Here is a 53,553-nt window from a genome sequence, read left to right as displayed (position 1 = left end):
AAAGGCTTGTGTCCCGCTCTGGCTCTGACCGGGCGCGGGGAGAGAGAGCGCCCCTAAAAGAGGCGCAAGGACGGAGACGGCACAAAAAACTTGCTTGCTCACAGGGGCATTATAGCGGCTCTAGTGCAGTTTTGCGGTGACCTCCTCAAACTTCAGAGGGTTCTTGAGAGTCGAGTAGTAGCTTCTATCCGGGAGGCGTGGGAGGCTCTCTCCGTAGACATGGGTCAGGAGCAGGCGAAACGTATTGATGGGCGTGAGATCGTCGGTGAGGTACGGAGCGCCCCCCGGAACAAAGACCGCTTGGAGGTTGGAGAAGCCCTCTTGGACATTGGTGCGCTCCCGGCTCCGCCAGTCGGTCTGCATGCGCGAGCCATGGTCCCCCAGCACGACAATCACCGCAGGGCGAGCGCTGTTTTTCTTGAGGCTATCGAGCGCCTCCAGAACCTTGGTATTGACCGCCTGGAGCTGCCCGATATAGCCCGTGCGGTAGGAATCGGTGTTGTTCTTGCCAAAGTCGGTGGCATCCCCGATGGAGTACTGCGCCTTGTCGGGGTAGATCGCGCCGCCTGCGCTATCCAGCACAAACGGCGGGTGCGGTGCCAGCACATGGGCAAAGACAAACTTGGGGCCGGGGAGGCGCGCCGCCTCGGGGATGTGGCTCAGGCTCGCCAGGATCTGTGCCCGGTGCCTATCGTAGGCCGGGTGGTCGTCGTAGAGCGTGTAGCGCAGCGGGGTTCGTGCCAGAAGGAGCCGCTCGAACGGGCTCCGGTCGGAGAGATGCTCCCCGAGCTCGGTGAGGCGTCTGTCGGCGGTCAGCAGGGCAGTCGGGGAGAAGTCGCTGGGGATATCGACGATCTGGTAGCCCCGCGCCCGCATCCGTGCCACCAAGCGGCTGTTCTGAATCCAGCGCGCGGCTTGGTCGAGTCCTTCTTGCTGGGGCTCAGACGGCAGGTAGTCCAGGTTTAGGATCGAGGCCACACAGAGCGCGGTCTGGAGGTAGTTGGCGTGGCTCTTGCGGAGCACCTGGAAACCACGCTGCTCTAGCGCCGTCAGAAAGGGCGTGTTATCGAAGCCATAGAGCGCCTGAAGCTGATCCTGGCGCCCGTAGGCATCCAGCACGATGCAGTACAGATCGGGGAGCGTGGAGGACGCCACGGGGGCCGGTTTTGCCGTGGCGGCGGGCGCGGGCGTCTCCGGGAAGGCGACCGGCGGCACGGGACGGAGCAGTGTGTAGAGGGCGGGTGCCAGGTAGCCCCCCCCGATCACCCAGAGGGGCAAGGGCGTCCGCTGCGGCTCGTAGCGCCCCCACAGCACCAGCACCAGAAGCCCACATACCCCAGGCCAAAAGAGCACCCCTGCCCGCACGGTGGTGGTGTAGTCTAGGAGGGGCGCGTAGACGTAGGAGAAAACCCCTTTGTAGAACCTGTCCAGCTCGGGCTCCCAGAGCTCGTAGGAGAAGAAGGCAAACAGGAACAGAGAGAGCGCCAGTGCCACGCGCTCGGGCTCGCGGCGGCGCAGGAGAGCGAGCAGGACCAGCAGGAGAGCCGAACCCAGCGCCAAGAGCCCTAGGGGGCGCAGGAGCTCGTGCGCCTCCACCTCGGCGCGGTTGAGGGCGTAGAGCGAGAGCACCGGCGCGAGGGCGAAGCAGAGCGGGTGGAGCAAGCGCAGCGCACGCAGGAGCGGCTTCATGCCGGCCGGGCCTGGAGCAGGTAGAGAGTCCGCTCGGTGCCGGGGACAGCCTCACGGCGCAGGCGGGTGAAGTGCGGCTCCAGCGCGGCCTCGAAGCCCGCTTGCGTGTAGTGGGGAAAGATATCCGGGCGGTGGGCGAGCAGGCGCTGGGCCTGGGAGTCGGACTTGGGGACAAACTCGACAATCACGTGCTTCCCCACTTGCGCCAGAAACGCCGCGAGGCGCGGCAGCGGGACATTGTTGGCCAGCGCGAGGTGGTGCACCAGCGCCAGCGCGAGCACCACCTCCGCGGGGCCACGGTCTTGCAGAGAGTCGCGCTCCACTCCGGCCCAGCCACAGCGCGGGCTGGGGTTCATCAGGTCCAGAGTCAGGGGAAGTAGGCTTGTCTCTTTTCTCTCCACCACCTCGCGCCAGCCCTGCTCCACGGCGGCGGGATCGAAGTCCCACGCCACTGTAAAGGCCCCGCGCACACTGGCGAGCCGACTGAAGCGCCCCGTGTTGGCCCCCAGGTCCCAGACAAGCGCCGGTGCGGGTGTCACCGCATCCAAGAGCTCTCCCACCAGCCGCTCCTTGGCAAGTAGGGCAGTATCGGTGTAGTTGGTCGCCGCGTAGTAGTCGGCCCAGACCGTCCCCTGCGGCTCCCAGCGCAGCGCCGCGACCGTGCTCTCCAGGCTATCGAGGAGCCCCAGCAAGCCGTTTTTCGAGACCGTCGCCGTACGCGTCTTGCCGGGCTCGCCCCCACCGCCTTGTTGCGCCTTGGCGTGCAGGTGCAGGTGCATCGCCAACCCTGGGACCAGCCGGGTCGTGGCAGGCAGGAGAGCGCTGGCTAGGTCGAGCGGGATGCCATCGAGATGGACACGCAGGAGCCCACCGAGGCGGATATCGCAGCGGCTCATCAGGGCCAAGGGGGCGAGAAAGTGCTGGCAGAACTGGCGATACGCCGCCCAGGGCTCCCCTTCCTGGTAGGGCGCAAACGAGAGGGTATCGAAGAACACGGGCTGTGCGCCCCGAAAGGCCAGGTTGTAGGCGCTGGCGTCTTTGAGGGTCATCCCATGCTCCAGCGCCGTCCGCTGGATCGTCAGGGTTGCCTGTGCCGCCGCCTTGAGCTGGCCGAAGCACCACTCGTAGGGGTAGGACAAAAACGGCAGGCGCTCCGGCTGGAGCACCCGGCCGCCGTCGTCGGTGGAGGCCAGTGTCGTGTGTGCCACGAGCAGCCCCTCCCCCACCAGCCGCGCGTAGAGCCCCGAGGACTGGAGCAGCTCTAGCCCCGCTACCCCCGTCGGCGCGACCGCGCGGTAGAGAGTCCCCGCCTCGGTGTAGACAAAGCCATCGGGATCACGAAACGAGGCGGGATGGGGGCTCACTTGCTGCGTCGAGCCCGGGCCGACTGCAACACCCGCTGAAACATTGTCTTAAGTGCAAAAACCAAGCCTAATGCACCAGCAAGGGTCATCTGAAGTAGCTGGCTACCCGCTCCTGGGTCGAGATAGGCATGAGAAGGCCGCGCAGTAGCATCCAAAGCGGCAACTAACACCAAAGTAATAAAAACTATCTTCTTCATTTCAGAATCTCCTCAAAAAGATTACAACCATCCAAGGTTAGAATCTATTAGCGTTTCGTCTTGCTCTATAGGATGCGGCATGATGATGAAAAAATACTGAAATTAGAAGATTAATTATTTATGAAAAACAAACTAAGAGTTTATCAAGCAAGTCTTTGGCATCCCCCCGCTCGCACCGCTCGCGACCCCCTTCGCTTGAAACCCTCGTTCCGAGGGACGAAGGGGGTTGGGGGGCTTCCTTAATCCCCTTCGCAGCGACGAAGGAGCGAAAAGGCGAAGGGGGTCGCGAGTGGTGCGAGCGGGGGGATGCCGGGGATGCACCGCCGGGGGGATGCCGGGTATACTTTGGCCATGCCTTATAAACTCACGGTCAATGGGCGACCCGCCACAGTGGACGCCACCGCGGATACCCCGCTCCTCTGGGTGTTGCGCGATATTCTGCACCTCTTTGGCACCAAGTACGGCTGCGGTATCGGAAGCTGCGGCGCGTGCACGGTGCATGTCAATGGCGAGGCCGTGCGCTCCTGCCAGACCACGATCGCCGAGGCGGCGGGCAAGAAGGTCACGACTATCGAGGGGCTCTCTCCCGATGGCAAGCACCCGCTCCAGCTCGCGTGGCAGGAAGTCGATGTCCCGCAGTGTGGCTACTGCCAGGCCGGGCAGATTCTCTCGGCGGCGGCGCTGCTGGCAAAGAAGCCCCGCCCCACCGATGCCGATATCGACGAGGCACTGAGTGGCAATCTCTGCCGCTGTGGGACCCACATGTCCATTCGCAAGGCGGTCCACCGCGCCGCCTCCATGACCCCGCTGCCCGTGGTGAAGCCAGCCGCAAAGCCCGCAGTCAAGCCCAAGACCGGAGGGAAGAAATGAACCGACGTGACTTTTTCAAGGCCACCGCGCTGATCGGCGGAGGGTTCGCCCTCGGCCTCTACTCCGACTCCGAGACACCCGCCCAAGCGCAGCCGCCGCGCCAGGGGCCACCGCCGCTGGAGCCGAGCGCCTTTATCAAGATCGCCGCCGATGGCACCGTCACGATTCTCTCCCGCGCACCGGAGATCGGGCAGGGGATGAAGACGACGCTCCCGATGCTGATCGCGGAGGAGCTCGATATCGACTGGAAGTCCGTGCGGGTCGAGCAGGCCGATGTGGACCCACGCTACGGTGGGCAGTTCACCGGTGGCAGCGGCGGGACGCCCAGTGGTTGGGAGCCCGTGCGCCGGGTCGGGGCCGCAGCGCGTGCGCTGCTGATCGCCGCCGCCGCCAAGGAGTGGGGAGCCGCGGAGGCCGACTGCCACACGGCATCGGGCGAGGTCTTCCACACCGCCACCAACCGACGCCTCGGCTACGGTGCCCTCGCGGCAAAAGCGCTGGCGATGCCCCTCCCCGATCCGGCAACCCTCAAGATGAAGGACCCGGCGAGCTACAAGATTATTGGCAAGCCCACCGGCGGGGTCGATGTGCCCAAGATTGTGACCGGCAAGCCCCTCTTTGGGATCGATGTCCACCTGCCCGGCATGCTCTACGCGACTTTCCACAAGACCCCGGTTCTGGGCGGAAAAGTGGTCAAGGCCAACACCGAAGCCGTTGCCAAGCTCCCCGGCGTGAAGAAGGCCTTCGTGGTCGAGGGCAACCCCGGAGTCGGGCTGGAGTCCGGCGTCGTGATTGTCGCCGCGACTTGGTGGCAGGCACAGACCGCACGCAAGCAGCTGGAGGTGACCTGGGACGAAGGCAAGTGGGCGAGCTACGAGAGCAAGGAGCACTTCGCAAAGGCCGCTGAGCTCCTGGGCAAGACCCCGGCCCGCACGGTCGGAAAAGTGGGCGACCCCGACGCCGAGCTGGAAAAAGCCGCCAAGGTGATCGAGGCACGCTACGCCTACCCGATTATCGCCCACGCTCCGCTGGAGCCGCAGAACTGCACCGCGCTCTTCAAAGACGGCAAGCTGGAGCTCTGGAGCACGAGCCAGATTCCCACCGGGGGACGCAGCGGCTCTGCCCGCGTCGTAGGCATCCCCGAGAGCGCCGTGACCATGCACCTGCACCGCGCCGGCGGCGGCTTCGGACGGCGCCTCTACAACGATATGGTCGTGGACGCCGCCTGGATCGCCAAGGAGATAGCCGGTGTCCCGATCAAGCTGCTCTGGAGCCGTGAGGACGACTTCGCGCACGACTACTACCGCGCGGGCGGCTGGCACCACTTCAAGATCGGGCTGGACGCCAGCGGCAAGACAGTCGCCCTCCACGACCACTTTGTCGGCTACGGCGAGAACGACCGCTTTGTCGATAGCGGCGGGGTCGGGCCGGGCGAGTTCCCTGTCCGCACGATCCCCAACTACGCCCTAGGCCTCTCGATGGTCCCGCTCGCCGTGCGAACCGGAGCTCTCCGCGCGCCCGGCAGCAATGTCCATGCCTTTATCTTCCAGTGCCTCACGGATGAGCTAGCGCACGCGGCGGGAAAAGACCCCGTGGCGTTTCGCTTAGAGCAGCTCGCGGCGCTCGAAGCACTTCCCGGCAACCAGCGCGGGATGGATATTGAGCGCATGCGCACTGTCCTGAACCTTGCTGTCGAGCGCTCAGGCTGGGGCAAGAAGACCCTTCCCAAGGGCACGGGCATGGGAGTCGCGTTCTACTTTAGCCACAGCGGCTACTTCGCCGAGGTGGTGCAAGTCAAAGTGAGCGCCAAGAAAGCGATCAAGGTCGAGAAGGTCTGGGTGGTCGGCGATGTGGGCCACACGATCATCAACCCGGTCGCGGCGGAGAGCCAGGTCTGCGGCTCGATCATCGACGGCATGAGCCAGATGATGGCGCAGGAGATCACGCTCGCCAAGGGCCGGGTTGTCCAAGAGAACTTCTCCGAACACCCGATGGTGCGCCTCAACGAGGCCCCGCGCGAGATCGATGTCCACTTCCATAAGTCCAACAACCGCCCCACCGGCCTCGGCGAGCCCGCGCTCCCCCCGATCCTGCCGGCTATCGCCAACGCCGTCTTCGCCGCCACCGGCGAGCGCGTGCGGACCCTCCCACTGGCCAAGTCGGGCTATTCGTGGGGATAAGTGACCGAGCTTCTTAGAGTGGCAAGGGCGGCGCAAGCCGCCTTTGCTTTGGGAGAGTCGGCGATTCTGGCGACCGTGATCCGTGTGGGCGGCTCCACGTATCGCCGGCCCGGTGCGCGGATGCTGCTCACCGAGAAGGGCTGGGCGGCGGGCTCGATCAGCGGCGGGTGCCTAGAAAACGACGTGCTCCAGCGCGCGTGGTGGCGCACGGAGAGCGGCCCGGCGCGCGTGGTCTACGACTCCACCCAAGAGGACGAAGACATCGAGTGGGGCTTTGGGCTGGGCTGCAACGGCGTGGTCGAGGTCCTGCTGGAGCGCCTTACAGAAACCACGGTCGCACACCTCGCCCGCCTGGAGCGCTGGCAGACGGAGCGCACCCTCGGCGTGCTCGCCACGACCGGCGAGGGCAAGCGCCTCGCGCTGGAGCCCAGCGGGGAGTTCTGGGGCGACGAATCGCTACTTACCGGGGCGCAAGAGGCCCTCGCAACCCAAAAATCTTTCTGGCGCGACGAGACCTTCTACGAGCTGGTCACCCCACCCCAGCGCCTCGTGATCTTCGGAGCGGGCCACGATGTGGTCCCGCTCGTTAAAATCGCCACGGAGCTACTAGGCTGGCAGGTGACAGTCGTGGATAGCCGCTCGCTCACCCTCCACCCTGAGCGCTTCCCCGGGGCAGGACTCGTGCAGAGCTTCCCTATTTCCACCCTGGAGCCCACCGACGCCGCCGTGCTCATGACCCACAGCTTCAGTGCCGACCAGGAGCTCCTCCCCAAACTCCTAAACACTCCCGTCGGCTACCTCGGCCTCCTTGGCCCCCGCCGCCGCACCGAGCGCCTGCTGGAACATAGCCCCCTAGCCCCCATGAACGGGGGAAAACTGCATGCGCCTCTTGGCCTGGATATCGGTGCGGACAACCCCGAAGAGATCGCGCTGGCGCTGGTCGCCGAGATTCGCGCCTGGTCGGCGGGCCGCGATGGCAGGCCGCTGACGCTCCGCGAAGGGCCAATCCACTGAAGCTCGCGGTGGTTCTGCTGGCCGCGGGGGCATCGGTGCGGCTGGGGCAGCCCAAGCAGCTCCTGCCCTACCAAGGCAAGACGCTTCTACGGCACGCCGCGGAGCTCGCATGCAACCTTCCCCCGCACACTCCCCCCTTGCCTTTAGGTGAGGGGGGCCGGGGGGGAGAGGTACTCGTGGGAGAGGTGATTGTCGTGCTGGGCGCAAACGCCGAGCAGATTGCGCCAACTTTGGACGGCTTGCCGGTAACCATCACCCTCGCCGACGGCTGGCAAGAGGGCATGGCGGCATCGCTGCGGGCGGGAATCATGGCCGCAGGCGACTGCGATGCCGCCCTCGTGATGCTCTGTGACCAGCCGCGGGTGACGACCGAGCTCCTGCAGGCGCTTCTCCAGGCGTGGGAGCCAGGAAGCATTGTGGCGTCGGACTACGGCGAGGCACTCGGGCCGCCGTGTGTCTTCGACCGAGCCTATTTTCCTGAGCTCCTCACTCTCACCGGCGACTCTGGGGCACGCAAGCTCCTCAAGAAATACCCCTGCCGCACAGTGGCCTTCCCCGACGGCAGAGTTGATGTCGATACGCTTACGGACTGGCAGGCGCTATAACCTCTCCCCTAGCCCCTCTCCAGGGCGTTCGTACCTCACTGGGAAAGGGGAACGATCCACCCTCTGACTCCCTCCTTTCCCAAGGAGCTTGCGACTGCCCGGGAGAGGAGGGTTGGGGAGGAAAGGTTACACCAGCGCCAGCACCGCGGGATTGACCCAAGCTTGGTCGTGGAAGCGCTCGCCCCAGGTGCGTGGGGTGACATCGAAGTACTCGTGCAGGGTCTCGTCCTCGACAAAGCGTAGCTCTTTCCGCAGGTTGGCGCGGACGGTTGTGTCTGCACCGTGATCAAGGAGGAGACGGGCCATGCGCTCGCTCGGGCGGCTACAGCGATAGGCCTGCGAGACGACACAACCAAAGAGCGCCGTGTGGCCCCCGAAGCCGTCGGAGTCGATAGCGGCGGGCGCATTGACATCGGCCCCGTTCTCCAAGAGCCACTGTGCGACCTCGTAGGCGTCGTCGTCGACGGCTATATGCAGAAGCGTCCCCCCGGCAAGGGGTGTCCCACAGAGCGCGAGCGTGTGGTCGGTGTGGCAGCCTAGCTCCGGGGGGTAGATCTCCTCGTGGGCGAACTGTCGGGTGAGGACGCTCGGGTCGCGCTGGACCTGGACGGCGAGTAAGTCGAGGCGGCCCCGGTGGACGGCAAAAACGGCGTTGTCGGGGAGGGCGTAGCTGTGCTGGGCGAAGATCTCCAAGCACCCGTGCTTGCCGTCGGGGTTGCGCGAGTAGGTCTCCAGAACCAGCCCCAGCGGTGCCAGCCGGTCGCCGTCTGCATCGACCAGCGATGCGCCCAGCTCAAGTTGCAGCGCCAGCCCCACCGCGCTGAGTGTCTCACACGGCCCCATCACCGAGCCGGGCTGGGGGCGTGCGCCCATCGAGTAGAGCAGCCGCGCGGTGTCCAGCTTGCTCCGCAGGCACGCACGCTCAAAGGCATGCTGGACACCGTCGGCCCCGAGGCTATGGAGCAGCTTGACCAGCTCGTCTTGGCCCACATTGGCGGCATAGGAGAGAGTCGGGCCCCAGTTGCACTGCGCGGTGCCGCGTGCGTTCTCTTTTAGCAGCGATGGGTGCTTCTCGATGAGCCCGCGGACGGCCCCGAGGTCGCCGCGCCAGATGGCATCGATCAGCTCGCAGGCAAGCACGAGACGCGGCCAGCTCGGGACTCCGTAGGCACGCGCCAGCGTGAGCTGGGCATCGGCGAGCTGGGCTTTAGCGGGACTCGGGGGAGCGGGGTGAAACGCTTGCAGGTCGGCGAGGGCCTCGGGGGCACCTGCGTGGAGCGCAGTGAGCAGCTCTTTCGCTTGGTGCTTGAGCTGTGTCAGATCGGGTCGGACGGGTAGGTGACGAGCGGACATGGGAGTCCTCCTTTTTGGTGTTGCGCCCGGTATCCGCTCGCTCGGGCAAAAAGGAGGCTTGGGTGAGAAGCCAACGACGCCAAAAAAAAACACTCAGGTGAACTCAGCTCTTCCCGCGGATAGGAGGCACCCTGCATGCCTGTTGGGACTAGTTTAACCGTCTTTGCGAAATCTGTCAAGCAACTGTTTGCCTAAGGGGAGATGGTATAAATTTTGTCATGTTGTTGCCAGGGCCTGAAAGTCCCCGTCTACGGCCGCCTTCGGCGAAGCGGGCCGAGCCCGCAGAAGACGTGGCTCTACGCGGCCCCGGGCCGCTTCGCGCTTGCGCGGCCCAAGGCGGGGACTTTCAGGCCCCGACACGCCCCATGCCCCATGCCTTCACCTTGATCGAGCTTCTTGTCGTGATCGCGATCATCGCGATTCTGGCGGCGATTCTCTTCCCGGTCTTTACCCAGGCACGCGAGAAAGCCCGACAGACCTCCTGCCTCTCGAATGCCAAGCAGCTCGGGCTGGCGATTGTGATGTACCGCCAGGACTACGACCAGATCAACCCGCGCCATCGACTCTGCCCGGACCGGGTCGGCGATGCGCTCTGCTCCACTGCCAGCCCGACCGTCGCGACCGGCCCCAACGAGACCTGGTGGGCTCCGTATGATAACGCGATCTCGCCCGAGCCACCGAGCCCGGTGAGTGTCCCGTACAACACGGCAACCAAAGCCGGGATGCTCCAGCCCTACGCGAAGAACCTGGCGATCTTCAAGTGCCCCAGCTACCCCCAAGGGCAAGTCGGCTATGCCATGAGCTATGTGACGGTCGGGCCTATGGGAAAGCCCGATGCCGAGGTGACCAACCCAAGCGTCCTCTTTGTCTGGGACCACGCACGCACTCCCGGCTGTGCGGACACGCGCGCGGGCAACTCCGGGCCGGTCTGGGGGATCTTCCCTGTGAGCGCGGACACGGCCCACACCCACTACCCTCTCCGGCACAGCGGCGGCTTCACCACCCTCCGCTACGACGGCAGCGCGAAGTGGCGCAAGCCCGAGAGCCTGAGTACCGTCGATTTTACTGCTGCCCCCTAGTCTGGAGTGCTACAGCCAGCTCAGGCCCTGCTCCACCCAGCCGCGGAGGGCGCTCGGGTACTCGCCGGTGTCACCGGGCTGGGTCTCTTTTTGAAGGGTCTGGAGGGCACGGAGCGCCAGCCGAGGGCCAAAGTCGCGCTGGGTCTTGCCGCGCCGCCAGAGAAACTGCTCGACAAAGCCCGTGTGGACAAAGGGGTAGCAGTCGTAGACCCAGACCATCGCCAGCCCGAGGAGCGGATCGCCAAAGTGCCCAAACGGGTTGACCAGCTCGACCACCGGACCAGTCTCCGTCGCAATCCGCACGAAATTGGGGAAAAAGTGGGTGTTGTCGGTATAGACAAGTGGGTCGGTGAGCTCGCCAATGGCAGTGCGGGTCTTCTCCAGCGCCGTGAGAAACCAGCCGTCGGAGAGCCACGGCCCACCAGCGTTGATAATCGCCTCAGCCTCATCGGTAAGCGTCCTGCGCGGGAGATTCTTGGTCGCGGGATTGGCTTCTAGGGTTGCCGTCGCCGCTTGGAGTGCGTCAATCGCATCGAAGGCGCGCTCGGTGGCAAGCCGCAGCCGGTGCGGGGTTCCGCCCAGCGCCCAGAGCAGTAGGTTCTCACCGCGTGCCGCCTGGCAGAGGCTCAGAAACCCACCGCGTCCGTCGGCTATCGGGCCCGCCAGAACCCTTGGGCCAGGAATCCCTGCCTGCTCCAGAGCGGGCAGCAGAGCGGCGCGCTCAGGGGTGAGGTCGTCGCGCAGCTCAACCGTCGTTTCCTGGCCGTCGGCGGTTTCGAGACGAATGCGGAAACGGAAGGGCATCCAGGGCTCAGGCGAGTCTTCCAGGGAGAGAATTCGTGCGCCGGGAAAGGCGCTGTAGAGAAGCGTTGAGTGGTTTTCTGTAAGCGTCGTTGTGGTCAGGGTGGACATTTTTGTCTTTCTATCCGGGATCAGCGTGATCAGATCGGTGCGGAGGCGGGCCTTCGCGGCCATGAGGCGGCTCCGCACGGTATTGATGGGCACATGAAGAAGCGAGGCCGTTTCCTCTACCGACCAGCCCCCGACATAGTGGAGCAGAACCGTGGTTTTATGGGGCTCCCCGAGGCTTTCGAGTGCACTCTGGATTGTTATGCGCTCGGCAAAGTGCGCCTCCTCCGTCGCCTCATTTAAGACCGTCATTGGCTCTCCCAGCGAGCGAGTGCCTCGGCGACGGCGGTAGTCGGCGCACAGCGAGAACGTGATCTGCCGGAGCCACGGCCCAAACTTGCTCTCGTCGCGGCACTGGTGCAGGTGGAGCAACGCGTAGACAAGGGCTTCTTGAGCCACATCTTGGGCATCGTCGGTGTTTCGGAGTGCGAGCCGTGCGGTCGTGGTTGCCAGCCGCCGGAAGCGCTCCATGAGTCCTGCCGCAGCACGGTGGTCCCCCTGGCGTGCCGCACGGAACAGCTCAAGCTCATTGGTTGGGTCGGTAGTTTGCATCTTCACATAAGTAGGCGCAACCAGAAGCCAAAAAGGATCACGACACGAAAAAAAAGTTATTCTGTCGGAAATCGCCGCCAGGACGGAGATCGTCCGGCAAGCCAGGACGGTAAACGTCCGGCTTTGGGGCCTTCGGCCGCCTCCTCGTGCCTCGTCGGTACAATTTGAGCGAAGCGAAGCGAGGCGGCGACTTGCTCGCCCCAAAGCCCCGAGGTTTACCGTCGAGGGCAATCACACCATTGCCGACACGAAAAAAAAGTGCGCGACGGTAGCCGTCGCGCACTCTTTCTCACCCTAAAAGGGGGAAGCTACCAGCGATTGCCGCCGCCACGGTTTCCACCGCCGCTACGACCACCACCGGACTCCTCACGAGGACGAGCCTCGTTCACGGAGAGGCTGCGTCCGCCCATGCTGTAGCCATTGAGGCTATTGATCGCGGCCTGAGCCTCGGCCTGGTTGGGCATCTCGACAAAGCCAAAGCCCTTGGAGTCGCCCGACATACGGTCGATCACCACATTGGCATCGGTGACCTCGCCCTTAGCGGCGAAGAGGGCGCGGAGTCCCTCGGAGTTCGTGGTGTAAGGCATTCCGCCAACAAAAATACGCATTCGTTTTTCCTGTGAACCTTCAGAATTCGTGCTGAAAACACAGACAACAGGAAACGAGGAGCCAAAAGCGGAAGAACCGGAGCGGGCAGAACGGGGACTGTTATATGGGGATTTCAAGGCAGAAGGTCATACCTTGAAAAAGCACGACCTTGTTCTATCATCCCTAAATAAATATTGCCACTTTTTGAAAGATTTATTTTTTTATTCACAATAAATCCATAAATGCCACCGTCGCATGGGACGGCACCTCGCCCGCGCGCCAGACCAGCGCCAGAGTCCGGGTCGGGCGGGGGGCAGCGAGCTCGACCACGACCGTTCCGGGAGGCGGGCTGAGCGCGAGCCGGGGCAGGAGCGCGATTCCCAGCCCCGCCGCCACGAGCGCCTGCATCCCCCCCGCCGAGCCCGAGACACAGGCGATCCGTGGGGTAAAGCCGGCCGCCAGACAGGCCGCAAAGATCGGGTGCTCCGGCGACTGCCCCTCGGGAACCCAGACCCAGCTCTGGTCGGCCAGCGAGGCCAGTGTCGGGGTCGTGCCCGCCAGCGGGTGGGTCTCGGGGACGATCAGGGCGAGCTCTTCGGTGAGCAAGGGGCGCTGCTCCAGGCCCTCCAGGGCGCAGGGGAGGTGCACCACGCCCAGGTCGGCGCGGCCTGCCAGGACCGCCTCCGCGATCGTGCGGGCAGGGACCGCCTCGTGCACGGAGATACTGATTCCCGGGTGGGCGCTGCGGAACCGAGCGAGCAAGGGAGGCAAGAGATGCTGGCCGGGAGTGGGCAGGGTCCAGAGACTCAGCCGCCCCGCCTCCAGCCCCACCACGCGCCGGACTCCCAGCCGCGCCTCTTCCTCCAGCCCGATCAGCCGCTCGGCGTAGCCCAGGAGCGCCTCCCCCGCATCGGTCAGGCGGACGCTCCGTCCCTGCCGGTGAAAGAGGCTCGTCCCCAGCTCCTTCTCCAGCGCCGCGATCTGTGCCGAGAGCGACGGCTGGGCGATATGACACTCCGCCGCCGCCTGCGTGAAGTTCAGGCGACGCGCCGCCGCAACAAAATAACGGAGCTGAAAAATCTCCATCTACCAGTAATCTTTACCGTGTGAAATTTTTGGCATAGAAACTGCATTCTACACCAGACATGAGAATCGCCTGGCGTAACAACTATGAAAAAGCGCAGCCACAGCCGCTGCCCGTACAGCCCAATGCCAAGAGGGCGGTGGTCGAGACCCCCAATCCCACGCTGGACAAGCTGGAGCGCGACATCAGCCTGATGGCCTCCGTCTCTGTGGCGGAGCTGGCCATGTGCCGCCTCGGGCACAACGTCCCGGAGACCGCCTCGACATTCTCCCACTTTCTCGCCGACTCGGAGCAGTTTGAGGGCACCTTCCGCAGCGTCTTGCTGGACACATCGCTGAGCCGCTTCCAGACCGCGCGCCTCAACCGCATCTTCCGAAGCTACCAGCTCCTGCGGCCCATCACCCAGCTACGCCGCCATATCGAGTTCCCCATTCTTAGCCTCAACGAGCACAACGACTTTATCCGCCATGAGCTCACCAAGACCGTCGAGGCGGTGACGGCTCTCGGACGAAAAGCCGCCGCGGCCATGCGTGAGCCGGGCTGGTCGGCCTACCTGGAGGCACACGCCAGCCACGGAGCGGCGCAGCAGCTTATCACCGAGTCGCGCCGGCGCTTCCAGGCCGTCCTGACTCCCGGCGGGTTCCGCACGAGCCAGGCAGCCCTGCTCGCGCTTGAGGTCGCCTCCAGTGCCTACCTCAACCTCGCACGCGAGCACTCGGAAGTCCTCCGCCCAGAGGTGATCAACAAGATGGGTGCCCCTATCCCAGCCCCCCTGGATAATGAGCTCACCATGACACTGGTCTAGCCTCTCCTGCATAGACAGCCCCCCGGCACCATGCTATAATCGGCGTGGTCAGGGGGTCTTTTTTTTGGGCACGACAGCAGCTATTGTTCTCGCAGCGGGCAAGTCCACACGGATGCGCTCTAAGCTCTCCAAGGTACTTCATCCGGTCTGTGGAAAGCCGGTTCTCTTCCATATCCTCGATGCACTCGCCGCCGCGGGTGCCCAGCGCCGCATTGTGGTGATCGGGCACGAGGGGGAGACAGTCCAGGCGCGGGTCGAGGCGGCCTACGCGGGGCAGAATATCGAGTTTGTCTGGCAGCACAACCCGCGCGGCACGGGCCACGCCGCCCAGCAGGCCGAGGCCGCCCTCGCCGAGCACGACGGTCCGGTCTTGGTGGTCCCTGGCGATGCGCCGCTTCTCTCCGCCGACGTACTGAGCGAGCTGCTCACGGCCCACACCGGCGGGGCAACCCTCCTCTCCGCAGTGCTCGACGATGCCGGGAGCTATGGGCGGATTGTCCGCGCCGCCGACGGCTCGGTGGAGGCGATTGTGGAGGCCAAGGACGCCACCCCCGAGCAAAAGGCGATCCGCGAGATGAACGCGGCGGTCTATGTCTTCGATGGAAAGTCGCTCTTTGCGCGCCTGAAGAACCTCACCCCCAACAATGCCCAGGGCGAGCTGTACTTAACCGATGTGATCGGCATGACCCGCGCCGCCGGGGAGCCCGTGCGCGCCGTGGTCGCCAAGGACAATAATGTCACCCTCGGGATCAACACGCGGGTCGAGCTCGCCGAGCTCAATGAGATCCTCCGCAAGCAACTTCTGAAGGAGCTCATGCTCTCGGGCGTGACCGTGCTGGACCCGGCGACAACCTACGTGGAGGTCGGGGTCACGGTGGGGCAGGACACGGTCCTCCACCCCGGCACCCACCTGCGCGGCGAGACCCAGATCGGGGAGGACTGCATCATCGGCCCCTACACCGTCATCACGGACTCCACCGTGGGCAATGGCTGCAAGGTGGGGCCGTTTGCCCAGCTCCGCGGCAAGGCGGTGCTCGGTGAGGGCTGCAAGATCGGCAACTTTGTCGAGGTCAAGAACGGCACGCTCGCCGAGCGCGTCTCGGCGTCGCACCTGAGCTACCTGGGCGACACGGAGATCGGGGCCAAGACCAATATCGGTGCGGGGACGATCACCTGCAACTACGATGGCTTCACCAAGAGCAAGACCCGGATCGGCGCCGATGCCTTTATCGGGAGCCACTCCACCCTGATCGCCCCGGTGACCATCGGCGATGGTGCCCTGACTGCGGCGGGCTCGGTGATTACCAAAGAGGTCCCCGCGGAGGCCATTGCGATCGCGCGGGAGAAGCAGAGCAACCTCGACGGTGCAGAGACAGCGCGGCGCCAGAAGAAGCGCCGTGAGAAAGAAGAACGGCTCCAAAATGGCTAAAAAGGCCCTTCCGATCGGCAAGAACCTGCGTGTCTTTGCGGGCAGCGGCAACCCCGCCCTCGCCGACTCCATCGCCACGGAGCTCGGCGTCCCGCTGGGCAAGATGCTGGTGACGCGCTTTGCCGATGGCGAGATCCGCGTCCAAGTCGATGAGTCGGCGCGTGGGATGGATGTCTTTCTGATCCAGCCCACCTGTGCTCCCGTCAACGACAACATGATGGAGCTGCTGATCCTTCTCGATGCCTTCCGGCGCGCGTCGGCGCAGCGCATCACGGTGGTGCTGCCCTACTACGGCTACGCCCGCCAGGACAAGAAAATCAAGTCCCGCGAGCCCATCACCGCCCGCCTGGTCGCCGATCTGATCTCCGAGTCGGGGGCCAACCGCGTGGTCTGTATCGACCTGCACGCCAAGCAGATCCAGGGCTTCTTTCGCCTGCCGGTGGACCACCTCTACGCGGGCCCGATCCTGGGGGCACACTTCAAGGAGGTGGGCCTCATCAACGGCGACACCTGCGTGGTCTCCCCCGACGAAGGCGGGGTGACGCGCGCCCGCACCCTAGCCGAGACCCTGCAGACCCCGCTGGCGATCATCTCCAAGCGCCGCCCCGCGCCCAATAAAGTCGAGATCACCGAGATTATCGGGGATGTCTTTGGCAAGAACTGCATCATTATCGACGACATGATCGACACGGGGGGCTCGATAGTCAGCGGTGCCCAGGCCCTCATCGCCCGCGGTGCCGCGTCGGTGACCGCTTGCTGCACCCACGGCGTCCTCTCCGAGCCCGCCATCGACCGCATCAGCGCCAGCCCCATCGAGCGCGTCGTCCTCACCGACACCATCCCCTTCCGCTACGCCGACCACCCCGCCGCTAGCAAGTTCACCGTCCTCTCCGTCGCCGAGCTCCTCGCCGACGCCATCCGCCGCATCCACTGCGACGACTCGGTCAGCGAGCTCTTCGAGAAACAGTGGTAGGCTAAAGCCATGCAGTCGGCAGGAACTCAGGAGGTTGGGCGGCTTTTTTGCACGAACGCGAGCAGCTGGACGGTCATGGGGTTCTTGAGGTCCATCAGGTCCTTGGCAATCTGTCCGTGGGCGGCAAGCTGGCCGCTGCCGGGGTAGTCTTGCAGGATTAGCTTGCTGCTTGGGAGCGCCTTGTCGAGTGCCTGGGACTCTTGCACGGCCTCCAGGCGCTGCTTGGCGGTAGCGATCAGAAATGGGGGGCAGCTCTCGCGGTTTTTCCGGGCCTGTGGGAGCGGCGAGGCTTCCTCCAGCACCGCACGGTCGGTGCCAAAGGCATCGCGGATCATCTTGCGAACCAGAGGGCTCCGGGTCGCGTTGAGGTCGTAGCTCGCCGTGTCGATGGGCATGACCCCGGCAAGGGTCGCTTTGGGGGTGAGGCCATGGACTTTGAGGTAGATGGGGTTGGTCGCCACTAGGGCCACGAGGTGCGCGCCCGCGGAGTGCCCCAGCAAGAAGAGGCGCCGTGGGTTCCCCCCGTGCTTGGCGATATTGCCCTGCACCCAGGCCACACCCGCCGCGATATCCTGGATATGGGCAGGATGCACCACCGCAGGAGTCAGTCGGTAGTTCAGGTTCACGGTGACAATCCCCTCCTGGCTCCAGGTCTTGCAGAGCGCCGTGCCGCTACGATTGTCCTTGTCGCCGTTGCGCCAGCCCCCGCCGTGCACCCAGATCACCACCGGCGCCCCCCCGCTCTGCTCGCGCGAGGCAGGGTAGATGTCGAGCTTCTGCGCGGGATCAGAGCCATAGGCGATATCTTTTTGGACCGGTAAGAGTGTGTGTGACATGTGCTGGGTTTCCTTTGCAAACCCAGACGCAGGCAGAGCCCAAATGTTTACTCAGATGGTAGCATAGAGCCCATGGATAAAAAAATCCGCAATAGCCTGATCTACTTCGGGGTACTGATGCTCATCATGATCGTCATGGTGACTGGGGCGGCACTCAAGGACGCCAGCGGGGTGAAGCACTAGCCTGTGGATAACGTGCCACTTATCCACAGGTTATCCACAGGCGATAGTGTAAACATGAAACTGATCGTGGGGCTGGGAAACCCCGGAACAACCTATGCCAAGACACGGCACAATATCGGCTTCGAGCTGGTCGATGCCCTCGCCAAGGCCCATGGGATCGCGCTGACCAACCGCCGCGACAAGGCGGTCACGGGGCGTGGGACGATCGCGGGACAGAGCGTGATGCTGGTCAAGCCCCAGACCTACATGAACCTCTCCGGCGATGCCGTGAGCGCGATCGCTCGCAAAGAGGGAGTGGAGCGGGGAGATATTCTCGTGGTCTGCGACGATATCAACCTGCCGCCGGGGCGGATGCGCCTGCGCGGGAGCGGCTCCGCAGGCGGGCAGAACGGGCTTAAGGACCTGATCGCCAAGCTGGAGGGCGATGACTTCCCGCGCCTGCGGATCGGCGTGGGAGCACCGCCCGCCGCGGGGAGCGAGCAGGTAAACTGGGTGCTCTCGGTCTTTGGCCCACAGGACCGCAAGCTCATGGACGAAGTGCTCATCGCCGCCATGGGCGCCGCCGAGCTCTGGCTGAGCGAGGGGGTCTTAGCGGCCGCCAATCGCTTCAATGGGCTGACGGTAACACTTTCGTAGAGAGGCGCGTAGATATCCCTATGAACAAGGCATGGCTCTGGTGGGGAGCACTGCTGGCGTGGTGTTTTGCCGCCTGTTTCGTCGCCAGCGACCCGACCAGCTTTTTAAGTAGCATCGTGGTGGCGGGGGTTGGGCTTGTGCTCGCACTGGCGTGGCTGGTCCGGCTGGTCGTGGCGCTACGCAGTGCCAGTGAGCAGCGCGGACAGCTTGGGCTGGAGGCAGTGGTGGGTCTCGCGGTGGTGGGAATGTGCTACGTAGAGATTCCCTCCATGGTCCGCTTCCGCCTCAGCGCCCCCGCCCTCACTGCCTACGCCAAGGAGCAGCTTGCAAACCCACAAGGCTCCCAGACAGCCGTTCGTATCGGCCTCTATACGTTTCACAGTGTCGTGGTCGAAAAAGCGAAGAACGAGGTGCACCTGGACCTTGGGGGACGCTTTTTCGACCGCGTGAGCTTTGTCTATGCCCACAAGATGCCCAAGGATGCCGGAAGCTACACGCGCCTCTACGACAACTGGTACCAGCGTATCGAGGGCTGGTAGCGCCTACTGGGCAGTCCAGCCGCCATCGACAAAGAGTGTCGTTCCGGTGATAAAGCTCGCGGCATCGGAGGCGAGGAAGACCGCGCTCCCCGTGATCTCGTGGAGCTCGCCCCAGCGGCCCATGGGGATCTTGGCCACAAACGCAGCGTAGGCCTCGGGGTTCTCTAGGAGGGGCTTGTTCATGTCCGTGGCAAACGGGCCGGGGCAGATCGCATTCACGGTCACGCCCTTGGTGGCGTACTCCAGCGCCAGGACGCGGGTCATGCCTAAAATCGCCGCTTTGGATGAGGCATACGGGACACGCCCGGCCACCCCGATCACGGAGAGGATCGAGCCGAGGTTGATCACACGCCCCCAGCCACGCTCGGCCATTCCCGGCGCGAACTGCTTGGAGACCAGAAACGGTGCCTTGAGGTTGACTGAGAGCACCGCATCGAACTCGTCCTCGGTGAGGTCGGCGAGGTTGCCACGGATATTGACCCCGGCGTTGTTGATGAGGATATCCACCGGCCCTTCCAGCCCCCGCTCGATCGCCCCTGCCATCGCGGCCACCTCCGATGCGCGGGTCACATCGGCGGCAAACGGGACGATCCGGCGACCGGTTGCGGCAGCAATCTCCGCCGCGGCACTGTCCACATCGGCCTGCGTGCGGCTCACTAGGGCTACATCTGCCCCCGCCTCCGCCAGCGCCTGCGCCATCACACGCCCCAGCCCCTTGCCGCCGCCCGTCACCAGGGCACGTCGGCCCGTCAGCTGGAATAAATCAAGAACGGTCTTGCTCATGCGGCGGCTCGCTTGGCCTCGAATGCGGTGATGTCCGGCTCGTTCTGGAGGGTGAGGCCGATATCATCGAGGCCGTTGAGCAGGCAGTGGCGGCGGAAGTCATCGACCGTGAAGGTCGCGGTGAAGCCACCGGGGCCGGTGATGGTGTAGGTCTCCAGATCGACCGTCACCTCTGCGCCGAGCTCACTCTGCAAGCGCCCCATGAGGTCGTAGACCGTCTCCTCGGGCAGGACAATCGGGAGCATGCCGTTCTTGAAGCAGTTGTTGTAGAAGATATCGGCATAGCTGGGGGCGATGATGCTACGGAAGCCGTAGTCCTCCAGTGCCCAGGGTGCGTGCTCGCGCGACGAGCCACAGCCAAAGTTCTTGCCCGTCACCAAGACCTGCGCGCCGGCCAGCTTCGGGTCGTTGAGCTCAAAGGCGGGGTTGGGAGTCGTGCCATCGGCCTCGTAGCGCCAGTCGAAGAACAGAAACTCCCCAAAGCCCGTACGCTCAATGCGCTTTAAGAACTGCTTGGGGATGATCTGATCTGTGTCCACATTCACGCGGTCCATGGGGGCCGCAACTCCGGTAATTTTCGTAAAAGGTTTCATAGTGTTTTGTTTTCTCTACTCTCAAGCGCCGCGTAGCCGAAGCAACGTCTGCCTCTCGTTTTGGATTTTCTCAGCGAAACTGTTTGTTTCCCACTCCATTGCAGGATTCCAGGAATCCCAGCTAGCCTGTGGTGGCGACCTCGGCGGGACAGTTGTGTAGCTCTTCAGGATACTCCAGAAGCTCGCGGTTATATTCGGTTAGGAAGAGGCGACACTCGTCGGGGGTCATGGGTTATTCTTCAAAAATCGCATCAACGGGCACGCTAAGCTCAGGGAAAATAAGAGACTGCACACTCTCTCCACGCTGATACGTAGCAACCGTTTCTATTTCCTGAAGGGAGAGACGCTTCACTTCAAGAGTCGCGCTGCCAGAGCGTGCCAGCCAGATCTCTTTGACATCAACAGCACGATAGTCCGCGATCTTGGCATCCAAAACAGAAGGGCGGTCTGACGGCGAGACAATCTCGACAACAAGCTCAGGAGCAGGAGCGAGGGGCGAAGGATCGTCCGCAGGAGCATTTCGTGCGAGGCGGTCATGGCTAATAAGCATGACATCGGGCTGACGTGTATGGATTGGTCGCAGGGTCACCATCACATCACGCGGTGCAATGATTGTCTTTGCCTGCCGAGTTTGACGCTCAAAAGCACGAAACATCTCCGCGAGATTCAATGCAATGGTTTGGTGCTGTGTGGTTGGGGCAGGCATTTGTTTCTCTCCATAGAGGCGATAGACTTTCCAACCATCCAGGATGTCGTAGCGGGCGCATTCCTTAGGCGAAACAAGATACTCCTCATAGGTCATAGGGCGTGTGATGCCCGGAACCTGCGTCGTTTCGCGCTGTTCAGCAGTGGTTGTCATAGCGCTTATTTTATCGCACCGAAGGCAGCGAAGGGACCGTTTTTATGGAGGATGTCCACCCGCGAGAAGCCGACACGCGCCAGCAAATCGCACTGCCAGAGTAGCGGACGCGGGGTGTCTTCCTTGGCGATATAGGCAAAGACTTGCTCCCGATACGCCTCGTTCTTGAAGCTAGTGAGATAGTCACCGTAGCGCTGCCACTGGAGGGCTTGGACCGTGGCATCGGAGTGCTCGACCAGGTCGAAGATCCAGAGCGCCCCACCTGGACAGAGTGCAGCAAAGAGCGCGGCAAAGACGGCCTCCCACTCGCTCTCGTCGCGCAGGTGGTGCAGGACCGCCGCGGCCAGAATAATATCCACAGACTCCGGGGCGAGGCGTAGCTCCCGTAGATCGGACTGGAGTGTCGTGACCGCCCCATTTGTTGCCACCGAGACGCGCTCTTGGGCGCGGGTCAGCATGGGCTGGGAGAGATCGACCAGAGTGCAGTCGAGGTTGGGCAGAAACTGGAGCTGCTTGAGCGTGTAGTTGCCCGCGCCACAGCCCAGGTCCAGCACATGGCGCGCACCGGGCGTAACAGCGGCGGCGGTCTGCGCGACCAGCTCAAGCGCCAGGGCGGCGTCCATCGTGGCGGTCTGGCCGGTCTCTAGGTTGGAGAAGCGCTCGACATCGGCATCGAAGCGAGCGCGAATCTCCTCGACCGTGGACTTGGGTTGCATGCCGCTATTGTAGGCCCCGGCTTGCCCCGTGTCCAACGGATTGTTTTTATCGAAACGATAGCCTGTAGCTATACCTGCTCCCACTTGTCGTCGGGGCGGCCTTCGTGGGCAGCGATGAGATCGAGAAGCGGCTCCAGCTCGGGGTGGACCAGCGGCAGGTCGCGGTGGTGCGGACGGAGCAGGCCCTCGGCAGACATGTGGTCTAGAAACGCAAAGAGAGGATCGTAGAAGCCTGCCACATTGTAGAAGGCGCAGGGCTTGGTGTGGATCGCGATCTGCGCCCACGTGAGCACCTCGAACATCTCGTCGAGCGTCCCAAAGCCGCCCGGAAGCGCGATAAAGCCATCGGCGAGCTCGGCCATCTTTGCCTTGCGCTCGTGCATGGAGCCGACAATGTGCAGCTCGGTGATTCCCGTGTGGGCCAGCTCGCGGTCCTCCATAAAATCCGGGAGCACCCCGATCACCTTGCCCCCCGCCGCCAGGGCCGCATCGGCCACGGTCCCCATCAGCCCACAGCTCGCCCCGCCGTAGACCAGGCTCCAGCCCCGCGCCGCTAGCGCCGTCCCCAGCGCCTGGGCCGCCTCAAAGTACACCGGCTTGGCCTTCGACGACGACCCACAGTACACACAGATTGCCTTTGCATTGCTCATCAGGCGAGTATACCCTCAAGGAATCACTGTAAACTAAGTCCATGCGACTCCTGAGAAAGCTCCTGAACCGCCCCGTTTTAGAAAAATTCCTGGGCACTCAGCTCTGCGTAGGAGTCTTCTCAGCAGACAGTACAGTGCTCTATGGGGGTGGCTTCGAGTTCCAGCTCGACCAGCATCACGGCTGGCTGTGGGCGTGGGAGACGGCCACGGGAAAGCTCCTCTGGGAATCAAAAGTGGAGGGCCCCGTCTACTCCCTCGCTCTCTCCCCCGATGGCAAGACACTTCTCACGGCGGGGGTGCAGAGTGCCAATAGCGAGACTTGGGGCGCGGCCACGCTCTGGGAAGCGCAGACCGGCGCGCTACGTCAGGTATTTCAGACTTCCGAGGGAGCAGCCCAGACCAACGATGTTTTCTTCACTCCTGACGGCGCACGGGTTTTAGGGGGCTTTCAGACAGGGATCCAAGTCTGGGAGACAGTGACCGGAGCGCCGCTCGACTTCTGGCAGCTACCTGCTGGAAAGACCGGCTGGCCTTCAAATCTGCACTTCTCCAAAGATGGCTCCATGGTGCTGGTGGCTGCAACAGGCTGGAACAGTGGCAAGGCCGGAGTCCCCGGCGGTGAGGGCTTTGTCCAGCTCTGGGATGCCCACTCCGGTGCCATGCTCTCCACCTTTCCCAGCACCGAGCGCTACGCCGCGCTCTCTCGTGATGGCAAGCACGTGGTACTCGCAAAGCAACGGCTTCAAAAGCGTCGCAACAACCACTCCGAGCGTCTCTGGAGAGTCGCGCTTCACGCGGTCGGCTCCGACCTGCCACAGGCAGAATCCCCCGAGCTTCCCGCAGCGTTCGACCTCACAGCGCTTGCGTTCACTCACGACGGCATGGTTGTTCTTAACGGTGAGTTCTGTAAGCCCTGGAGAGTGATTCGTCCCTGGCACTTCCTCTGGAACCCTATCACGGGCAAGCTCTCCGCCACCGAGCCCCCTTTGGAGGATGTCTCACCAGACGGCAAGATTTACCTGAAATGCAATGGGGGAGGCTACCAGAGCCGCCCGCCGCTGGGGACGCTCTTTGCTACCAAGACCCACCAGAAGCTCTGTGATCTGGAAGGACGTGCTGGCTATGCGTAGAGGCTACTTGCTCCACTTGGCCTTGCGCACGGCCTCCACCCAGGCATCCGCGAGGAGCTGGTGGCCGGAGTAGGTGGGATGAATACCGTCCCAGATCCAGTAGTCGGCGCTCGCGCGCTTGCAGGCATCGGTGAAGACACGCTGGCAGGGGACGAGTACCGCATCGTGCTTCTTCGCCAGCCGTGCCGTGAGCTTCTGCCGCTCCGTCAGCTCCGCGCCCCAGGCCTCGCCGCGCTCCAGCGTGTGCCCAACCGGCAGGCAGAACGGCTCAAGGAGCACCAAGCGCAGCTTGGGATTGTCCGCTCGGGCTTCCGTGAGGAGCTTGTCGTAGGTCGGCTCGAAGATATCGAGCGGGGCGCGGCCATTGTCATTAACCCCGATCAAGATGCTCAGCAGGTCCGGCTTGAGCTCCAGCGTGTCGCGCTGCCAGCGGGCGGCAAGATCGGTGACCTGGTTGCCACTGATGCCTCGGTTCAGAAAGACCAGCTTGCGCTCCGGGAAGGCCGCGCCGTGCTTGGCGGCGATAATAAAGGCGTAGCCGTGGCCCAGGATATGGTTCGGGTCGGCGCTACGACCGCGGTTGCCATCGGTGATCGAGTCGCCCTGGAAGAGAATGCGTGAGTTAGGAGCAAAGGCCACGAGGGCGTCCGTACGTTTTTGGATCATCATGCTATGGCACCATTCTACCCTCCTCCTCAGAGGCTACTTCCCCACTTCGCTTCTTGCACCGCCTCCACCCAGGCATCGGCGAGGAGCTGGTGGCCCGCATCGGTGGGATGGATGCCATCCCAGAGCCAGCTCTCAGCGGGCGCACGCTTGCTCGCCTCGGTGAAGAGGTGCTGGCAGGACACCAGAGCCGCACGGTGTTTTTCCGCCAGCCGCGCCGTGAGGCGCTGCCGCTCCGCCAGCTCCGCAGCCCACTCCGCACTAAAGGTGATGGCATTGCTACTGGGCAGGAAGAAGGGCTCCATCAGCACAAAACGGACACTCGGAAGCGCGGTGCGTGTCTCTTCCAGGAGCTTGTCGTAGGTGGGCTCAAAGCGATCGAGAGGGGTACTGCCCGTGTCGTTGATGCCGATCAAGATACTTAGAATATCGGGCTTGAGCTCCAGCGTATCGCGCTGCCAGCGCGCTGCGAGATCCGAGACTGTATTGTTGCGGATGCCCCGGTTCAGAAACACCAGCTTGTGCTCGGGGAAGACCGACGTGTACCGGGCAGCGATGAGCAGTGCATAGCCTACGCCCAAGGGATAGTCGGAGCTGGCGTCGCGACCACGGTCACTCTCCGTGATCGAGTCCCCTTGAAAGAGGATACGGGAGCTCGGGGCGAGGGCAGTAAGCGGCTCTGGGCTCGAGCTTCCACTACTGCCACAGCCCTGGAGAGCTCCCAGTGGACTCGTCAGGGAGAGTGCCAGCGCTCTTAGAAAACCACCTCGGGTGAGGGGCTGCGGAGCGGTCGCGCTCCTCACGAGCCCAGGTACGCGATCACGACGAGACCGTTGCCCCCCAGCGTGCTAGCCGTCCCGCCGACACCGACTCCGGCCACGTAGTCCGGGTCGGTGCTGCCGCCGGGGAGTGCGCCCGTGGTGCTGGTCAGGCTCCCCGATGCCCCCGCGGCGCTTCCTGTGGTGGCGGTCAGGTTAGCAATCAGCGACGAGCCACCGCCACCGCCGCCGCCGCTGAAGCCGCTCCCACTGCCGCTCCCGCCGCCCCAGTAGCCGCCGCCACCGCCGCCGCTCGTGCCATCGCCGCCCTCGAACTGGGTTCCCGAGGTGCCGACAAAGCCCCCCACTCCATTGACACCGCCCGCGGTTTGTGTCCCGCCGCCGCCACCGCCAAAGCTCCCATTGGCCCCGCCAGCAGTGCCGGAGGTCAGGCCGCCGCCACCGCCGCTAGGCCCGCCGCCGCCGCCAAAGCCACCCCCACCATTGACCCCACTGTTGGTATTGCCCCCGCCCACAACGATCGTCAGCGTACTGAGAGGTGTTACCGCCAAGGTCCCCGTGACAAACGCGCCGGCACCACCCGCGTAGCCGCCGCCCGCGCCCCAGAGCTTGACCGTCAGCGTCGTCACCCCCGCGGGCACGACAAAGCTCTGGTTGCTACCTGTGTAGCTAAAGACCTGCTTGATCGTAGGTCGAGGTGTCGGAGTTGGGCTCGGAGTGGCCTTAGGCGTTGGTGTAGGAGTAGGCCCCGCGGTGGGAGTCGGGGTGGGGCTGGGCGTCGGGGTCGCACTGGCACTATTGCTACTGCCACAACCTTCCAAGACGCCCACCAGCCCTGGCAGACCAACAAGCGCCCCGCGCAAAAAGCACGCGCGGCTCAGCCGATAGGGGATTTGATTTTTCATGCGACGATTGTACGCTGTTTACGCCTTTTTCACGAGTCCCCCTAATTGGTAAGGAACCCTAACAAAATAGGCTATAATACGGCCATGCAACCTGACCTAACCCTTACCGTGGACGGTGCTCGTCCCGGCCCTCGTCTCTCCCCGATCCTCCATGGGATCTTCTTTGAGGAGATCAACCACGCCGGCGATGGCGGCCTCTACCCCGAGAAGCTCCGCAACCGTGACTTCTCCGAGGGGACCGCGCACTGGGAGGCCTTTGGCGGCGCAAAGGCAACCACCGAGGGCAACGCGCTCACCCTCACCGGCCCCGGCGGCGTCCGCACCGAGGGCTACTGGGGAATCGGGTTGGAGCGTGGCAAGAAGCTGGTACTCTCTCTGGAGGCGACCAACCCCATCGCGGCAACCCTGGTGAGCCCGCAGGGGAAGGTGCTCGCGCAGGCGACGCTCAAGGCGGGTAAGGGCCAGGTCGGCCTCACGCCCGGCGCTTCCTGCCCGGATGCGCGCCTGGAGCTACGGCCGGTCGCCTTCCCTGTCGTCCTGAAGAACCCGTCGCTCATGCCCACCGAGACACGGGGGCAGGCCAAGCTCCGTAAAGACCTAGCGACTCTCGTGGCGGCGATGAAGCCCAGCTTCGTGCGCTTCCCCGGCGGCTGCTATGTCGAGGGAGACCGGATCGGAGACCGCTTTATCTGGAAAGGCACCCTGGGCGATCCCAATCAGCGCGGCGGCACCCGCTGTATCTGGGGCTACAAGGGCACCAACGGCCTCGGCTTCCATGAGTACTTGCTCTGGTGCGACGATCTCAAGGCGGAGCCGCTCTTTGTGATCAACTGCGGGATGAGCCATAAAGATGTCACGCCTCTGAGCCAGATGGACGCCGTGATCCAGGACGCGCTCGATGCCCTGGAGTACGCCAACGGGGATCCCAACACGACCAAGTGGGGAGCAGAGCGGGCGAAAAACGGCCACCCTAAGCCCTTTGGCTTGAAGCTGATCGAGATCGGTAATGAGAACGGCGGCCCGCGCTACAACGAGCGCTACAAGCTGCTCTTTGATGCGATCAAGAAAAAGCACCCCTATGTCCGCACCATCGCCAACGACTGGGGAGGCCTGCCAACGTCTGCGCCCATCGAGATCGTCGACGAGCACTACTACAACACGCCGCAGTTCTTCTTTGAGCAGGCCAACCGCTACGATAGCTACGACCGGAAAAAGCACAAGGTCTATGTGGGCGAGTACGCTGTGACACAGGGCTGTGGTCAGGGGAACCTGATCGCGGCGCTCGGGGAGGCGGCCTTTATCACCGGCATGGAGCGCAACTCCGATGTGGTCGTGATGGCGAGCTACGCCCCCCTCTTTGTCAATGCCAACAACCGCGCCTGGAACCCCGATGCCATTGTCTTCAACTCCAGCGAGGCCTTTGGAACGCCTTCCTACTGGGTGCAGCAGCTCTTCTCCACCAACCGCGGCGATGTGGTCCTCCCCACGAAGCTCGTCTCTTCCCCCAAGAGTGGGGACCAAGGGGCCACTGCGGAAGCGCGGGGCGGTGTGGGAGTGGGCACCTGGCGCACCGATGCGGAGTACAAAGAGGTTGCGGTCGATGGCAAGCCCGTCACGCTGACACCTGGCCAAGGGAGCTGGCAGAAGACCGCAGAGGGCGGCCTGCGCCAGACCAATGCCCAAGGCGATGACTTCCGTGCCACGGGCGGCGACCCGAACGCCAGCAACTACACCCTCACCCTCAAGGCCAAGAAAAACGGCGGCGACGAGGGCTTTCTGATCATGTTCTACTCCCGCAGTGCCGGGGACTTCCTCTGGTGGAACCTAGGCGGCTGGGGCAACACGCGCCACGAGATCGAGCGGGCCGTGAGCGGCGGCAAGAGCAGCCTCCTGCGACCACAAGTGCAGGGGAAGATCGAGACGGGCCGCTGGTACGATATCAAGATCGAGTGCCTGGGGCCGCGTATCAAGTGCTACCTCGACGGCAAGCTCCTCCACGACATCACCCTCCCCCCACCGCCCTCCGCGATCCATGCGGTAACCACACGCGACGAGAAAACCGGCGATATTCTGGTGAAGCTGGTCAACGGCGGCAAGAGCGCCCACACCACGACCATCAACCTCCAGAATGTCGGGAAGCTCACGGGCAAGGGCACGGCAACCGTTCTCACCCACACCGACCCGCAGGCCGAGAACTCCTTCGCCCAGCCCACCCGGATCGCCCCCGTGACCAAGCCACTCACCGGAGTCGCCCCCAGCTTCACCTACGATGCCCCGGCCTACTCGGTCAGCATCCTGCGGCTGAAGACACGGTAAGTTCGCCCCCTGCCCCCCAAGATTGGGGGAACCATAAGGAGTCGGATTCCTTGCAGTTCCCCCGCTTGCGGGGGTCAGGGGGCCACATTGCAGGAACCCACCCCACTCGCCACGAATGTTAAGGCTACTATGGAACGGCCCAACATTCTCTTTATTTTCTCCGACGACCACGCGCTCAATGCGATCTCGGCCTACGGCGGCCCGCTGGCGCGGCTCGCACCCACTCCGCACATCGACCGCATCGCCCGTGAGGGAGCGATCTTTAACAGCTCGTTCTGTGCCAACTCGATCTGCGGGCCATCGCGGGCCTGTATCCTGACCGGCAAGCACTCGCATGTCAATGGCTTTGTGGACAACGACAACTCCAAGTTCGATGGCACGCAGTGGACCTTTCCCAAGGCATTTCAGGCAGCAGGTTACCAGACCGCGATTATCGGCAAGTGGCACCTGGTCACCGACCCAACTGGCTTCGACTACTGGGAGATCCTCCCCGGCCAGGGCAACTACTACAACCCGGACTTCCTGCAGCAGGGCGGCGGCAGAAAGCGCTACCCCGGCCATGTCACCGCGCTGACCACCAAGCTCGCGCTGGACTGGCTGGACAAGAACCGCGACAAGAGCAAGCCCTTTGTCCTCATGTGCCAGCACAAGGCACCGCACCGCAACTGGATGATCGCCCCCGAGCACTTCACGGTCTTCAAGGACACGGTCTTCCCCGAGCCCAAGAGCCTCTTCGACAACTACGCCAACCGAGCTAGCACGCTCAAGACCCAGAAGATGCAGATCGATGCCGACATGACCTGGACATCGGACTTGAAGGTCTTGCCCAACCCGCTGGGACAAGAGAACGACAAGGTGGGTGAGCTCAACCGGATGACACCCGACCAAGCGGCGGCGTGGAAGGCGGCGTATGCGGCGGAGAACAAGGCACTTTTGGCGAAGTTCCCCACCATGAGCGAGGCCGACAAGCTCCACTGGAAGTACCAGCGCTACCTCAAAGACTACCTCCGGTGTGTTCGCGGGGTCGATGAGAGTGTCGGGGAGCTGCTGGACTATCTGGACAAGAGCGGGCTGGCGAAGAACACAGTCGTCATCTACTCGTCGGACCAAGGCTTCTATCTCGGGGAGCACGGCTGGTTTGATAAGCGCTGGATGTTCGAGGAGTCGGTGAAGATGCCGTTTCTGATCCGCTGGCCCGGCGTGGTCAAGCCCGGCTCCAAGCCCGACGCGCTGATCCAGAATATCGACTACGCCGCGACTTTCCTGGAGATGGCCGGCATTCCCGCTCCCAAGGACCTCCAGGGCGAGAGTATCGTTCCGATCCTCAAGACCGGCAAGACCCCACGAAGCTGGCGCAAGGCGATCTACTACCGCTACAGCGGCGAGCAGACCCACAATGTCGCCCCCCACGACGGTGTCCGCACCGACCGCCACAAGCTGATCTACTTCCCTAGCACCAAGGAGTGGAACCTCTTCGACCTCAAGCGCGACCCCAACGAGCTGCGCTCCGTCCACACCGACCCCGGCTACGCCGGCGTCCTCGCAGAGCTGAAGGTGCTCTACGTGAAGCTAAGAGCGGAGTACAAAGCACCGGAGTGGTAGGGGGGGGCCATCTCCCCCGGCCTCGTTCCTCGGCCACCCCCTCTTCCCGGGTGCCCTCTGGGCGTTGCTCCTTCGTCGCGGGAAGAGGGGCAAGCCTATCACGACAAGCCAGCCTCTCTTCCCAACGAGGAACGAGTGGCTAGGGGAAGAGAGGTGCCTGAGTGGTGCGAAGGCGGAGAGATGGCAAAAACAAACAAGGAAACATCATGAACGTCACCATTTCTGACATCGAAGTCTTCGCCGAGTCGCTAGATGTAAAACAAGCGGCAGCGATCTATGCCGAGCACGGGTGCTTGGTCATGCGGGGGCTGATGACACCCTATACCGAGGCGATTGCCCGCGAGGTGGAGCAGGTGGCGGACACCGCACGTGCGCTCTACGACCAGGCACAAGAGGTGCCGGGAATCGGGTGGAGCACGCCGGATGGGACACTCTGGATCAAGGCACCCGGTAACTACAGCCGCGATAAGCAGATCATGGTGCTCGCCCTGCGCTACACGACCAGCGGCGCGTTTCTCCAGTCGGCGCTCGATACCCGCGCGGTGGACCTTGTCGAGGCGATCTTGGGGCCTAATATCGAGCTGTTTTTAGATGGCCAGTGCCTCTACAAAGAGCCGGTCGGGGGGCATCCGAAGAACCTGCACCAAGACTCCGCTTACTTTGAGCACCGCTACGACGGCCCCGTGGCGAGCCTGAACTATGTCGTGGACACGGACCTGGTCAATGGTGCGCTCCATGTGGTGCCTGGCTCTCATAAACTCGGGCAGCTGGAGCATATCGACACCTTTAGCCACCTCGGGCTCGACCCTAAGCAGTGGCCCTGGGAGAGCTCGCTCCCGATCTGCGGCAAAGCGGGCGATGCGATCTTCTTCCACTACCGCTGTATCCACGGCTCCAAAGAGAACCACTCCGAAAAGCCACGCCCGGTCTTTATCCACCGCTACCGCCGCCCCGATGACTACGTGACGATCGGAGCCGCCACCACAAGCGCCCGCAAAGAGGCCGAGAAGCATGCCGCCGAGGTGAAGAAACAGAACCAGCAGGGCCTCATGGTACGCGGCGTCCGCACCTGGGAGCCGCCGGTATAATCCCTGTATGGAAGACGAGATCGGGGAGGAGGTCCATGCCAAGCTGATGGAGGGCTTTGGTCTAGAGACAGAGCCCTGGGCACAGGAGCGCGTCGGCCGCACGATGGAGCGGCTTAACCGAGTACGCCTTGCCTGCGCCCAGCCCGGAGCCTGCTCCCACGCACTCACCGCGGAGATTCTCTGGCTCCAGGAGGCCAATGCCTTCACCCTCCCCGGTCGCTATCTGTACATCACACGCCGCTTGCTAGAGCGTGCGGCCAGCGACGAGCCCGTGGCGTTTGTGCTCGCCCATGAGCTTGCCCACCACGACCTGGGCCACGTCCGCTTGCTCCGTCCCGCCCTGGAGCGCTTGGGCAAGACCGTGGGCACGGCGATCGGGGGGCTCCTACGCCACGCGGAGCGGCTACTCTACAGCCCTGAGCAAGAGCGTGCAGCAGACGCCTACGCGCTCGATCTCTGCCTTGCTGCCGGCTACGCCCCCGCGTCGTGCCTGACTCTTTTTGAGATTCTAGAGGCGGAGCTGCTCGACAGCGGGGATGTCAGTGGAGTCTTCGGGCTGGATAGTCCCTCCGCGCTCTGGGAAAAACTCCGCGGGTACCCGTCGCTGCGTGACCGAAAGACCGCCCTTCAGACCCACCTGCGCACAGAGTATGGAACCCCATGAGCGACGATGGCCTGATCCGGGAGCTTCCCCGTATTCGAAAGTTTGCGGAGACCAACACGGCCGAGGACGAGAGCTTCCGACAGTACCTCAAGACGCGGCTCCCCCTCTCCAACAACGAGCTGGATGGGGTGGTGCAGGGCATCACCGACGCGGTCTGGGAGAAGCTGGACTGCACCACCTGTGGCAACTGCTGCCGAACCCTACAGATTGTGGTGGATCAGAAAGACGCCGCGCGGCTCGCGCGGCGCTTTGGGATCACGACCCAGGCCTTTATCGAGCGCTACCTGGCGGTGGATCAGGACGGCCTAGGGTACTTTCGCACGTCGCCGCCCTGTCCGTTCCTCGGCGACGATAACCACTGCGCGGTCTACGAGGATCGGCCCCGCGCCTGCCGGGACTTTCCCTACCTCCACGAGCGCAATGTCCGCTCCCGGAGCTACACCATGGTCGAGAACTGCGCCACCTGCCCGATTGTCTTCAATGTCTGGGAGCGGCTCAAGGAGCGCTTCCGCCCGCCGGCAAGGTCTAGCGGGAAGAAACATCGGTGATGTACTCCTTGAGCTCCACCGCGTAGTAAAAGTAGCCGCGCGGCCCCTTGGGGATCAAGAGGTCCACCGAGCAGCGCTCTGCGAGCTCGGAGGCAAGCTGAAACGAGACACTCCACGCGCCGTTCTTTCCCACGGTGACGAGCAACGGCGCGGAGACCAACGGGCTGTAGGAGACGGGGCCATTCGTCGGGGGAAGATTTGGCCGAATGTCCATCGTCACGTGGCTCATGTCCTTCAGCTTCCCCTCGCGCGGAATCTCCATCGAGACAAGCACCGCCTCAGGAGAAACACGCCGCGCCTCGAGTGTGTAGTTCAGTCCCTCTTTCGCTTGGGTCTGCTTCGTGACACGGATCACATATCCTAATTTTTTCATTGTTTTTATTTTTCCATGGACGGTGACGAGTGGTTGAAAACCACTCGCTAGAGGCGCTTCGCGCCGAAGGCCCTCCGGGCCAAGAGTATTTACCGTCCGGCAGGACGTTTGGCAACGAGTTGCCTTTAGCGAGGAATTTTCAACTCCTCGCTTCGCATCGTTTTATTTGCCTCGAAGGAGCATCTCCACGCGTGCCCGGTCGGCCTCGGAGTCGTGCTGGAGCTGTTTTGCTCTCTCGTGGGTGAGCAAGCCGGGAGCGGTGCCCCACGGCCAGGCAGCGGTATAGTCGCGGGCGGTCTTGCCAGCTTTGTCCTTGCGCTTCGGGTCGGCGCCCTTCTTGAGGAGTGCCTCCACAAGGTCGGGGAGGCCGCTCTTTGCTGCCCACATCAGCGGGGTTCGTCCCTGGTTGTCGGTAGCATTGGGATTGGCTCCGGCGGCAAGAAGTGCCTGCACGACGCCAAGCCGTCCTAGCCAGCGGTCCGTTTGACGCGTCTGCGCCATCAGCGGCGTCTCACCGTCGGCGTTTTTGCTCTCTGTCGGGGCTTTGTGTTTGAGCAGAAGCTCGGCGATCTCGGCCCGGTAGGTGCGATGGAGGCCCGTGTTCCCACTCGCATCGGCGACTCCGGCGGGGATACCGCGCTCCAGAAGCGCCTTGACGGGCTCGATAGTCGGGCAGTACGCGGCCCACGTGACGCCATTGCCGCCCTTGGCTGCCTCCTGTGGCCCCCCAAACCACGACCACTGCACCAGCTCGATCACAGTCGCCTCATCGCCACGCTCCGCCGCCGCGAAGAGAACCTCGTTGAATGTCGGGCTAACCAGAAGCTCATAGCGTGCCTGATGATCTTTTGCCTCACGCAGCCGCCGCAGAAGATCCTGGCCTTGTCCCTGCTGGAAGGGTATCCCAATCAGGATATCCTCGGGTCTCTCCACAGTCACGGTTGTTCCTTCAAACGCGGGAAAGGCAAGGTAGATGCTTGTCTCGCTCTTCCCCGTGGCCTCGATAGCCTTCCCCACGAGCTCGGTGAAACCTCTTGCCTTCAGCGCTGCCACGACCGACGGCGTGAGCTTGACTTGCGTGTAGTCGCGCAGCTTCGGGTTCTTCTTCACCTCTTCCAGCGCGTACTGGCGGGGCTGAGCCCTCAGCACCAGCGCACCGTCGGCCTCGGGCGTGGCCGTAGCGACCACAAAGCTCGTTGGGGCGGAGGGAGTGATCGCGAGCTCCTCGGCCTTCTCCACCGTTACCGTGGTCACCTCAAAGGCGGGGCGGGAAAGGTAGAGACTTGTCTCGCTCTTGCCGCTGGCCTCAATGGACTTCCCGATAAACTCCGTGATGCCCTTGGCCTTGAGTGCCGCGACCACGGAAGGCGTGAGCTTGACCTGGGTGTGGTCACGGAGCTTGGGGTTCTTGAGAATCTCCTCCATAGGGCTGGTGCAAGGCGACGGAAGCAGCACGAGCGAGCCATCGGGCTCCGCTCTCACCGACGCCACCACGAGGCGGGTCGTGGGCAAGCGATCCGGTTTTGCGAGCGACAGAAGTCCGCGGGAGGCCGTGCCGGTCACGCCTTGCAAGCCCAGCTGGAACGTCAGACCACCCCACCGGGCCTGGAGGGCTCTCGCACTTTCCTGCCAAGGGTGGAGGAGCTTATCGGGAGTGTCACCAGGCAGTACGATAGCAACACGTGGCGTGAGACCGGCTTGTAGGGAGGTGCCCGGAGTGCCCTCGCGGACTGCTCGCGCAACCTCGGAGTGCCTTGACGGCTCTAGGGACCTCAGCGGGAAAAGGCCAATCTGGAAGGAAAGACGCCCGTCGATCGGGTTGGTGGGATCAAGCGGGAGATTGTAGGCAGGAGGAGTCCGAGAGAGCTCATCGGTTTCCCACTGACTGAGGGGACTGGCTTGATCGACCGTTACAGCCATCGGCCTTTGCAAAACAGTCGTCGGAGCGACAGAAACAGTTATCGGAGCAATTGGAGCAGTCGTTGGTCTTTGCAAAACAGTTCTCGGAGCGACTTGAGCAGTCGTTGGTCTTACAATTTCAGTCATCGGCCTTTGTGTAACCGTCATTGATTTTTCCTTTGCAGCCGTCGGTCGCGGCGTGCCGGTCGTCGGGCTTTCCGTGATGGCTGTCGGTGCCTCGGTGCTTGCTTTCTTCAGCGCAAAAAAAGCCAGAGGCAGTGTCGCAGCCAGCGCGAGGCTTCCGTAGGTGTAGGGGCGGAGCGCACGGCGTGACTTTTGGGGTGCTTGAGCCAGCGCACGCTCCGTCAAGACACCCGGCTCAGGCGCGGGTGTGGTGTGAATCGCTTCCGTCCACTTACTTTCCATGATTGTCTTCCTCCCAACGAGCCAGCGCCTTTCGGGCGCGGTACAGCTCGTTTTCGACTTTCTTGGACGTGACACTAAGGCTGCTTGCGATCTCGGCGATACTCCAGCCCTCGACGGCTTGTAGCATCAAACAGCTACGCTGGAGCTCCGTGAGGTGTGCCAGCGCCTCTTGCAATACCACGCGCTCCAGCGCTGCCTCTTCCGGCCCCGCCACGGAGAGCGCGAGCTCATCGAGTGATGCATTTGCCCGGCGGTGCTTGGTGCAGACATTGCGTGCAATCCGCACCAGCCAAGTCGAGAGCTGCGCGTCGCCGCGGAACTTGGGGAGCGCCCGAATCGCCGCCAGCAGGGTCTCTTGTGCCGCGTCCTCCGCATCCGCCCGGTTGCCCAGGATCGCCAGGCAGAGACGGAAGACCAGCGGCTCGTGCGGCGTCAGCAAGGCCCGGATCGCCTCCGTGTCCCCCGAGCGCGCTCGCACCAGCAAGTCACGCTCCGAGAGAGAAGCCACCGTCCCGGTCCGCCGTAGCCACCAGAGTGTCATTGTCAAGAGATTAGAGCACGACTCGAACAAAAAACACTCACGACGCCGGGAAATTTATTTTCGCCCGCCCTACCTCCCCCCGGCGGCACCACCGCCGACCCCCTCCGGCTGATCGCTGCGTTTTTACCGCAGAAACGCCTCGGTGAGGCCGGCGTCCACGGGGAGCGACTGCCCGGTGGTGAGAGAGAAGCGCGTAGGGGAGGCAAGGAGAAAGACCGCCTCGGCGACCGCCTCGGGGGTGACGCGCTTCTTGAGGAGTGTGCGTTGGGCGTAGAACCCGGCGAGCTTCTCGCGGAGCGCCTCGGTCTCCTCGCTCGGGTCGAAGTCGATCCCGTACTTAGCCAGCGACGTCAAGACACGATCCCGAGGGAACTGGTGGCTGCCGGAGACCACCGACGCGGGAGAGACGCCATTGACGCGAATCCCGCTGGGGCCACCGACCACGGCCAGCTCGCGGACCAGATGATTCAGCGCCGCCTTGCTGGCATCGTAGGCAAAGCTCCCCTGCTTGGCGACCACGCCATTGGCGCTAGAGATTAGCACGACCTGACCGCCGCTGCCCTGCGCCTGCATCACCTGCATCGCCTCGTCGGCGGCCAGGTAGCTCCCGAGCGTGTTCACGTCGAAGGTCGTGCGCCACTGCGCCTCGGTGACGCGGCCGGTGTCGTCGGGGGAGAAGATCACAGCAGCCACAGCGATCAGCGTGTCGATTCCCCCGTAGGCCAGAGTCGCGGCGTCCATCGCCGCCCGCACCGACGCGCGATCCGTGATATTGCACTCCACGGCGAGGGCGCTCTCCCCGTGCGGCGCAGCGGTCTCCTGCGCTAGCGCCAGATTAATGTCCGCACAGACCACCACCGCGCCATCTTTCACGAGCCGGTTCACCACCGCCCGCCCGATCCCACTCCCCGTCCCCACCACCACAGCGACCTGCCGCGCCAGCTCTTTCTCCGGCGGCATGCGCTTTAGCTTCGCCTCTTCCAGCAGCCAGTACTCGATCCGAAACGCCTCGCGCGGCGTCAGCGAGACATAATTTCCGGCTCCCCCACCTGTGGGGGCGGGGGGGGCCATGCTCGTGGCCCCCTCCATGACATGGATCGCGTTGGTGTAGAACTCACCAGTGATGCGCGCCTCCTGCTTGTTCTTGCCAAAGCTGAGCATCCCCACACCGGGAATGAGCACCACCGACGGGTCACTGGAGCGGATGGCGGGCGAGTCGGGCTCCTTGTTGGTTTCGTAGTAGGCCGCGTAGTCGGCGCGGTAGCCGGGGAGCGCGTCTTGAATGGCAGCGAGCAGGTCGGACGCCGTGCCGTTTTTCGCGTCCCAGTGCACAAACAGCGGCTTGACCTTGGTGCGCACAAAGTGATCCGGGCAGCTCGTCCCCTTCTCCGCAAGCGCGGCGGCATCGGCGGAGCTCACAAAGCGCAGGACGGCCTCGGAGTCGGAGAAGTGGGCGAGGTTGCGGCCCCGGAGCGCGGGAAGAACAAATCGGGCCAGCGCACGGCGGTCAGAGCGTGGCTCGGTGATCTGTCCGCCAAAGAGCGTGGCATGGTCGATATGCTTCAAGACAAACTGCCCAATGAGATCGAGGACACGGAGCGTGTTGAGGTAGCTCCCCTTGGCATCATCGCCCCAGGTGAAGATCCCGTGTGAGCCCAGGATGATCCCATCGCAGCTCGGGTTCTCGGCGACCGCCTTCTCCAGCCAGAGACCCAGCTCGAAGCCGGGGCGCTTCCAGGGCAGCCAGACCAGGTGCAGGCCCGTCTCCGCGCGGAGTTTTTCGAGCAGCTCCGGGCCATTGGCCGACGCCGCCAGCGCGATCGCCCAGTCTGGGTGGAGGTGATCGACATGGCGAAACGGCAAAAACGCATGGAGTGGGGTGTCGATCGAGGCCGCGCGGGGATTGGTGCCAAAGACACAGAGCGGGTAGAGATCGACCATCTCGTCCTCAAAGGCATCGCCCCGGTAGCGTTTCTTCAGCGCCTCTAATTTGTCTTGGTAGAGGGTCGCGAAGCCCTCGCGCTTGATGGTGCCCAGGTCGCCGCCGGAGCCCTTTACCCAGAGCACCGTCGCGGTCTCGCCGGTCACGGGGTCGGGCAGGGGGATTTTTGCGCTGGTGTTGCCCCCGCCGAAGTTGGTCAGGCGCGGGTCGGAGCCCAGCAGGTTGGAGCGATAGCGCAGCAGCTCGGGCTCATCAAGCGTCGCCGCCAGAGAGTCGTCCCAGAGGTCAGAGAGAAGTGTCAGAGTCATGCGGGTAGTTTACCTAAAAAAACAAAAGCCCCCCGCGCGGTGCGCGAGGGGTGTTCGAGAGGAGTCACTTCTTTGGGGGAACTTTTGCCGCGATGCGTGCTGCCTCGTCGGCATCGCGCTTGGTCTTTGCAGCATCTTCACGGCCCTGCTTCTGTCCGGCCTGCTTCTTCACCGACTTGGGAGATTTATCACCCATGGGTATCACCTGGAACCTTTCGCCCACCGGCCACCCTTGGCATTGCGGCGGGACAGCTTCAGTATATCCCTCTATCTCAGTCCGTGTCGGAGTTCTGGAGAAAGTGGGCGACCTCGATAAAGTAGGCGCGGAGGGTCGGGGCCACGGGCGTGATCGCGGGGGTGGCGACCAGCGCAGCCTCCATGTGCTTCAGCCAGATATCGCGGGCGGCGGGGCCGATCTTAAAGGGGTTGTGGCGCATCCGCAGGCGCGGGTGGCCGCGCTTGACCGCGTAGAGTGCCGGGCCGCCGAAGTACTGGATCAGAAAGAGCGCCAGGTTCTCGCGCTCCTCCTTGAGATCGCTCTCCGCAGGATACATCGGCCGCAGGAGTGCATCCTCGGCGACCCCATCGTAGAAGGCATCGACCAGCGCGGCAAAGGCCTCAGGCGCTCCTCCATCGGTGCCCCCCAGCCGCTCCCAGACACTCTGGCTCTCTTTCTCTATCAGCTCCTGCGCCATCGTTTCTCTATTGTACCGGCTCACAGCCCGTAGCGTTGCCGCAGACGCCCGACTTTTTCCTGAATGGGCCGTGCCCCGTCATCGGGGGTGCTCCAGAGAGCACGCTTCAGGAGCCGTGCCGCGCTCTCCCGCTTGCCTTCCAGCGCTTCCAGCTCCGCCTCAAGGAGAAACTCCTCGGACGATGGCGCGTGGCGCCGGACGCTCTGGGCTTGGCGGAGCGCCACACGTGCCTCCTCACGCTGCCCCTGAGCAAGGCGTAGCTCGACAACACGCAATGCCAAGGGGTGCTCAAGTTCGGGGTAGGGGAGATTCCCGCGTTGCTCTTCGCAGAGTGCCAAGGCCTCCTCATGGCGTCCCAGCTCGCTCAACAGCGAGACTCCCACCCAGCCGTAGCCGCCCGCAGGGCGTCGCTGCTGGTACTCCTGGCAGAGAGCGAGTGCCTCCTCGGTGCGCCCCTCGGTCGCAAGCAGGTGGAGATAAAACCGTCGCCCATGATCGCTCTCCGGATAGAGCGCGAGGTGGTCTTCGAGCGCTTGCAGGCGTGCCAGGGGCTCTAGGTCTTGCCGTAGTACCTGTAGGAGCTGCTCCGTCGCCTCGTGGGCTCGGTCCATGGCACGCTCTCTCTCCTCAGCCTCGGCGAGTGGCGAGGGCTTCCCCAGAAGAAGGCACCAGACCAGCCGATTCCACCCATCCCGAATCTTCCGCAACATCTTGCATCTCTCCTTAAAAAAAGACGACAGGAAGCGGGACTTGGTTGCGCTTGACAGAGGCATAGAACTTGCGGTACGTTCTGGTTGTGCTTGTACCTGGCTGGGTCTGCCCTTACTGTGGCACGGACTGCTCCCCGATTGAGGGGCCGCCCTGTGACCACTTTTTCCTCGCGGATGGGGAGTTTGGCTGGCGCTTCACCTCGGTCGCGGAGCAGCTCCACGATGCGGCGTTCTTCCGGCACCCCAATCTCTTTCGGGACCTGCTCTACCACGACAATATCTGCCGACAGCACTTCATCCTGCGCCGTGCGCTCTACGAGAAATCGCTAGAGGTCTACGCCTTTACGGATCGTCCCGAGGCGGCGGTGGCGGCGTTTCAAACCGCGATTCGGTGATGCGCAAGACATAGATCGGCTTGCCGTGGATGCGCTGGTCCTCCCCCACTTGCTCCAGGAGCGCGGCAGCCTCGGTCGCCTTTAGCCGAATGTCCGACTCCGCCTCCAGCCCTCCCGCACCGAGCTGCGCCAGGGTCAGGGTGATGGGCGCATCGGGGGTCTTGAGCGCCAGCGCGGCTAGCTGTGCCCGCGCGGAGAGCACATCAAAGGTGTAGTCATCGGGGAGGTTCATGGGCTTGGCGGGCTCCCGGACAACGAGTGTCCGGGCTTGAGAGGGCGACGGCTACGCGCGGCCTTCGCAGCGCTTCTTGATGGCTTGCTGGGTGGCCTCGACATTGTTCTGCATGGTCTTGTGGATGATAGCGTTGATGAGCGCTCCCACCAGCGGGATCTCCAGGCGGTAGACCAGCACGGAGTCGAACTTGGTCAGGCCCGGCTCGATCTCGGTGAAGGTCCAGGTGCCATGGAACTCGTCGAAGTCACCGCTGACCTGCTTGAAGTTGAGCATCCCGCGCTCCAGATCCCAGACATCTTCCTCGGCCCAGGTGATGCGCTTCTTGAGCTTGGGGACGATCCCCACCCACTCGCTGGTGACGGTCTTACCGTCCTCGGAGCGCGTCAGAACCGTCACAGACTCGACATCGTCCATGAACTCCGGAAAGGCCTCGTTGTCGCGGGCGACTTCAATCACGGCATCCCGGTAGGTCTTGATTAAGATATGGCTCTCAATGCGTGGCATAGAGGGATTGTAGCACACTTTGGCGAAATCAAAGGCATGCAACTTTCACTCTGTGGGGCAGGACTGGGAGCGGGCAAGCTGAGCCTGCTGGAGTTTGCGGAGCTGGCAGCACGCACGGGCTATGCGGGAATCGACTTTGGGATCAGCAGCGCCCAGCGCCTCGCCGATGAGCTGGGGGGTGCCACCGCGCTGAGTGAGAAGCTTCTCTTGCTGGGAGTCGCGCCCGCGAGCTTTGGGCTCGAGGTCGAGTGGCGGCGCGACGATGCAGCGTTCACCAGCGGGATGGAGACTCTTGCGGCGCGCGCGGCGCTGGCCCAGCAGCTGGGTTGCGACCGCTGCTGCACCTGGATGCCCAGCGCCACCAGCGACGACTCGTCCGAGTGGCGCACCCGCACGGTCGCGCGCTTCACTGAGATCGGGAAGGTCTTCGCCGACTACGGTGTCCGCTTTGGCCTGGAGTGGGTCGGGCCGCACCACCTGCGCGCGGGCGGCGAGAACCAGATGGGGCCCAACCCGACAGTCTGGACCCTCCCGCAGACCCTGGAGCTGATCGCCGAGACCGGGCAGAGCAATATCGGCCTGCTCGTGGACTCCTACCACTGCTACACCACGGGAATCACCGAGGACGAGCTCGCGGCCCTGACCGATAGCCAGATTGTCCATGTGCACATCAACGATGCGCCGGTGGGAGTGGGGCCGGCGGGTGCCAAAGACGGTCAGCGGGTGGTGCCGGGCACGGGCGAGATCGACTTGGTGAGCTTCCTGAGCGGGCTACGTCGCGCGGGCTACAGCGGCTCTATCGCCTGTGAGATCCTCGCGCCCGCGCCGGTCGCCGAGACCCCCGACGAGGCAGCGACCTTGATCCGTACCGCACTTCGGGGGCTCGGGCTCTAGTGGCGGAACCAAGGCTAGCACTGGCAGGCTGTGGGACGGTTGGGGCGGTCCATGCGGAGCGTCTTGTCGCCGATGGCGCACAGATTGTCGCGATCTGCGACCCCGATGCCGAGGCGCTCTCGCGCATGGCACGCGCCCTCCCGCAGCGCCCTCAGCTCTTCCGCTCGGAGCAGGACCTACTTGCCGCGGGCTGTGCCGATGCGATTGTTCTGTGTACGCCCCACGCCCGCCACGCCGACCAGATCGCCGCGGCGCTGGAGGCGGGTGTCCACGTCCTCTGTGAGAAGCCCTTTGTCACGAATCATGCGCTGGGGCAGGCTCTGGTGCAGAAGGCGCGCGAGAAGAACCTGGCGCTCTTTGTCTCCTACACCCGGCGCGCGCGCGGCCATGCACGCTTCCTGCAGGCTGCGGTGGGCAAGATTGGGCCGGTGCGCTTTGTCTCGATCCTGCGCAGCCAGCCCTGGCTCCAGACCCACGGGCGCACCTGGCGCATGCACGAGTCCGAGGGCGGCGGCTTCCTGCGCGATGCCGGCGCGTCGATGCTCGACCTCACCCTCAGCCTGATCCCCGAGCCACTCAGCGTCGCCAGCGCCCAGCTTTACAAGGCCGGGACCGCCGAGGTGGATGTCTGTGCATCGGTGCAGCTCCGCTTTCGTAGCGATGCCCGCGCCGAGCTCACCTTGCTGGGCGATGCCACCGAGACCCTAGAGCGTATCCAGGTCTTTGGCGAGAATGGCACCGCAGGCTGGCACCAGCGCGAGGGCATGCCCGCCGAGCTCTATGTCCGCGAGAGCGGCTGCTCTATCGAGGTCCCCGACCCCGCCACCTACCGCATCCCCACCCCCGATAAGGCGTTTGTCGCTGCCCTACGCTCGGGCCGCCGCTTCGACTCTGAGACCGCCCCCGACCTCTACGATGCGGTCACCGCCCTCCCGACAATAGCCCTGGTCGAGCGCCTCTACCGCGAAGGCCTCTGGCGGTAGGAGCCTCTTTAACCTCTCCCGAGTAACCTCTCCTCCCCCTGCCCCCTCCCCAGGCACTCGTTCCTCGTTGGGGAAGGGGGGGGAATCCCCCTCTGGCTCCCTCCTTTCCCAGTGAGGCACGAACGCCCGCACCCAGAGGGTACCCGGGGGGCAGGGGGAGAGGTTTTCTGTCTGTGGTATAATTGTCGCCGTAGCCGAAGTGATGAAATGGTAGACATGCGCGCCTCAAAAGCGTGTGGGGCAACCCGTGCGAGTTCGAGTCTCGCCTTCGGCATACTCTTTTTCCTCGTCTGAGGAGCGACTCATGAAACGTCAGATCCCCCCGATTGTGTTCTATGGCATCGCCGCCATCGCTCTGATGAGCGCGGTCACCCTCCTCACCAAACCCGGCAACCCCGAGCTCCACAAGGGTGTGCTCATGGACCAGCCCGCTCCCCCTCTCGAGGGCAAGACCGCCGATGGCAAGCAGGTGAGCCTCGCCGACTACAAGGGCAAGGTGGTCCTGGTGAACTTCTGGGCGACCTGGTGTGGCCCCTGCCGCAAGGAGCTCCCCAGTGTCGTGGCGCTACACAAAAAGTACGCCGCGCGTGGCCTAGAGGTGATCGGGATGGTCTCCAACGACGATCTCACCCAGGCGACTCAGTTTGCCAAGGACAACGAGATGGACTGGCCGCAGCTCAATGTCACCCCGGAGCAGGGCATGGCCTATGGCATCCGTGCGATCCCCGCGACGTTTATCGTGGGGCGTGATGGCAAGATCGCTGCAACTATCGATGGCCTTGTCGAGCCCAGTGTCTTAGAGGCAGAGGTCCAGGCCCATCTTTAACCCCCTATGAGAACCCGTAAAGCCGTTATCACCGCCGCTGGCCGCGGCACCCGCATGTTTCCCGCCACCCGCGCGATCCAGAAAGAGCTCCTCCCCTTAATCGACACCGATGGCCTGGTCAAGCCCACGATCCAGCTGATCGCCGAGACCTGTGTGGCCGCGGGGATCGAGGAGCTGTGTATTGTCGTGGAGAAGGGTGGCGCGGGCACCTTCCAGGAGCACTTCCGTGCCTTCACCGCCGACGAAGGAAACGTGTTTGCGGGGAAAGACTGGCTCCTGGCCGAGGGAGAGAAGCTGGCGAGCCTCGCCGAGCGCATCACCTATGTCGAGCAGCCCTCGCCCGAGGGGTTTGGGCACGCGGTCTACCAGGCAAGAGACTTTGCCAACGGGGAGCCGATTCTCCTGCTCCTGGGCGACCATGTCTACACCGGCGATCCTCTGGGCCAGCTGCTCGCGGCGGGCGAGGCCTCAGGCGGCTCGGTGACGGGCGTCCGGCTGGAGCCCGAGAGCGGGGTGAGTGTCACGGGCATCCTCAAGGGTAAGGCAACTCAGACTCCGGGCCTCTACGAGATCCTGGCGCTCCAGGAGAAGCCCACTATCGCGGAGGTGCAGGCGCTCAAGACCGAGGGCCTCGCCGACGGCACCTACTTGGGACACTTTGGGATTCATCTGTTCACATCGGAGATCTTCGACTGCCTCGGGGAGCTGATCGCCACCAACACGCGGGTCAAGAACGAGTTCCAGCTCACGAGCGGCCAGGAGCTGCTCTGGAAGCGCAACCCGGACAACTACCGTGCGCTCCTGGTCGAGGGCGAGCGCTGGGATATCGGCCTGCCGGATGAGTATCTCAAGACCCTCGCGAAGTTTGGTAGCCTCGGGCCACACGCCGGGGTCCTGCACTAAATCTGTCACATCTCCAAGGCCGCTGTCGTCTTTGGAGGTGATGAAAAAAGTGACTCTGTTTCTGCTGGCAGCCGCCGCGCTGCCCTGTTTTGTCTCCCCCGCCCACGCCGACACGTCGGAGCTGCGTGCCCGCCTGGAGGCCCCCGGCGCCGCGACCGTCCGCCGCCTCACCCCCTGCCGCATCAGCGGACGTGGCCGGAGCTGGGCAAATGCCACCGCCATCACGGTCGATGCCGAGGGTGGGCAGGAGCGCAAGGACGGTATCTACCTCTACTTCCAGGACACCAAGGCCGACAACAGCGGCGAGATCTTCCTCGGAGGCCGCACCGATGCCGTCGGTATCTACACCTCGTCGGCGTATCTGGACAGCAAGGAGGTGGATGGCCTGCTCAAGTACCTCGATGCGACGATCCAAAAGTACCGTGAGATCCAGGGCAAGGACATGGGGCTCGTCAGCTACAGCTACGCCCTCGCCGAGGACTGCACGCTGGAGATGGGTGTCGTGGGCAAGCGCCAGGAGTTCTCGATCTATTCGTCGGGCAAGCTCCTGCGCGGCCAGTCGTTTGCGGTCGCCAACCGCCAGCTCAAGGTCACTCTGGTGGGCGTCGAGGAGTTCGAGAAGCTCCGTGACTACCTCAAGGAAACGCTTGCCTGGCAAAAGTCGGTAAAGTAGGGCATGGACGCAAAATACCTAGGGGGGCTGGTGTCACTGCTGGCACTAGCCCTCCCGTTGCTGGCACAACCCGACAAAGAGGTCATGCTGCTACGACTGGGAGTTTCTCGTCGTTGATGGTGAAGCCGAGAGAGTTATGGAGCGTGGGAAGCTAGCCCGTTGCCAGAGCTGCCATGTCCAAGAACAGTATAAGCGCACGGATGGCGTTGTTAGCCTCAGTCGCTACTGACCACTGCCATTAGCCGTGTTCGGTTCTCGGTGAAGCGCTTCTTCCAGGCGGGGTCTTCCATGCGGCGCACCCAGAGAATATCGCCATCCTCGCCGTCGTAGTAGCCCTTGCGGGTGCCTTCCCAGGAGAAGCCGTACTTTTGGTAGAGGTGCTGCGCGGGGGCGTTGCTGCGGCGCACCTCCAATGTCGCCGACGTTGCCCCGCGGGTTTGGGCGGTCTCCAGCATTCCCACCAAGAGCCGCTCTCCGAGCTTCTGGTTGCGCCAGGTCTCCGCGACCGCCAGGGTCGTGATATGGGCCTCGTCCATGACCAAGTGAAAGCCGCAGTGCCCCACCACCTCGCCCTCCAGCTCCGCCACCAGATAGATCGCAAAGGGGTTGGAGAGCTCATTGACCCACGCCGACGTGGTCCAGTTGCTGGTAAACGACTGCCGCTCGATCCGCGCGACCGTCTCGATATCCGTGCCCACCATGGGGCGAATGGTCACCGCGCTCATTGAGCCGTGATCGCCTCGTCGCCCTCGATCCAGAAGGTGCCATCGGGGCAGAACTCCTTCTTCCAGATCGGCACATCGGCCTTGAGCGTGTCGATCGCCCAGCGGCAGGCGTCGAACGCCTCCGCCCGGTGGCTACTGGCGACACACACCACCACCGCGGTCTCGCCCACAGGGATAAAGCCGTAGCGGTGCAGGATCGCGCAGGCCAGCCCCCAGCGCGCCTTCACCTCCGCGACCAGCTTCTCCAGCTGCGCCACGGCCATCGGGGCATAGACCTGGTACTCCAGCCCCGTCACGCTCCGGCCCTTGGAGTGGTCCCGCACCACCCCCACAAACTGCACGTACGCGCCGTCGGAGTCGGTCATCACCGCCTCTACCGCCTGCTGCGGCTGGAGCGGCTCGGTCGTCAAAAGCACCATGCTAAGCACTCGCTCCTTTAGAATATAAAAAACAAAACTGCGAGCTAATGATCGAAGGGTTCTCCGTTATCTCGATCAGGGAGCTAAAACTCTCGGGGCATAAGCCAACCTGACGTAGCCAGTCTTGTGCTTCTTCAGAACCAATAGCAGCTTCATAGGAATATGTTGTACAAAAAATCCCTTTAAAGGGCAAGGCGAGAGCGATCACAAGATCTATATTCGTGTCATAGTCTTCGCTGGCTTGAGGATTTGTCTTTGCTTGCATTTTAAAATCTATGAGGTTCTCGTGCCAGACCCCAAACTGAAGACCTGCATCATAGACAGGATCATGTTCAAGAAAAGTAAATAGGAAGGGAGAGTCTTCATCCTGATCATTATTTGGAACAATAAACTCTGTGTTTTCTAGATCGCAGGGATTAGGGAAAGAAATGCGTAAATTCGATGAGCTTATCGTAATATCCCAGGGAATTCCCTCACATTCTTTCTCCTCCATCTCAAACTCAAGGTGCCAGCTTAGATCAAGCAAACCGCCACTGCAACGCGAGATGATCCCGTAGAAAGAAGCCGCATCTATCTCAAATGTCAGATCTTTAAGAGTTAACACCCTACCCTCCGCTCATCGGGGGCAAGAACGCCAGCTCGTCACCGTCTTTGAGGGGCGTCTCGGCGGTCGCGAAGTCCGCCCCCACGGCCACGCGGGTGCGGCTCAGAAGATCCGCGAGGCGCGGCTCCGACGCGGCCAGCGCGGCGGCGGCATCGGCGACCGTCGCGGGCACGTCAAGAGTCAGCTCCCGCTCGCCGGATGAGACGATATCACGGTAGTGGCCGAAAAAGAGGGCACGAATGGTCATTGACTTCAGGATACCACTTCAAACCAGCTCAAAGTCGCACTCAAAGGTGCGGCTCCAAGGGAGCGTCACGGAGCCAGGGACGAGCGTGAGGCCCACCCCGACACCGCGTTTCTGGAGCTGGGCAAGGCGAAGTTGCAGCCCCGCCTCGATACTTGCACACGTGAAGGCGATCTGATCCATGGCTCCCCCATCATTGGGGGCGGGGGGGGCCGGGTCGTGGTGGCCGAAGCGCTCGGTGTTCTTGGCGCGCGCTTCTCTCCTGACCTCGGTCTGGTAGCCCCAGCCTTCGAGAAAGTGGTGGGTCAGGGCGATATTCTGCGCGTGGAGATCGGCCTTGTCGCCCGCGAGCCAGAGCGCGACGGCTTGCGCGACCGTCGTGCCCAGCGAGTTGCCCGCCGTGTTCCAGGCACCGAAGCTGGCGAGCTTGCCGGGCGCGCAGGGTGAGCTTTCCGCAAAGAGGAGGTCCATGGCGAGCGGGTCAGCGCCATTGGGGTAGGCCACATCGCCCAGCGCGACCAGCTTTCCAGAGTCCTGGAATTTCCCCAGCTCCGCGAAGAACGCCTCGTAGGCACCCTGGCGGGCCGCGCGCTCCGCATCGGCGAAGTCGGCGCGCCACTCGGTACGGCGGGGCGAGGGCGTGAGGACACCAAGGATCAAGTCAGCGTCTTCGGGGGAGCCTGCCAGGAGCCCGCCACACGCCCCGATCTGCCCCTCGACCGTCAGGCGCACCGCGCGGTCCTCGTACGGCGCGATAATCGCTTCGTCGCCGGGGAGCGCGTAGAGCGGGAAGATGCGCGGCCGCCGCCCCAGCTTCTCGCAGAGCAGGCGTGCCGTCAGCGCCGAGCCCACTTCATCGGCGCCGGGGTGGAGCATCATGCGGCCGCGAACGTCGAGCAGGTCCGCCCAGCTCTCCAGCCAGGCCTTCTCGCGGCTGGGCAGACCCCACTGCGACGTGTCATCCGACGTGATGAGCAAGAACGAGAGTTTTTCACTTGCGAGGAGATTGAGCACACTGAGATTGAGCGCGTGGTTGCGCTCGCGGCGGGTGAGGAACTCGCGCAGGTGCTCGGTGGGAACCTCGGCGCGCAGGGTAGCAATGCGCTCCACCTCGCCTGCCTCCAGCGCCCCGACCGTCTGCTTATGAAGAAGCTGGGAGAGGGCGTAGCAGCGGGTTCCGTAGGTCTTCCACCAGAGCGGCTCCTCGACGCAGTCGTTGGCATTGGCGACCCGGGTGATGAGTGCGAAGGCATAGACCAGCGCGCCGCTCTCCTTGGCCTGCACCAGCGGGGCGAGCCGCGCCAGCCCCTCCGCCGTGGTCTCGTGGGAGATACGGGAGTTGATGAGGTTGCCCCACGCGAGATACTCCACCGACGCCACGAGCCCCTCGGCGCTCTCCGCCTGCTCCCGAAGCCACGCGGCGACCGCGGCGGTATCGGCGGGGGTGCGGGCCGCGCCACGAATCTCAAGCGGCGGCAGAGCGACCTCGGCACCGGCGATCGCGGCGATCTGAGAGGGGTAGCGGGTATTGACAGGGCGCTCGTCGAGCGGCGCAAGGGCGATTTTCACGCTGGCATTATAGGGTATGATAACCCCATGCCGCAGGTTTTTGAAGGAAGTCTGGTTGCGACTGGGCTCAGATTGGGAATTGTGATCTCGCGCTGGAACGGTTTTATCACCGAGCGCCTGCTCGAAGGAGCGCTCGATGCGTTCCGTCGGCACGGCGGTGACCCGGAGAAAGTCGCGATTGCGCGTGTGCCAGGGACCTTTGAGATTCCGCTGATCGCCCGCAAGATGGCCGCCTCGGGCAAGTACGATGCCGTGGTCTGCCTCGGGTGCCTGATCCGTGGCTCCACCGACCACTACGACTACATTGCGTCGGAGGCCAGCAAGGGAATCGCGCAGGCCATGCTCGCCACGGATACCACGGTGACCTTCGGCGTCCTGACCTGCGACACGATCGAGCAGGCTATCGAGCGCGCCGGAACCAAGGCGGGCAATAAAGGCGCCGAGGCTGCGGTCGCCGCCATCGAGATGGCCAATCTGTGCAAGTCGCTGGGCTAAGACTAGACCATTTGGTTCTGACGGTCGCCGATATCCCGCGCACTGTAGAGTTTTACCAGCGCGTGCTCGGGATGGAGCCGCAGACCTTCGGCGCGGGCCGGGTCGCGATGCGCTTCGGGGACCAGAAAATCAACCTACACCAAGCCGGTCGGGAGCTAGAGCCCAAGGCAACGCTCCCGACACCCGGCTCCGCCGACCTCTGCTTCCTCACCGAGACCCCGCTGAGCGAGCTCGCCGCGCACCTAGAGCAATGCACTGTCGAGATAATCGAAGGCCCCGTCGCCCGCACCGGAGCCACCGGCCCGATCCTCTCGCTCTACTTCCGCGACCCCGACGGCAACCTGATCGAGCTCGCCAATCGCACCTGAGGCCGTAACCAAATCCGCGTGTCCTGCGTTTAGGCAACCATGAACGTAACACGTCGTGGGCTTTTGAAGGGTACGGGAGTTGCCTTGGCTGCCTCGCCGCTGGTGGGCACTATGATTCTCGGGGTCACGGGGCCGGGCCTCTTGGAGGAGCAGCGGGCGGGCGCTCGCCGTGAGGGGCTCCCGCTCACCCCAGACGACCTCCGGCCCAATCCCCCCGTTCCTGATTCGCAGAACGCGGGACCGCTCCTCAAAGAGCTCACCCAGCGCTACAACGCCCTTCCCAAGCGCGAGTGTAACCTCTGGGACAAGGCCGCCAGCGACTTCCTCAAGAACCCCAAGGACGCAACGGCGCAGGCGGAGTTCTCCGCAGGCCTCACCCGCTACGCCGCGCTGATAACCCTCGTGGAGGACGCGTTAGAGCGCCCGCACTGTGACCTCGCCTACGACTGGAGCCTCGGCCCCAACCTGCTCCTCCCGGAGTTTGCAGTCCTGCGCCAGTTTGCCCGCACGCTCATCTGCCGCGCCCTGCTCGCACAAGACGCGTCGGCGGCGTGGGCGGATATCACCCGCGCCGCCAAGCTGGGCAACCTGATCGGCGAGACCCCGTGCATCATCGCCGCGCTTGTCTCAGTCGCGATTCATGCCAATGCCGACAAGGGCTATATCGAGACTCTCAAGCGCTTTGGCCCCAGCCCCGAGGCCCACGCCGCCCATGCTGCCTTTGGCCCGCCCCTCGACCCGGAGCACTATTTCAAGGGCGAGGTGGTGCTCAGCACGGTCTGCATGAAGCTCCTGCGCGAGGGCAAGCTTGCCTACCCGGAGGAGGCAAACATCGACAACGACGGAAACAGCTACGGATTTGCTGGCAGCAGTGTCACGAAGACCTTCTCCCTTGTCTCCCCCATTGCCGCCGCGTTCTGGGAGAAGCAGCTCCTGGTCTTCTGGCGCAAGGCCTTCCAGATCATTCGTGAGGCGAAACGCACCGACGATTATTCCAAGATGCAAGAGATGGACCGCTTCCTGAAAGCCTGGGAGCGTGACCGCATCAACCTGCCGCAGAATGTCATGGCCCTGCTCCTCGCTCCCGTCTTCTCGCAGGCACCACGCAAGACACAGCTCACGATCCTCGCACAGAAAAACCTACGGGAGTCCGCGCTGGCGCTACTGGAAGAGAGGGCAAAGACCGGCGCGTTCCCCGATTCCCCCACCCTTCCCCTCGACCCGCTCTCGCCCACGAAGCAGACACTCCGCTACAAAAAAGAGGGCACCGGGTGCACGCTCTACAGTGTCGGGGACGATGGAAAAGACGATGGGGGGATGGCGAAGCGTACCAAAAACAGCGACGGCCTCGATCTTGTCGTGCGGCTCTGAGCGCCCAATAAAATTAGGCGTCAACAGTGGCGTCGTTCCTCCGCCGCAAAGCCCGTGCCGGGCTAGCCTCCCCCGGCTCGCTAGGGCTCGCCACCCCCTCCGGCCGGGTGCCCTCTGGGCGGCTCATTCTTCGCTGCGAAGGGGGGCGCAATATTGTAGCCCGGCACGGGCTTTGTGGCCGAAGGCCACTGCAGACGCCGATTTCAATCGGCGTCTAGGATTCGTGGCCGGCGAGCATGTCCGGCAGGCGCTCGCTGGGCTCCTCACGCTCCTTGCCATCCAGCAGGCAGGAGATATTCATGTCGCCCATCACATTGATCATCGTGCGGCAGCGGTCCAAGAACCAGTCCACGGTGAAGAGCAGCGCGATGTAGCGCACATCCAGGCCCACGGCGGTGAAGACTAGGGTCATGGTGACCAGGCCCGCCTCGGGGATTCCGGCGGCCCCGACCGAGGCGACAATACTCGTAATGACAATCAGAAGCTGCTGCTGGAGGGTGAGGTGCTGCCCGAGCATCTGCGCGATAAACAGCGCCGACATCGCCTCGTAGAGCGCCGTGCCGTCGTTGTTGAAGTTCGAGCCCACCAGCGCGCCCATGCTCGCCGAGCGCTCGCGCAGCCCGACCTTGGTCCAGAGGCACTCAAAGGTCACGGGCATGGTGGCAGTAGACGACGCCGTGGAGAAGGCCATCACGAGCGCATCGCGGCAGCCCTGCAGGAGCTGGCCGGGGCGCACCCAAGAACCTGCGCGGACACGGCCCAGGTACCAGAGCGCCTGGAGGAACAGCCCCACCAGCACCGCGACAATGAAGTAGCCCAGTGCGGCAAACGGCGCAAAGCCCTGCTTGCCCACAATCGAGGACACAATCCCGAAGATGCCCACGGGCACCACCTGAATCACCCCATGGAGGATGCTCACTAGGGTCTCCATCGCCACATCGACCGCCTCCATCACGGTCGAGATCGCGCGGTCCTTGAGCTGCCGCAGCACCGAGCCAAAGGCCAGCGCCAGCAGGATGATCCCGATAACATTGTTCTCCACCAGCGGCGCGGCGATACTCTTGGGGACATTGTCCAGAAACTGCTCCCAGACCTCTTTCTTGGCCTCGGGGGCCTTCCAGCCCGCCTTCTCCATGGTCTCTAGGATCAGCTTCTTCTGGGGATCGGTCTCTTTCGACGAGAGAGTTGCCTTGGGAGCCGGGAGCTCTAGCTTGCCGTGGGTGCCCGGCTGGATCACATTGGCGACAATCAGCCCGATCACGATCGCGACCACGGTATTGAGCACCAGCAGCCCCCCGAGCTTGGCGGCGAGCTTACCACGCACCTCGGTCTTCATCAGCGCTTGGATCACGGCCACGAGGATCAGCGGCGGTGCCAGCGCCCCAAGCATCCGCAGGATCAGCTTGGCGGGAACCTCAAGATTCGCCGCTCCCTCGCCCCAAACCGAGCCGACAATCGCCCCGATCACCAGCGCGATCATGATCCGAATGTAAAGCGGCGTTGACTTCCACCACGTCAAAAATCCACCCATTATGCGTCTGCCTCCCACCAAGCCTTTTCTTCTTCGCGCATTTTAGCCTGAATCTGCTCAGGCGTGGGGGAATTCTTAGCGTTACCGGCGTTTATTGAGCTTCTGGTCGAGCCGGTGTACTTGTGCGGGGCTGAGGTGCGAGGGTGAGTCCGTCCCTAGTTTTTTCTGAAGCCGGGGCAGGTGGAGCTCCCGCGCCGAGACCCGGATCGCTCCGAAGAGATCGACAATCTCGCGCGCCTTGAGAAACCGGAGGTAGTGGTCACACTCCGCGACCGTGTGTTTCTCCAGACGGACACTCTGCTGGAGCGCCTCGGGGAGGGTCTTGGGGAGCGGCAGGGGCGGCGGGGGCTTGGGGGCCGCGATTCGGTAGGTCTTCAGCAGGGCCAGCACCAGACGCTCGTGCCGGCGCTCGTCTTGGGCGAGTTCGGCAAAGGCAGAGGCACGGCCAAAGCGCCGCGCCGCCTGCTCGTAGAACGCCGCCGTGGTCCGCACCTCACGTAAGACACTGGTTAGCGCAGACTGGGTCATCATGTCCGCTCCGCCGTTTTGTTGCATTGACCCAGCCTAGCCCATCCCAGCCCCGCTTTCGTCCCCCGAGCGGCGGATTCGGGTACGATAGCCTCACATGAGCCACGAGCAACACCAGCGAATCGCCGCCGAGGGGGGGCCGGTCTCCCTCGGGATTATCACGGTCAGCGACACGCGCACCAAAGAGACCGACCTCAACGGGCAGTTCCTGATCCGGGAGCTGCTGGCGGCAGGGCACCACCTGACGCTCTACCAGCTCATAAAAGACGAGCCGGACCAGGTCCAGAGCGCCCTAGAGCAGGCCGCGGCCGCGGGGGTGCAGGTGCTTCTCTTCAATGGCGGCACGGGAATCTCCGCCCGAGACACGACCTACGATGCGCTAGCGGCGCGGCTCGAGAAGACCCTTCCGGGCTTTGGGGAGCTCTTTCGCATGCTCTCCTGGGAGCAAGTGGGCGCGGCGGCGATGCTCTCCCGCGCGGTCGCGGGCACCTACCACGGCATGGTGGTCTTCTCCACGCCAGGTTCCCACAAGGCCGTGGTCCTCGCCTGGGAGAAGCTCATCGCCCCCGAGCTGGCGCACCTCGCCTGGGAGCTGGCGCGGTAGGAAGCCTTGCCCCCTGACCCCCACTTGTGGGGGTCAGGGGGCGGGCAGGGCTACTTGCGTCGTGGGGCGATCAGCAGGCCGAGCGTGCCCAGCGTGAGGAGGACAAGAGTCCCCGGCTCCGGGGCCGTGCTGGAGGCGGCGGTGAAGTTATAGAGAACCACATCGTTGCCGCCGCTGGTGGCGTTGGTGGTCGAGTTACCCAGGTAGCTGATCCGCCCCGTGTAGGTCGTCCCGCTGAAGGTCGCGCTGACCGGCGCGCCCTCGGTGAGGCCGTTGAAGGTCCCCGTGATCGCGTCGGTTCCGTCATTGGTGAGCAGGAAGAAGCTCTGCGTGGCGGTTGGGGCGAAGGTGAGGTTCAGCGCGAGGTTGGCGCTTCCCAGCCCGACCGTGCCGTTCACGGCGAGCTGGTCGTAGCCTACACCCACCAGGTTGCTGGTCAGCTCGGCAAAGAAGGTCGAGCCGGCGCTGAACCCGACATTGCCATTGACCGTCAGGATGCCGGGACTACTGCCCGGAGACACCGTCCCACTCACGTTTACCGGTCGGTTGATAATCCCCGAGCCACCTAACGTCCCCGCCGCTCCCACGGTCAGAGCGCTGGTCG

General features: G+C 63.7%; 60 protein-coding genes and 1 tRNA gene (2 of these 61 running past the window's edge). 27 read left to right on the top strand and 34 right to left on the bottom strand.

Going from position 1 to position 53,553, the window contains the following annotated elements; all coding sequences use genetic code 11:
- The 4 genes in view from HNQ39_RS02765 to HNQ39_RS02750 are tightly spaced (at most 18 nt apart) and all read right to left on the bottom strand, a layout consistent with a single transcriptional unit that may run on beyond the window.
- A protein-coding gene (locus HNQ39_RS02765; protein ID WP_184192428.1) for a DUF1549 domain-containing protein crosses the window boundary here: on the bottom strand, positions 1-102 show its beginning. Its footprint begins 2,847 nt before the window's first position; 102 of the gene's 2,949 nt are visible here — the first part of the coding sequence; it begins with the start codon at positions 100-102; its stop codon lies beyond the left edge, outside the window.
- An 18-nt stretch (positions 103-120) separates the two neighbouring features.
- Entirely contained in the window at positions 121-1,689 is a 1,569-nt protein-coding gene (locus HNQ39_RS02760; RefSeq protein WP_184192427.1) for a sulfatase-like hydrolase/transferase, read from the bottom strand.
- Entirely contained in the window at positions 1,686-3,053 is a 1,368-nt protein-coding gene (locus HNQ39_RS02755) for a class I SAM-dependent methyltransferase (protein ID WP_184192426.1), read from the bottom strand. The genes HNQ39_RS02760 and HNQ39_RS02755 overlap by 4 nt, the downstream gene beginning before the upstream one ends.
- Positions 3,050-3,250 (bottom strand): hypothetical protein, encoded by a 201-nt coding sequence (locus tag HNQ39_RS02750; protein WP_184192425.1) that lies wholly within the window; start codon positions 3,248-3,250, stop codon positions 3,050-3,052. Before HNQ39_RS02750 ends, HNQ39_RS02755 begins: the two co-directional genes overlap by 4 nt.
- A 351-nt stretch (positions 3,251-3,601) precedes the next feature.
- Between HNQ39_RS02750 and HNQ39_RS02745 the strand changes: the two genes are divergently transcribed.
- The 4 genes from HNQ39_RS02745 to HNQ39_RS02730 are packed head-to-tail and all read left to right on the top strand — an operon-like array spanning position 3,602 to position 7,919.
- Positions 3,602-4,120, top strand: a complete 519-nt coding sequence (locus HNQ39_RS02745) for a (2Fe-2S)-binding protein (protein WP_184192424.1) — start codon at positions 3,602-3,604, stop codon at positions 4,118-4,120.
- Positions 4,117-6,300, top strand: coding sequence for a xanthine dehydrogenase family protein molybdopterin-binding subunit (locus HNQ39_RS02740; protein ID WP_184192423.1), 2,184 nt, complete (start codon positions 4,117-4,119; stop codon positions 6,298-6,300). The genes HNQ39_RS02745 and HNQ39_RS02740 overlap by 4 nt, the downstream gene beginning before the upstream one ends.
- Positions 6,301-7,314, top strand: coding sequence for an XdhC family protein (locus HNQ39_RS02735; RefSeq protein ID WP_184192422.1), 1,014 nt, complete (start codon positions 6,301-6,303; stop codon positions 7,312-7,314).
- A gap of 8 nt (positions 7,315-7,322) precedes the next feature.
- Positions 7,323-7,919 carry an NTP transferase domain-containing protein gene (locus HNQ39_RS02730; protein ID WP_221289766.1) on the top strand — a complete coding sequence of 199 codons (597 nt, stop codon included), beginning with the start codon at positions 7,323-7,325 and terminating at the stop codon, positions 7,917-7,919.
- Between the two features lie 126 nt (positions 7,920-8,045).
- Here the strand turns inward: HNQ39_RS02730 and HNQ39_RS02725 are convergent, their stop codons facing one another.
- Positions 8,046-9,272: an ankyrin repeat domain-containing protein gene (locus HNQ39_RS02725; protein ID WP_184192421.1), complete on the bottom strand. Its 1,227-nt coding sequence runs from the start codon at positions 9,270-9,272 to the stop codon at positions 8,046-8,048.
- A 365-nt stretch (positions 9,273-9,637) separates the two neighbouring features.
- On the opposite strand from HNQ39_RS02725, the gene HNQ39_RS02720 reads away from it, so the two are divergent.
- A complete protein-coding gene (locus tag HNQ39_RS02720; protein ID WP_246385314.1) occupies positions 9,638-10,351 on the top strand; it encodes a DUF1559 family PulG-like putative transporter in 714 nt (237 codons plus the stop codon).
- A gap of 9 nt (positions 10,352-10,360) precedes the next feature.
- Here the strand turns inward: HNQ39_RS02720 and HNQ39_RS02715 are convergent, their stop codons facing one another.
- The 3 genes from HNQ39_RS02715 to HNQ39_RS02705 all read right to left on the bottom strand — a co-directional run bounded on the left by HNQ39_RS02715 (position 10,361) and on the right by HNQ39_RS02705 (position 13,486).
- Complete coding sequence (locus tag HNQ39_RS02715) at positions 10,361-11,812, bottom strand: sigma-70 family RNA polymerase sigma factor (protein ID WP_184192419.1); 1,452 nt, start codon at positions 11,810-11,812, stop codon at positions 10,361-10,363.
- A 308-nt stretch (positions 11,813-12,120) separates the two neighbouring features.
- On the bottom strand, positions 12,121-12,420 hold the full coding sequence (locus tag HNQ39_RS02710; protein ID WP_184192418.1) for an RNA recognition motif domain-containing protein: 300 nt from the start codon (positions 12,418-12,420) through the stop codon (positions 12,121-12,123).
- Between the two features lie 205 nt (positions 12,421-12,625).
- Positions 12,626-13,486 carry a LysR family transcriptional regulator gene (locus tag HNQ39_RS02705; protein ID WP_184192417.1) on the bottom strand — a complete coding sequence of 287 codons (861 nt, stop codon included), beginning with the start codon at positions 13,484-13,486 and terminating at the stop codon, positions 12,626-12,628.
- A gap of 59 nt (positions 13,487-13,545) precedes the next feature.
- On the opposite strand from HNQ39_RS02705, the gene HNQ39_RS02700 reads away from it, so the two are divergent.
- The 3 genes from HNQ39_RS02700 to HNQ39_RS02690 all read left to right on the top strand — a co-directional run bounded on the left by HNQ39_RS02700 (position 13,546) and on the right by HNQ39_RS02690 (position 16,691).
- Positions 13,546-14,289, top strand: coding sequence for a hypothetical protein (locus HNQ39_RS02700; protein ID WP_184192416.1), 744 nt, complete (start codon positions 13,546-13,548; stop codon positions 14,287-14,289).
- A 64-nt stretch (positions 14,290-14,353) separates the two neighbouring features.
- The gene (gene glmU / locus HNQ39_RS02695; protein WP_221289764.1) at positions 14,354-15,718 is read left to right on the top strand and encodes a bifunctional UDP-N-acetylglucosamine diphosphorylase/glucosamine-1-phosphate N-acetyltransferase GlmU; all 1,365 of its coding nucleotides are present in this window, start codon (positions 14,354-14,356) and stop codon (positions 15,716-15,718) included.
- Positions 15,711-16,691, top strand: coding sequence for a ribose-phosphate diphosphokinase (locus HNQ39_RS02690; protein WP_184192415.1), 981 nt, complete (start codon positions 15,711-15,713; stop codon positions 16,689-16,691). The genes glmU and HNQ39_RS02690 overlap by 8 nt, the downstream gene beginning before the upstream one ends.
- A 26-nt stretch (positions 16,692-16,717) precedes the next feature.
- On the opposite strand, the gene HNQ39_RS02685 is transcribed toward HNQ39_RS02690, so the two are convergent.
- A complete protein-coding gene (locus HNQ39_RS02685) occupies positions 16,718-17,527 on the bottom strand; it encodes an alpha/beta hydrolase (RefSeq protein ID WP_184192414.1) in 810 nt (269 codons plus the stop codon).
- 237 nt (positions 17,528-17,764) lie between these two features.
- On the opposite strand from HNQ39_RS02685, the gene pth reads away from it, so the two are divergent.
- Together pth and HNQ39_RS02675 are read left to right on the top strand one after the other, a co-directional pair.
- Entirely contained in the window at positions 17,765-18,346 is a 582-nt protein-coding gene (pth, locus tag HNQ39_RS02680; protein WP_184192413.1) for an aminoacyl-tRNA hydrolase, read from the top strand.
- A gap of 20 nt (positions 18,347-18,366) precedes the next feature.
- Positions 18,367-18,885, top strand: coding sequence for a hypothetical protein (locus HNQ39_RS02675; protein ID WP_184192412.1), 519 nt, complete (start codon positions 18,367-18,369; stop codon positions 18,883-18,885).
- 3 nt (positions 18,886-18,888) lie between these two features.
- On the opposite strand, the gene HNQ39_RS02670 is transcribed toward HNQ39_RS02675, so the two are convergent.
- The 5 genes from HNQ39_RS02670 to HNQ39_RS02650 all read right to left on the bottom strand — a co-directional run bounded on the left by HNQ39_RS02670 (position 18,889) and on the right by HNQ39_RS02650 (position 22,486).
- Positions 18,889-19,668, bottom strand: a complete 780-nt coding sequence (locus HNQ39_RS02670) for an SDR family NAD(P)-dependent oxidoreductase (RefSeq protein ID WP_184192411.1) — start codon at positions 19,666-19,668, stop codon at positions 18,889-18,891.
- The gene (gene leuD / locus HNQ39_RS02665; RefSeq protein ID WP_184192410.1) at positions 19,665-20,261 is read right to left on the bottom strand and encodes a 3-isopropylmalate dehydratase small subunit; all 597 of its coding nucleotides are present in this window, start codon (positions 20,259-20,261) and stop codon (positions 19,665-19,667) included. The genes HNQ39_RS02670 and leuD overlap by 4 nt, the downstream gene beginning before the upstream one ends.
- A 232-nt stretch (positions 20,262-20,493) precedes the next feature.
- Positions 20,494-21,120 carry a Uma2 family endonuclease gene (locus HNQ39_RS02660; RefSeq protein ID WP_184192409.1) on the bottom strand — a complete coding sequence of 209 codons (627 nt, stop codon included), beginning with the start codon at positions 21,118-21,120 and terminating at the stop codon, positions 20,494-20,496.
- Between the two features lie 5 nt (positions 21,121-21,125).
- A complete protein-coding gene (locus HNQ39_RS02655) occupies positions 21,126-21,836 on the bottom strand; it encodes a class I SAM-dependent methyltransferase (protein WP_184192408.1) in 711 nt (236 codons plus the stop codon).
- A 68-nt stretch (positions 21,837-21,904) separates the two neighbouring features.
- Positions 21,905-22,486, bottom strand: coding sequence for an LOG family protein (locus HNQ39_RS02650; RefSeq protein WP_184192407.1), 582 nt, complete (start codon positions 22,484-22,486; stop codon positions 21,905-21,907).
- Positions 22,487-22,527: 41 nt separating this feature from the next.
- Here HNQ39_RS02650 and HNQ39_RS02645 point away from each other — a divergent pair, with 41 nt between their 5' ends.
- A complete protein-coding gene (locus HNQ39_RS02645) occupies positions 22,528-23,616 on the top strand; it encodes a WD40 repeat domain-containing protein (protein ID WP_184192406.1) in 1,089 nt (362 codons plus the stop codon).
- A 3-nt stretch (positions 23,617-23,619) separates the two neighbouring features.
- Here the strand turns inward: HNQ39_RS02645 and HNQ39_RS02640 are convergent, their stop codons facing one another.
- From HNQ39_RS02640 to HNQ39_RS30215, 3 genes are read right to left on the bottom strand one after another with little or no spacing between them, the layout of a single operon-like run.
- Positions 23,620-24,285, bottom strand: a complete 666-nt coding sequence (locus tag HNQ39_RS02640) for an SGNH/GDSL hydrolase family protein (RefSeq protein WP_221289763.1) — start codon at positions 24,283-24,285, stop codon at positions 23,620-23,622.
- 26 nt (positions 24,286-24,311) lie between these two features.
- Entirely contained in the window at positions 24,312-25,085 is a 774-nt protein-coding gene (locus HNQ39_RS02635) for a GDSL-type esterase/lipase family protein (protein ID WP_184192405.1), read from the bottom strand.
- Complete coding sequence (locus HNQ39_RS30215; RefSeq protein WP_184192404.1) at positions 25,082-25,966, bottom strand: hypothetical protein; 885 nt, start codon at positions 25,964-25,966, stop codon at positions 25,082-25,084. Before HNQ39_RS30215 ends, HNQ39_RS02635 begins: the two co-directional genes overlap by 4 nt.
- 84 nt (positions 25,967-26,050) lie before the next feature.
- Between HNQ39_RS30215 and HNQ39_RS02625 the strand changes: the two genes are divergently transcribed.
- The 5 genes from HNQ39_RS02625 (at position 26,051) to HNQ39_RS02605 (ending at position 32,184) form a co-directional block, all read left to right on the top strand.
- A complete protein-coding gene (locus HNQ39_RS02625) occupies positions 26,051-28,282 on the top strand; it encodes an alpha-L-arabinofuranosidase C-terminal domain-containing protein (RefSeq protein WP_184192403.1) in 2,232 nt (743 codons plus the stop codon).
- 129 nt (positions 28,283-28,411) lie between these two features.
- A complete protein-coding gene (locus HNQ39_RS02620; protein ID WP_184192402.1) occupies positions 28,412-29,884 on the top strand; it encodes a sulfatase family protein in 1,473 nt (490 codons plus the stop codon).
- A gap of 206 nt (positions 29,885-30,090) precedes the next feature.
- Positions 30,091-30,972, top strand: a complete 882-nt coding sequence (locus tag HNQ39_RS02615; RefSeq protein ID WP_184192401.1) for a phytanoyl-CoA dioxygenase family protein — start codon at positions 30,091-30,093, stop codon at positions 30,970-30,972.
- Between the two features lie 7 nt (positions 30,973-30,979).
- Entirely contained in the window at positions 30,980-31,636 is a 657-nt protein-coding gene (locus HNQ39_RS02610; protein WP_184192400.1) for a M48 family metallopeptidase, read from the top strand.
- A complete protein-coding gene (locus tag HNQ39_RS02605) occupies positions 31,633-32,184 on the top strand; it encodes a YkgJ family cysteine cluster protein (protein WP_184192399.1) in 552 nt (183 codons plus the stop codon). Before HNQ39_RS02610 ends, HNQ39_RS02605 begins: the two co-directional genes overlap by 4 nt.
- Here HNQ39_RS02605 and HNQ39_RS02600 read toward each other — a convergent pair.
- The 7 genes from HNQ39_RS02600 to HNQ39_RS02575 form a co-directional block, all read right to left on the bottom strand.
- Positions 32,162-32,557 carry a hypothetical protein gene (locus HNQ39_RS02600; protein ID WP_184192398.1) on the bottom strand — a complete coding sequence of 132 codons (396 nt, stop codon included), beginning with the start codon at positions 32,555-32,557 and terminating at the stop codon, positions 32,162-32,164. The genes HNQ39_RS02605 and HNQ39_RS02600 overlap by 23 nt on opposite strands.
- 162 nt (positions 32,558-32,719) lie before the next feature.
- Positions 32,720-34,477 (bottom strand): ankyrin repeat domain-containing protein, encoded by a 1,758-nt coding sequence (locus HNQ39_RS02595; RefSeq protein WP_184192397.1) that lies wholly within the window; start codon positions 34,475-34,477, stop codon positions 32,720-32,722.
- Between the two features lie 394 nt (positions 34,478-34,871).
- Positions 34,872-35,423, bottom strand: coding sequence for an RNA polymerase sigma factor (locus HNQ39_RS02590; protein ID WP_184192396.1), 552 nt, complete (start codon positions 35,421-35,423; stop codon positions 34,872-34,874).
- Between the two features lie 123 nt (positions 35,424-35,546).
- Positions 35,547-37,673: a bifunctional rhamnulose-1-phosphate aldolase/short-chain dehydrogenase gene (locus HNQ39_RS02585; protein ID WP_184192395.1), complete on the bottom strand. Its 2,127-nt coding sequence runs from the start codon at positions 37,671-37,673 to the stop codon at positions 35,547-35,549.
- Positions 37,674-37,737: 64 nt separating this feature from the next.
- On the bottom strand, positions 37,738-37,869 hold the full coding sequence (locus HNQ39_RS30210) for a hypothetical protein (RefSeq protein ID WP_281380140.1): 132 nt from the start codon (positions 37,867-37,869) through the stop codon (positions 37,738-37,740).
- A gap of 76 nt (positions 37,870-37,945) precedes the next feature.
- Complete coding sequence (locus tag HNQ39_RS02580) at positions 37,946-38,368, bottom strand: globin domain-containing protein (RefSeq protein WP_184192394.1); 423 nt, start codon at positions 38,366-38,368, stop codon at positions 37,946-37,948.
- A 20-nt stretch (positions 38,369-38,388) separates the two neighbouring features.
- On the bottom strand, positions 38,389-39,078 hold the full coding sequence (locus tag HNQ39_RS02575; RefSeq protein WP_184192393.1) for a tetratricopeptide repeat protein: 690 nt from the start codon (positions 39,076-39,078) through the stop codon (positions 38,389-38,391).
- A gap of 86 nt (positions 39,079-39,164) precedes the next feature.
- Between HNQ39_RS02575 and HNQ39_RS02570 the strand changes: the two genes are divergently transcribed.
- Positions 39,165-39,473 carry a hypothetical protein gene (locus HNQ39_RS02570; RefSeq protein ID WP_184192392.1) on the top strand — a complete coding sequence of 103 codons (309 nt, stop codon included), beginning with the start codon at positions 39,165-39,167 and terminating at the stop codon, positions 39,471-39,473.
- Here HNQ39_RS02570 and HNQ39_RS02565 read toward each other — a convergent pair.
- Positions 39,421-39,705 carry a hypothetical protein gene (locus HNQ39_RS02565; RefSeq protein ID WP_184192391.1) on the bottom strand — a complete coding sequence of 95 codons (285 nt, stop codon included), beginning with the start codon at positions 39,703-39,705 and terminating at the stop codon, positions 39,421-39,423. The genes HNQ39_RS02570 and HNQ39_RS02565 overlap by 53 nt on opposite strands.
- Positions 39,706-39,756: 51 nt before the next feature.
- Positions 39,757-40,212: a type II toxin-antitoxin system RatA family toxin gene (locus HNQ39_RS02560; RefSeq protein WP_184192390.1), complete on the bottom strand. Its 456-nt coding sequence runs from the start codon at positions 40,210-40,212 to the stop codon at positions 39,757-39,759.
- Positions 40,213-40,248: 36 nt separating this feature from the next.
- Here HNQ39_RS02560 and HNQ39_RS02555 point away from each other — a divergent pair, with 36 nt between their 5' ends.
- From HNQ39_RS02555 to HNQ39_RS02530, 6 genes are all read left to right on the top strand, one after another.
- Positions 40,249-41,106, top strand: a complete 858-nt coding sequence (locus HNQ39_RS02555) for a sugar phosphate isomerase/epimerase family protein (RefSeq protein WP_184192389.1) — start codon at positions 40,249-40,251, stop codon at positions 41,104-41,106.
- Complete coding sequence (locus HNQ39_RS02550; protein ID WP_184192388.1) at positions 41,106-42,089, top strand: Gfo/Idh/MocA family oxidoreductase; 984 nt, start codon at positions 41,106-41,108, stop codon at positions 42,087-42,089. The genes HNQ39_RS02555 and HNQ39_RS02550 overlap by 1 nt, the downstream gene beginning before the upstream one ends.
- 193 nt (positions 42,090-42,282) lie before the next feature.
- A tRNA-Leu gene (locus HNQ39_RS02545) sits at positions 42,283-42,363 on the top strand.
- 30 nt (positions 42,364-42,393) lie between these two features.
- Positions 42,394-42,915: a TlpA family protein disulfide reductase gene (locus HNQ39_RS02540; protein WP_184192387.1), complete on the top strand. Its 522-nt coding sequence runs from the start codon at positions 42,394-42,396 to the stop codon at positions 42,913-42,915.
- Positions 42,916-42,921: 6 nt separating this feature from the next.
- Positions 42,922-43,818 (top strand): sugar phosphate nucleotidyltransferase, encoded by an 897-nt coding sequence (locus HNQ39_RS02535; RefSeq protein WP_184192386.1) that lies wholly within the window; start codon positions 42,922-42,924, stop codon positions 43,816-43,818.
- A gap of 40 nt (positions 43,819-43,858) precedes the next feature.
- Positions 43,859-44,491 (top strand): hypothetical protein, encoded by a 633-nt coding sequence (locus HNQ39_RS02530; RefSeq protein ID WP_184192385.1) that lies wholly within the window; start codon positions 43,859-43,861, stop codon positions 44,489-44,491.
- A 215-nt stretch (positions 44,492-44,706) separates the two neighbouring features.
- Here the strand turns inward: HNQ39_RS02530 and rimI are convergent, their stop codons facing one another.
- Genes rimI through HNQ39_RS02505 form a run of 5 tightly spaced genes read right to left on the bottom strand, consistent with a single transcriptional unit; the run spans position 44,707 to position 48,052 of the window.
- The gene (gene rimI, locus HNQ39_RS02525; RefSeq protein ID WP_184192384.1) at positions 44,707-45,216 is read right to left on the bottom strand and encodes a ribosomal protein S18-alanine N-acetyltransferase; all 510 of its coding nucleotides are present in this window, start codon (positions 45,214-45,216) and stop codon (positions 44,707-44,709) included.
- Positions 45,213-45,635, bottom strand: coding sequence for a molybdenum cofactor biosynthesis protein MoaE (locus tag HNQ39_RS02520; RefSeq protein WP_184192383.1), 423 nt, complete (start codon positions 45,633-45,635; stop codon positions 45,213-45,215). Before HNQ39_RS02520 ends, rimI begins: the two co-directional genes overlap by 4 nt.
- Before the next feature lies 1 nt (position 45,636).
- On the bottom strand, positions 45,637-46,239 hold the full coding sequence (locus tag HNQ39_RS02515; protein WP_184192382.1) for a hypothetical protein: 603 nt from the start codon (positions 46,237-46,239) through the stop codon (positions 45,637-45,639).
- A gap of 1 nt (position 46,240) precedes the next feature.
- Positions 46,241-46,486 carry a MoaD/ThiS family protein gene (locus tag HNQ39_RS02510; RefSeq protein ID WP_184192381.1) on the bottom strand — a complete coding sequence of 82 codons (246 nt, stop codon included), beginning with the start codon at positions 46,484-46,486 and terminating at the stop codon, positions 46,241-46,243.
- Positions 46,487-46,504: 18 nt separating this feature from the next.
- Positions 46,505-48,052 carry a DUF4127 family protein gene (locus HNQ39_RS02505; protein ID WP_184192380.1) on the bottom strand — a complete coding sequence of 516 codons (1,548 nt, stop codon included), beginning with the start codon at positions 48,050-48,052 and terminating at the stop codon, positions 46,505-46,507.
- Positions 48,053-48,079: 27 nt separating this feature from the next.
- Here HNQ39_RS02505 and ribH point away from each other — a divergent pair, with 27 nt between their 5' ends.
- Genes ribH through HNQ39_RS02490 form a run of 3 tightly spaced genes read left to right on the top strand, consistent with a single transcriptional unit; the run spans position 48,080 to position 50,286 of the window.
- A complete protein-coding gene (ribH, locus tag HNQ39_RS02500) occupies positions 48,080-48,547 on the top strand; it encodes a 6,7-dimethyl-8-ribityllumazine synthase (RefSeq protein ID WP_184192379.1) in 468 nt (155 codons plus the stop codon).
- A gap of 11 nt (positions 48,548-48,558) precedes the next feature.
- Complete coding sequence (locus tag HNQ39_RS02495) at positions 48,559-48,915, top strand: VOC family protein (protein WP_221289761.1); 357 nt, start codon at positions 48,559-48,561, stop codon at positions 48,913-48,915.
- A 39-nt stretch (positions 48,916-48,954) separates the two neighbouring features.
- On the top strand, positions 48,955-50,286 hold the full coding sequence (locus HNQ39_RS02490) for a hypothetical protein (RefSeq protein ID WP_184192377.1): 1,332 nt from the start codon (positions 48,955-48,957) through the stop codon (positions 50,284-50,286).
- A gap of 214 nt (positions 50,287-50,500) precedes the next feature.
- Here the strand turns inward: HNQ39_RS02490 and HNQ39_RS02485 are convergent, their stop codons facing one another.
- Together HNQ39_RS02485 and HNQ39_RS02480 are read right to left on the bottom strand one after the other, a co-directional pair.
- A complete protein-coding gene (locus HNQ39_RS02485) occupies positions 50,501-51,766 on the bottom strand; it encodes a dicarboxylate/amino acid:cation symporter (RefSeq protein WP_221289759.1) in 1,266 nt (421 codons plus the stop codon).
- A gap of 132 nt (positions 51,767-51,898) precedes the next feature.
- Complete coding sequence (locus HNQ39_RS02480; RefSeq protein WP_184192375.1) at positions 51,899-52,372, bottom strand: hypothetical protein; 474 nt, start codon at positions 52,370-52,372, stop codon at positions 51,899-51,901.
- A 70-nt stretch (positions 52,373-52,442) separates the two neighbouring features.
- On the opposite strand from HNQ39_RS02480, the gene HNQ39_RS02475 reads away from it, so the two are divergent.
- Positions 52,443-52,949, top strand: a complete 507-nt coding sequence (locus HNQ39_RS02475; protein WP_184192374.1) for a MogA/MoaB family molybdenum cofactor biosynthesis protein — start codon at positions 52,443-52,445, stop codon at positions 52,947-52,949.
- Positions 52,950-52,999: 50 nt separating this feature from the next.
- Here HNQ39_RS02475 and HNQ39_RS02470 read toward each other — a convergent pair whose 3' ends face one another.
- Positions 53,000-53,553 carry the final stretch of a beta strand repeat-containing protein gene (locus HNQ39_RS02470; protein ID WP_184192373.1) on the bottom strand. The gene runs 2,836 nt beyond the window's last position, so 554 of the gene's 3,390 nt are visible here — the last part of the coding sequence; its start codon lies beyond the right edge, outside the window — the gene reads right to left on this strand; its stop codon occupies positions 53,000-53,002.

It is taken from the genome of Armatimonas rosea (genome assembly GCF_014202505.1).
GTDB lineage: Bacteria > Armatimonadota > Armatimonadia > Armatimonadales > Armatimonadaceae > Armatimonas > Armatimonas rosea.
This window is presented reverse-complemented; position numbering and strand designations above follow the sequence as displayed.

Excerpts from the sequence above, each read along its gene's own strand:
- HNQ39_RS02760 (WP_184192427.1), bottom strand. The coding sequence starts at position 1,689 with ATGAAGCCGCTCCTGCGTGCGCTGCGCTTGCTCCACCCGCTCTGCTTC.
- HNQ39_RS02750 (WP_184192425.1), bottom strand. The coding sequence starts at position 3,250 with ATGAAGAAGATAGTTTTTATTACTTTGGTGTTAGTTGCCGCTTTGGAT.
- HNQ39_RS02745 (WP_184192424.1), top strand. The coding sequence starts at position 3,602 with ATGCCTTATAAACTCACGGTCAATGGGCGACCCGCCACAGTGGACGCC.
- HNQ39_RS02740 (WP_184192423.1), top strand. The coding sequence starts at position 4,117 with ATGAACCGACGTGACTTTTTCAAGGCCACCGCGCTGATCGGCGGAGGG.
- HNQ39_RS02725 (WP_184192421.1), bottom strand. The coding sequence starts at position 9,272 with ATGTCCGCTCGTCACCTACCCGTCCGACCCGATCTGACACAGCTCAAG.
- HNQ39_RS02720 (WP_246385314.1), top strand. The coding sequence starts at position 9,638 with ATGCCCCATGCCTTCACCTTGATCGAGCTTCTTGTCGTGATCGCGATC.
- HNQ39_RS02715 (WP_184192419.1), bottom strand. The coding sequence starts at position 11,812 with ATGCAAACTACCGACCCAACCAATGAGCTTGAGCTGTTCCGTGCGGCA.
- HNQ39_RS02710 (WP_184192418.1), bottom strand. The coding sequence starts at position 12,420 with ATGCGTATTTTTGTTGGCGGAATGCCTTACACCACGAACTCCGAGGGA.
- HNQ39_RS02705 (WP_184192417.1), bottom strand. The coding sequence starts at position 13,486 with ATGGAGATTTTTCAGCTCCGTTATTTTGTTGCGGCGGCGCGTCGCCTG.
- HNQ39_RS02700 (WP_184192416.1), top strand. The coding sequence starts at position 13,546 with ATGAGAATCGCCTGGCGTAACAACTATGAAAAAGCGCAGCCACAGCCG.
- HNQ39_RS02690 (WP_184192415.1), top strand. The coding sequence starts at position 15,711 with ATGGCTAAAAAGGCCCTTCCGATCGGCAAGAACCTGCGTGTCTTTGCG.
- HNQ39_RS02685 (WP_184192414.1), bottom strand. The coding sequence starts at position 17,527 with ATGTCACACACACTCTTACCGGTCCAAAAAGATATCGCCTATGGCTCT.
- pth (WP_184192413.1), top strand. The coding sequence starts at position 17,765 with ATGAAACTGATCGTGGGGCTGGGAAACCCCGGAACAACCTATGCCAAG.
- HNQ39_RS02675 (WP_184192412.1), top strand. The coding sequence starts at position 18,367 with ATGAACAAGGCATGGCTCTGGTGGGGAGCACTGCTGGCGTGGTGTTTT.
- HNQ39_RS02670 (WP_184192411.1), bottom strand. The coding sequence starts at position 19,668 with ATGAGCAAGACCGTTCTTGATTTATTCCAGCTGACGGGCCGACGTGCC.
- leuD (WP_184192410.1), bottom strand. The coding sequence starts at position 20,261 with ATGAAACCTTTTACGAAAATTACCGGAGTTGCGGCCCCCATGGACCGC.
- HNQ39_RS02660 (WP_184192409.1), bottom strand. The coding sequence starts at position 21,120 with ATGACAACCACTGCTGAACAGCGCGAAACGACGCAGGTTCCGGGCATC.
- HNQ39_RS02655 (WP_184192408.1), bottom strand. The coding sequence starts at position 21,836 with ATGCAACCCAAGTCCACGGTCGAGGAGATTCGCGCTCGCTTCGATGCC.
- HNQ39_RS02650 (WP_184192407.1), bottom strand. The coding sequence starts at position 22,486 with ATGAGCAATGCAAAGGCAATCTGTGTGTACTGTGGGTCGTCGTCGAAG.
- HNQ39_RS02645 (WP_184192406.1), top strand. The coding sequence starts at position 22,528 with ATGCGACTCCTGAGAAAGCTCCTGAACCGCCCCGTTTTAGAAAAATTC.
- HNQ39_RS02640 (WP_221289763.1), bottom strand. The coding sequence starts at position 24,285 with ATGATGATCCAAAAACGTACGGACGCCCTCGTGGCCTTTGCTCCTAAC.
- HNQ39_RS30215 (WP_184192404.1), bottom strand. The coding sequence starts at position 25,966 with ATGAAAAATCAAATCCCCTATCGGCTGAGCCGCGCGTGCTTTTTGCGC.
- HNQ39_RS02625 (WP_184192403.1), top strand. The coding sequence starts at position 26,051 with ATGCAACCTGACCTAACCCTTACCGTGGACGGTGCTCGTCCCGGCCCT.
- HNQ39_RS02620 (WP_184192402.1), top strand. The coding sequence starts at position 28,412 with ATGGAACGGCCCAACATTCTCTTTATTTTCTCCGACGACCACGCGCTC.
- HNQ39_RS02615 (WP_184192401.1), top strand. The coding sequence starts at position 30,091 with ATGAACGTCACCATTTCTGACATCGAAGTCTTCGCCGAGTCGCTAGAT.
- HNQ39_RS02610 (WP_184192400.1), top strand. The coding sequence starts at position 30,980 with ATGGAAGACGAGATCGGGGAGGAGGTCCATGCCAAGCTGATGGAGGGC.
- HNQ39_RS02605 (WP_184192399.1), top strand. The coding sequence starts at position 31,633 with ATGAGCGACGATGGCCTGATCCGGGAGCTTCCCCGTATTCGAAAGTTT.
- HNQ39_RS02600 (WP_184192398.1), bottom strand. The coding sequence starts at position 32,557 with ATGAAAAAATTAGGATATGTGATCCGTGTCACGAAGCAGACCCAAGCG.
- HNQ39_RS02595 (WP_184192397.1), bottom strand. The coding sequence starts at position 34,477 with ATGGCTGTAACGGTCGATCAAGCCAGTCCCCTCAGTCAGTGGGAAACC.
- HNQ39_RS02590 (WP_184192396.1), bottom strand. The coding sequence starts at position 35,423 with ATGACACTCTGGTGGCTACGGCGGACCGGGACGGTGGCTTCTCTCTCG.
- HNQ39_RS02585 (WP_184192395.1), bottom strand. The coding sequence starts at position 37,673 with ATGACTCTGACACTTCTCTCTGACCTCTGGGACGACTCTCTGGCGGCG.
- HNQ39_RS30210 (WP_281380140.1), bottom strand. The coding sequence starts at position 37,869 with ATGGGTGATAAATCTCCCAAGTCGGTGAAGAAGCAGGCCGGACAGAAG.
- HNQ39_RS02580 (WP_184192394.1), bottom strand. The coding sequence starts at position 38,368 with ATGGCGCAGGAGCTGATAGAGAAAGAGAGCCAGAGTGTCTGGGAGCGG.
- HNQ39_RS02575 (WP_184192393.1), bottom strand. The coding sequence starts at position 39,078 with ATGTTGCGGAAGATTCGGGATGGGTGGAATCGGCTGGTCTGGTGCCTT.
- HNQ39_RS02565 (WP_184192391.1), bottom strand. The coding sequence starts at position 39,705 with ATGAACCTCCCCGATGACTACACCTTTGATGTGCTCTCCGCGCGGGCA.
- HNQ39_RS02560 (WP_184192390.1), bottom strand. The coding sequence starts at position 40,212 with ATGCCACGCATTGAGAGCCATATCTTAATCAAGACCTACCGGGATGCC.
- HNQ39_RS02555 (WP_184192389.1), top strand. The coding sequence starts at position 40,249 with ATGCAACTTTCACTCTGTGGGGCAGGACTGGGAGCGGGCAAGCTGAGC.
- HNQ39_RS02540 (WP_184192387.1), top strand. The coding sequence starts at position 42,394 with ATGAAACGTCAGATCCCCCCGATTGTGTTCTATGGCATCGCCGCCATC.
- HNQ39_RS02535 (WP_184192386.1), top strand. The coding sequence starts at position 42,922 with ATGAGAACCCGTAAAGCCGTTATCACCGCCGCTGGCCGCGGCACCCGC.
- HNQ39_RS02530 (WP_184192385.1), top strand. The coding sequence starts at position 43,859 with ATGAAAAAAGTGACTCTGTTTCTGCTGGCAGCCGCCGCGCTGCCCTGT.
- rimI (WP_184192384.1), bottom strand. The coding sequence starts at position 45,216 with ATGAGCGCGGTGACCATTCGCCCCATGGTGGGCACGGATATCGAGACG.
- HNQ39_RS02520 (WP_184192383.1), bottom strand. The coding sequence starts at position 45,635 with ATGGTGCTTTTGACGACCGAGCCGCTCCAGCCGCAGCAGGCGGTAGAG.
- HNQ39_RS02510 (WP_184192381.1), bottom strand. The coding sequence starts at position 46,486 with ATGACCATTCGTGCCCTCTTTTTCGGCCACTACCGTGATATCGTCTCA.
- ribH (WP_184192379.1), top strand. The coding sequence starts at position 48,080 with ATGCCGCAGGTTTTTGAAGGAAGTCTGGTTGCGACTGGGCTCAGATTG.
- HNQ39_RS02490 (WP_184192377.1), top strand. The coding sequence starts at position 48,955 with ATGAACGTAACACGTCGTGGGCTTTTGAAGGGTACGGGAGTTGCCTTG.
- HNQ39_RS02485 (WP_221289759.1), bottom strand. The coding sequence starts at position 51,766 with ATGATCGCGCTGGTGATCGGGGCGATTGTCGGCTCGGTTTGGGGCGAG.
- HNQ39_RS02480 (WP_184192375.1), bottom strand. The coding sequence starts at position 52,372 with ATGCAACAAAACGGCGGAGCGGACATGATGACCCAGTCTGCGCTAACC.
- HNQ39_RS02475 (WP_184192374.1), top strand. The coding sequence starts at position 52,443 with ATGAGCCACGAGCAACACCAGCGAATCGCCGCCGAGGGGGGGCCGGTC.